Origin of the sequence: Daejeonella sp., from assembly GCF_049655485.1 — a bacterium.
Taxonomy (GTDB): Bacteria; Bacteroidota; Bacteroidia; order Sphingobacteriales; family Sphingobacteriaceae; genus Daejeonella.
On the sequence record NZ_JBASJU010000316.1, the window covers coordinates 1 to 56,756 of the forward strand.

Annotated in this window: 53 protein-coding genes; 27 read left to right on the plus strand and 26 right to left on the minus strand. The window is 41.6% G+C overall.

Annotation, left to right across the window (positions count from 1 at the left end; all coding sequences use genetic code 11):
• Positions 1-411, minus strand: a 411-nt coding sequence (gene rplM, locus WBJ10_RS12785; RefSeq protein ID WP_424290884.1) for a 50S ribosomal protein L13, incomplete at its 3' end; no start/stop codon positions are given.
• Positions 412-865: 454 nt separating this feature from the next.
• Here rplM and WBJ10_RS12790 point away from each other — a divergent pair.
• Entirely contained in the window at positions 866-994 is a 129-nt protein-coding gene (locus WBJ10_RS12790; RefSeq protein WP_424290886.1) for a hypothetical protein, read from the plus strand.
• A 14-nt stretch (positions 995-1,008) separates the two neighbouring features.
• On the opposite strand, the gene WBJ10_RS12795 is transcribed toward WBJ10_RS12790, so the two are convergent.
• Together WBJ10_RS12795 and WBJ10_RS12800 are read right to left on the minus strand one after the other, a co-directional pair.
• Entirely contained in the window at positions 1,009-2,013 is a 1,005-nt protein-coding gene (locus tag WBJ10_RS12795; RefSeq protein ID WP_424290888.1) for a hypothetical protein, read from the minus strand.
• 38 nt (positions 2,014-2,051) lie between these two features.
• On the minus strand, positions 2,052-3,200 hold the full coding sequence (locus WBJ10_RS12800) for a serine hydrolase domain-containing protein (protein ID WP_424290890.1): 1,149 nt from the start codon (positions 3,198-3,200) through the stop codon (positions 2,052-2,054).
• A gap of 554 nt (positions 3,201-3,754) precedes the next feature.
• On the opposite strand from WBJ10_RS12800, the gene WBJ10_RS12805 reads away from it, so the two are divergent.
• Positions 3,755-4,225 carry a hypothetical protein gene (locus WBJ10_RS12805; RefSeq protein ID WP_424290892.1) on the plus strand — a complete coding sequence of 157 codons (471 nt, stop codon included), beginning with the start codon at positions 3,755-3,757 and terminating at the stop codon, positions 4,223-4,225.
• 324 nt (positions 4,226-4,549) lie between these two features.
• Here the strand turns inward: WBJ10_RS12805 and WBJ10_RS12810 are convergent, their stop codons facing one another.
• The 6 genes from WBJ10_RS12810 to WBJ10_RS12835 form a co-directional block, all read right to left on the minus strand.
• Positions 4,550-4,963, minus strand: coding sequence for a VOC family protein (locus tag WBJ10_RS12810; protein WP_424290894.1), 414 nt, complete (start codon positions 4,961-4,963; stop codon positions 4,550-4,552).
• Between the two features lie 118 nt (positions 4,964-5,081).
• Positions 5,082-5,219, minus strand: coding sequence for a DinB family protein (locus WBJ10_RS12815; protein WP_424290896.1), 138 nt, complete (start codon positions 5,217-5,219; stop codon positions 5,082-5,084).
• Positions 5,161-5,331: a hypothetical protein gene (locus WBJ10_RS12820; protein ID WP_424290987.1), complete on the minus strand. Its 171-nt coding sequence runs from the start codon at positions 5,329-5,331 to the stop codon at positions 5,161-5,163. The genes WBJ10_RS12815 and WBJ10_RS12820 overlap by 59 nt, the downstream gene beginning before the upstream one ends.
• Positions 5,332-5,444: 113 nt before the next feature.
• Positions 5,445-5,747 carry a helix-turn-helix domain-containing protein gene (locus WBJ10_RS12825; RefSeq protein ID WP_424290898.1) on the minus strand — a complete coding sequence of 101 codons (303 nt, stop codon included), beginning with the start codon at positions 5,745-5,747 and terminating at the stop codon, positions 5,445-5,447.
• Positions 5,731-6,078 (minus strand): type II toxin-antitoxin system RelE/ParE family toxin, encoded by a 348-nt coding sequence (locus tag WBJ10_RS12830; RefSeq protein WP_424290900.1) that lies wholly within the window; start codon positions 6,076-6,078, stop codon positions 5,731-5,733. The genes WBJ10_RS12825 and WBJ10_RS12830 overlap by 17 nt, the downstream gene beginning before the upstream one ends.
• A gap of 216 nt (positions 6,079-6,294) precedes the next feature.
• A complete protein-coding gene (locus tag WBJ10_RS12835; RefSeq protein WP_424290902.1) occupies positions 6,295-6,792 on the minus strand; it encodes a hypothetical protein in 498 nt (165 codons plus the stop codon).
• A 204-nt stretch (positions 6,793-6,996) separates the two neighbouring features.
• Here WBJ10_RS12835 and WBJ10_RS12840 point away from each other — a divergent pair, with 204 nt between their 5' ends.
• A complete protein-coding gene (locus tag WBJ10_RS12840; protein ID WP_424290904.1) occupies positions 6,997-9,546 on the plus strand; it encodes a phosphoenolpyruvate carboxylase in 2,550 nt (849 codons plus the stop codon).
• An 83-nt stretch (positions 9,547-9,629) separates the two neighbouring features.
• Here the strand turns inward: WBJ10_RS12840 and WBJ10_RS12845 are convergent, their stop codons facing one another.
• Positions 9,630-10,628: a glycoside hydrolase family 43 protein gene (locus tag WBJ10_RS12845; protein WP_424290906.1), complete on the minus strand. Its 999-nt coding sequence runs from the start codon at positions 10,626-10,628 to the stop codon at positions 9,630-9,632.
• Positions 10,629-10,660: 32 nt separating this feature from the next.
• A complete protein-coding gene (locus tag WBJ10_RS12850; RefSeq protein ID WP_424290908.1) occupies positions 10,661-11,644 on the minus strand; it encodes a DUF1028 domain-containing protein in 984 nt (327 codons plus the stop codon).
• A gap of 186 nt (positions 11,645-11,830) precedes the next feature.
• On the opposite strand from WBJ10_RS12850, the gene WBJ10_RS12855 reads away from it, so the two are divergent.
• The 12 genes from WBJ10_RS12855 to WBJ10_RS12910 all read left to right on the plus strand — a co-directional run bounded on the left by WBJ10_RS12855 (position 11,831) and on the right by WBJ10_RS12910 (position 23,825).
• Positions 11,831-12,307, plus strand: coding sequence for a hypothetical protein (locus WBJ10_RS12855; RefSeq protein WP_424290910.1), 477 nt, complete (start codon positions 11,831-11,833; stop codon positions 12,305-12,307).
• A 486-nt stretch (positions 12,308-12,793) separates the two neighbouring features.
• Positions 12,794-13,519 carry a GNAT family N-acetyltransferase gene (locus WBJ10_RS12860; protein ID WP_424290912.1) on the plus strand — a complete coding sequence of 242 codons (726 nt, stop codon included), beginning with the start codon at positions 12,794-12,796 and terminating at the stop codon, positions 13,517-13,519.
• A 2-nt stretch (positions 13,520-13,521) separates the two neighbouring features.
• Positions 13,522-14,712, plus strand: a complete 1,191-nt coding sequence (gene argG, locus WBJ10_RS12865) for an argininosuccinate synthase (RefSeq protein ID WP_424290914.1) — start codon at positions 13,522-13,524, stop codon at positions 14,710-14,712.
• Positions 14,713-15,702, plus strand: a complete 990-nt coding sequence (gene argC, locus WBJ10_RS12870) for an N-acetyl-gamma-glutamyl-phosphate reductase (RefSeq protein ID WP_424290916.1) — start codon at positions 14,713-14,715, stop codon at positions 15,700-15,702. It begins immediately after the preceding gene.
• A 26-nt stretch (positions 15,703-15,728) separates the two neighbouring features.
• Positions 15,729-16,883, plus strand: a complete 1,155-nt coding sequence (locus tag WBJ10_RS12875; protein WP_424290918.1) for an aspartate aminotransferase family protein — start codon at positions 15,729-15,731, stop codon at positions 16,881-16,883.
• Between the two features lie 72 nt (positions 16,884-16,955).
• Entirely contained in the window at positions 16,956-17,915 is a 960-nt protein-coding gene (locus WBJ10_RS12880; RefSeq protein WP_424290920.1) for an acetylornithine carbamoyltransferase, read from the plus strand.
• Positions 17,915-18,727, plus strand: coding sequence for an acetylglutamate kinase (gene argB / locus WBJ10_RS12885; RefSeq protein ID WP_424290922.1), 813 nt, complete (start codon positions 17,915-17,917; stop codon positions 18,725-18,727). Before WBJ10_RS12880 ends, argB begins: the two co-directional genes overlap by 1 nt.
• Complete coding sequence (gene proC, locus WBJ10_RS12890; protein ID WP_424290924.1) at positions 18,727-19,542, plus strand: pyrroline-5-carboxylate reductase; 816 nt, start codon at positions 18,727-18,729, stop codon at positions 19,540-19,542. The genes argB and proC overlap by 1 nt, the downstream gene beginning before the upstream one ends.
• Before the next feature lie 4 nt (positions 19,543-19,546).
• Entirely contained in the window at positions 19,547-20,605 is a 1,059-nt protein-coding gene (locus WBJ10_RS12895; protein WP_424290926.1) for a M20 family metallo-hydrolase, read from the plus strand.
• Entirely contained in the window at positions 20,602-21,195 is a 594-nt protein-coding gene (locus WBJ10_RS12900; protein ID WP_424290928.1) for a GNAT family N-acetyltransferase, read from the plus strand. Before WBJ10_RS12895 ends, WBJ10_RS12900 begins: the two co-directional genes overlap by 4 nt.
• Complete coding sequence (gene argH, locus WBJ10_RS12905; protein ID WP_424290930.1) at positions 21,188-22,522, plus strand: argininosuccinate lyase; 1,335 nt, start codon at positions 21,188-21,190, stop codon at positions 22,520-22,522. The genes WBJ10_RS12900 and argH overlap by 8 nt, the downstream gene beginning before the upstream one ends.
• A gap of 46 nt (positions 22,523-22,568) precedes the next feature.
• Positions 22,569-23,825, plus strand: a complete 1,257-nt coding sequence (locus WBJ10_RS12910) for a pyridoxal phosphate-dependent aminotransferase (protein WP_424290932.1) — start codon at positions 22,569-22,571, stop codon at positions 23,823-23,825.
• Positions 23,826-23,973: 148 nt separating this feature from the next.
• Here the strand turns inward: WBJ10_RS12910 and WBJ10_RS12915 are convergent, their stop codons facing one another.
• Complete coding sequence (locus WBJ10_RS12915) at positions 23,974-25,236, minus strand: DUF6600 domain-containing protein (protein ID WP_424290933.1); 1,263 nt, start codon at positions 25,234-25,236, stop codon at positions 23,974-23,976.
• Positions 25,237-25,469: 233 nt separating this feature from the next.
• Between WBJ10_RS12915 and WBJ10_RS12920 the strand changes: the two genes are divergently transcribed.
• On the plus strand, positions 25,470-26,180 hold the full coding sequence (locus WBJ10_RS12920) for an SAM-dependent methyltransferase (protein WP_424290983.1): 711 nt from the start codon (positions 25,470-25,472) through the stop codon (positions 26,178-26,180).
• A 54-nt stretch (positions 26,181-26,234) separates the two neighbouring features.
• Here WBJ10_RS12920 and WBJ10_RS12925 read toward each other — a convergent pair whose 3' ends face one another.
• From WBJ10_RS12925 to WBJ10_RS12940, 4 genes are all read right to left on the minus strand, one after another.
• The gene (locus WBJ10_RS12925; protein WP_424290935.1) at positions 26,235-26,834 is read right to left on the minus strand and encodes a tRNA-(ms[2]io[6]A)-hydroxylase; all 600 of its coding nucleotides are present in this window, start codon (positions 26,832-26,834) and stop codon (positions 26,235-26,237) included.
• Positions 26,835-26,850: 16 nt separating this feature from the next.
• Positions 26,851-27,423 (minus strand): nicotinate (nicotinamide) nucleotide adenylyltransferase, encoded by a 573-nt coding sequence (gene nadD, locus WBJ10_RS12930; RefSeq protein WP_424290937.1) that lies wholly within the window; start codon positions 27,421-27,423, stop codon positions 26,851-26,853.
• Positions 27,424-27,441: 18 nt separating this feature from the next.
• Positions 27,442-28,011 (minus strand): guanylate kinase, encoded by a 570-nt coding sequence (gmk, locus tag WBJ10_RS12935; RefSeq protein ID WP_424290939.1) that lies wholly within the window; start codon positions 28,009-28,011, stop codon positions 27,442-27,444.
• 110 nt (positions 28,012-28,121) lie between these two features.
• Positions 28,122-28,985 carry a YicC/YloC family endoribonuclease gene (locus WBJ10_RS12940; RefSeq protein WP_424290985.1) on the minus strand — a complete coding sequence of 288 codons (864 nt, stop codon included), beginning with the start codon at positions 28,983-28,985 and terminating at the stop codon, positions 28,122-28,124.
• A 120-nt stretch (positions 28,986-29,105) separates the two neighbouring features.
• Between WBJ10_RS12940 and WBJ10_RS12945 the strand changes: the two genes are divergently transcribed.
• Complete coding sequence (locus tag WBJ10_RS12945) at positions 29,106-29,876, plus strand: hypothetical protein (RefSeq protein WP_424290941.1); 771 nt, start codon at positions 29,106-29,108, stop codon at positions 29,874-29,876.
• On the opposite strand, the gene WBJ10_RS12950 is transcribed toward WBJ10_RS12945, so the two are convergent.
• The 5 genes from WBJ10_RS12950 to WBJ10_RS12970 all read right to left on the minus strand — a co-directional run bounded on the left by WBJ10_RS12950 (position 29,873) and on the right by WBJ10_RS12970 (position 34,573).
• Positions 29,873-30,619, minus strand: a complete 747-nt coding sequence (locus WBJ10_RS12950) for a lysophospholipid acyltransferase family protein (RefSeq protein WP_424290943.1) — start codon at positions 30,617-30,619, stop codon at positions 29,873-29,875. The genes WBJ10_RS12945 and WBJ10_RS12950 overlap by 4 nt on opposite strands.
• A complete protein-coding gene (locus WBJ10_RS12955; RefSeq protein WP_424290945.1) occupies positions 30,616-32,256 on the minus strand; it encodes an ArnT family glycosyltransferase in 1,641 nt (546 codons plus the stop codon). Before WBJ10_RS12955 ends, WBJ10_RS12950 begins: the two co-directional genes overlap by 4 nt.
• A 3-nt stretch (positions 32,257-32,259) precedes the next feature.
• Entirely contained in the window at positions 32,260-32,988 is a 729-nt protein-coding gene (gene rnc / locus WBJ10_RS12960) for a ribonuclease III (RefSeq protein ID WP_424290947.1), read from the minus strand.
• Between the two features lie 72 nt (positions 32,989-33,060).
• On the minus strand, positions 33,061-34,314 hold the full coding sequence (fabF, locus tag WBJ10_RS12965; protein ID WP_424290949.1) for a beta-ketoacyl-ACP synthase II: 1,254 nt from the start codon (positions 34,312-34,314) through the stop codon (positions 33,061-33,063).
• Between the two features lie 22 nt (positions 34,315-34,336).
• On the minus strand, positions 34,337-34,573 hold the full coding sequence (locus WBJ10_RS12970; RefSeq protein ID WP_008508386.1) for an acyl carrier protein: 237 nt from the start codon (positions 34,571-34,573) through the stop codon (positions 34,337-34,339).
• 147 nt (positions 34,574-34,720) lie between these two features.
• Here WBJ10_RS12970 and WBJ10_RS12975 point away from each other — a divergent pair, with 147 nt between their 5' ends.
• From WBJ10_RS12975 to WBJ10_RS12985, 3 genes are all read left to right on the plus strand, one after another.
• Positions 34,721-35,140, plus strand: a complete 420-nt coding sequence (locus tag WBJ10_RS12975; protein ID WP_424290953.1) for an IPExxxVDY family protein — start codon at positions 34,721-34,723, stop codon at positions 35,138-35,140.
• Positions 35,141-35,205: 65 nt separating this feature from the next.
• Positions 35,206-36,636, plus strand: a complete 1,431-nt coding sequence (gene pyk / locus WBJ10_RS12980; protein ID WP_424290955.1) for a pyruvate kinase — start codon at positions 35,206-35,208, stop codon at positions 36,634-36,636.
• Between the two features lie 320 nt (positions 36,637-36,956).
• Positions 36,957-40,274, plus strand: a complete 3,318-nt coding sequence (locus tag WBJ10_RS12985) for a vitamin B12-dependent ribonucleotide reductase (RefSeq protein WP_424290957.1) — start codon at positions 36,957-36,959, stop codon at positions 40,272-40,274.
• A gap of 365 nt (positions 40,275-40,639) precedes the next feature.
• On the opposite strand, the gene WBJ10_RS12990 is transcribed toward WBJ10_RS12985, so the two are convergent.
• A complete protein-coding gene (locus WBJ10_RS12990) occupies positions 40,640-41,839 on the minus strand; it encodes an amidohydrolase family protein (protein WP_424290959.1) in 1,200 nt (399 codons plus the stop codon).
• 119 nt (positions 41,840-41,958) lie between these two features.
• Positions 41,959-43,257, minus strand: a complete 1,299-nt coding sequence (locus tag WBJ10_RS12995) for an amidohydrolase family protein (protein ID WP_424290961.1) — start codon at positions 43,255-43,257, stop codon at positions 41,959-41,961.
• A 307-nt stretch (positions 43,258-43,564) separates the two neighbouring features.
• Here WBJ10_RS12995 and WBJ10_RS13000 point away from each other — a divergent pair, with 307 nt between their 5' ends.
• Positions 43,565-44,077 (plus strand): glutathione peroxidase, encoded by a 513-nt coding sequence (locus tag WBJ10_RS13000; RefSeq protein WP_424290963.1) that lies wholly within the window; start codon positions 43,565-43,567, stop codon positions 44,075-44,077.
• A 2-nt stretch (positions 44,078-44,079) separates the two neighbouring features.
• Positions 44,080-44,526, plus strand: a complete 447-nt coding sequence (locus WBJ10_RS13005) for a hypothetical protein (protein WP_424290965.1) — start codon at positions 44,080-44,082, stop codon at positions 44,524-44,526.
• A 65-nt stretch (positions 44,527-44,591) separates the two neighbouring features.
• Here the strand turns inward: WBJ10_RS13005 and WBJ10_RS13010 are convergent, their stop codons facing one another.
• Together WBJ10_RS13010 and WBJ10_RS13015 are read right to left on the minus strand one after the other, a co-directional pair.
• Positions 44,592-45,185 (minus strand): porin family protein, encoded by a 594-nt coding sequence (locus tag WBJ10_RS13010; RefSeq protein ID WP_424290967.1) that lies wholly within the window; start codon positions 45,183-45,185, stop codon positions 44,592-44,594.
• A gap of 298 nt (positions 45,186-45,483) precedes the next feature.
• Positions 45,484-46,095, minus strand: coding sequence for a porin family protein (locus WBJ10_RS13015; RefSeq protein WP_424290969.1), 612 nt, complete (start codon positions 46,093-46,095; stop codon positions 45,484-45,486).
• Between the two features lie 350 nt (positions 46,096-46,445).
• On the opposite strand from WBJ10_RS13015, the gene WBJ10_RS13020 reads away from it, so the two are divergent.
• The 5 genes from WBJ10_RS13020 (at position 46,446) to WBJ10_RS13040 (ending at position 55,967) form a co-directional block, all read left to right on the plus strand.
• Positions 46,446-48,161 carry a glycoside hydrolase family 3 protein gene (locus WBJ10_RS13020; RefSeq protein WP_424290971.1) on the plus strand — a complete coding sequence of 572 codons (1,716 nt, stop codon included), beginning with the start codon at positions 46,446-46,448 and terminating at the stop codon, positions 48,159-48,161.
• Between the two features lie 63 nt (positions 48,162-48,224).
• On the plus strand, positions 48,225-51,533 hold the full coding sequence (locus WBJ10_RS13025; RefSeq protein WP_424290973.1) for a UvrD-helicase domain-containing protein: 3,309 nt from the start codon (positions 48,225-48,227) through the stop codon (positions 51,531-51,533).
• The gene (locus WBJ10_RS13030; RefSeq protein ID WP_424290975.1) at positions 51,533-54,409 is read left to right on the plus strand and encodes a PD-(D/E)XK nuclease family protein; all 2,877 of its coding nucleotides are present in this window, start codon (positions 51,533-51,535) and stop codon (positions 54,407-54,409) included. The genes WBJ10_RS13025 and WBJ10_RS13030 overlap by 1 nt, the downstream gene beginning before the upstream one ends.
• Positions 54,410-54,543: 134 nt before the next feature.
• Positions 54,544-54,897 carry a four helix bundle protein gene (locus tag WBJ10_RS13035; RefSeq protein WP_424290977.1) on the plus strand — a complete coding sequence of 118 codons (354 nt, stop codon included), beginning with the start codon at positions 54,544-54,546 and terminating at the stop codon, positions 54,895-54,897.
• A gap of 80 nt (positions 54,898-54,977) precedes the next feature.
• Positions 54,978-55,967 carry a pyruvate dehydrogenase complex E1 component subunit beta gene (locus WBJ10_RS13040; RefSeq protein ID WP_424290979.1) on the plus strand — a complete coding sequence of 330 codons (990 nt, stop codon included), beginning with the start codon at positions 54,978-54,980 and terminating at the stop codon, positions 55,965-55,967.
• Positions 55,968-56,017: 50 nt separating this feature from the next.
• On the opposite strand, the gene WBJ10_RS13045 is transcribed toward WBJ10_RS13040, so the two are convergent.
• Positions 56,018-56,491: an Lrp/AsnC ligand binding domain-containing protein gene (locus tag WBJ10_RS13045; RefSeq protein WP_424290981.1), complete on the minus strand. Its 474-nt coding sequence runs from the start codon at positions 56,489-56,491 to the stop codon at positions 56,018-56,020.
• Between the last annotated feature and the right edge of the window lie 265 nt (positions 56,492-56,756).

Genomic DNA, 56,756 nt, shown 5'->3' on the forward strand with positions numbered 1-56,756 from the left:
ATGCGGATGATCAGTACCTGCATAAACATGTAGGTTCTTGTACAATGCACGGCCCAGACTGTTTTTAGGTAACATACCACGTACAGCTTTCTCTACCACGCGGGTAGGATGCTTAGCCATTAACTCTTTAGGAGAAATGAATTTCTGCCCACCCGGGTAACCGGTGTAAGAAACATATTGCTTTTCAGCAAACTTGTTCCCTGTGAGTTTAATTTTGTCTGCATTGATAACAATTACATTATCGCCGCAGTCTACGTGTGGGGTGTACGATGGCTTGTTTTTTCCTCTAATCATCATTGCGATCTTAGAAGACAAGCGCCCCAAAATCTCTCCTTGAGCGTCAACAACTACCCATTCTTTGCTGACGGTCGCTTTGTTGGCAGAGACAGTTTTGTAACTTAACGTATTCACTTGCTTGAATTTAAATTATTTAAAATATTCTATTGCCCCTAAAATTAGGGACTGCAAAGATAGGAGAATTTCCTTAAAGAGCAAATAGTTGGGGTGAAAATTTGATCGTTTTAAATGAGGTGAAAGGTGAAAGGTGAGAGGTGAGAGTTGAGAGGTGAAAGGTGATGGACGACGAAGGAGGTGAAAGGTGGTAAAGTTGAAAGTTTGACAGTTGAAAGTGACTGGGCGGAGAAAAGAGTTGAAACCCGATTGCTATTAAGTTGAAAGTGGTTGGACGACGAAAAGGGTCGAATGGTTAAAGGGTAATTGTGAAATTGGAAAGGTAAAGGCAGGGGGTGACCTTGCTAGGAGGTACGACGAAGCAATCTTTTTGAAAAGCAGGGCCAGAATTTCATAGGTACCGGAAGCCCTGCTGTTCGCTGCAAGTCCTCGCCGGTAGTAGGGTGATTAAATTGTGAAAAGGTATTCGGCTCCGGGCTTTACGCTGCCATCAGGTTTAGATTGCAGGGGTGTTGCTACTATTATCGGAGCAGACGTGTCAAAGGATTGTTATAGCTGGAATGAAAGCCAGATGATCAATTAATATTTATCGCCGCTTTAATTTCGAATTGCAGGCAAAGGAGTCAATGCCTTAGGTGCTTTAAGTTTCCATACAAGGCTCCCTCTCATGGAATTAATGGTCTGATAAACCCGCTGCAGGCCATAGGTTCCCTGAAGTCCGTAATCACTTATAGTTTTTACCTTACCATCATTATAGTATATGGTCAGCACCCCCGTGGCGTGGTCAGTAGCTTTTATTTCATACCGGTCTTCAAGATTTGAAAAGTCAGAGTAATTCAGCAATCCGGATATAGTTGCAAATAAAGAATCGGGGGAGACACCGGGCACTTTAGTATAGCCGTCATATGAGTCGGGCGATGCCTGCCAGTCATTGGTAATGCTTTTCGAAACTAAGTGCGCCTTGCCCAGAGAGTTGATTTCTATCGAATATTCAGAAGAAGTAATCCACGGTCTTCCGTCGTTCCTGAACTCGATTTTATTAATATCATATTTCTTCGGTGAGGGATTATATTCAATAAAACCGCCATACTTGATGATCAGTTTCACCGAATTAACAGCTTCTGTGTAACCCACACGAGCGAAATATCCGTCGAAATACTTGAACTCAATTAATGTATTACCATCTTCATAGATCACTTGGGCAAATGAACACGTCCTTCGAAATTGGCGTGTTATTAAGTGAAGACTGATCTTTTCGGAGGCTGAGCCCATTAAACTTAGAATAGCTGGCCTTTCGTTTAATATGCCCATTACAAGCATATCTGTATATCCGTTCTTGTCAAAATCAGCCTTCGCAATAGGCTTTACCTTGCTGAGATCTGCCAGACGGAAACAATTTTCATCTTCGAAAATTAGTTTCTTATCAATCCGGAAGCTACTATAGTTCTTGTCAATTGAACGCACGAGTTTTTCGACCTCTTCAGGCTGGTTTATTGAATCAATTCTGCCAGGTTTCGCAACCCCACTACTTATTCCCTCCTGACCAAACAATGGAAGAGCGTTAAATAAGCCTACGCAAATCATTACTATAAATGTCTTCAAACCAAACAGCTTATGCGCCCAGTGTAACCTCTAACCAACTATTCCGAGGCTGCAATCACCATCCTCATAAACTCCCCCAGCTTCGACGGTTCCAGCCATCTTGTTACCATCACCATATCCCTATCCTTATCAATCACAATAAAATTACCGCCATATCCTTCAGCGGTATAAATATTCGAGGGCACATCTTTATAACGGCCGGTTATGTTCAGCCACCACATAAATCCATAAGACTTACTGGCTGCCGAAGGCTGCTGTACAGCTTTAACCCAATCTTCAGATATGAGCTGCTTATTCTTCCATTTACCATTTCTTGAAAACAGCAGGCCAAATCGTGCGTGATCCTCTGTATTAATGAACATGCCTCCCCCGAAGTGGCCGCCCCCGCTTACTGATTCGATCATCGATCCATTGATATCCACTTTAGAATTATCATAACCATACCACTTCCACGAGTCAGATGCTCCAATCGGATCCATAATCTTCTCTTTCAGGATAAGCGGCAAAGGTTTCTTCCACACCTTTAAAAGGGAGTAGGCTAATAAATTTACGCGGACATCATTATAGTCGAAAACACTTCCCGGTTCAAGAAACTTTCTTGTCTTTAGTTCTTCAGGGTTCGTATACTTCGGTGGCCGGTCTGCCCAGTCGCATACCCCAAAAAGGCAACCCGACCAGTCGGATGATTGAGTTAATAAATGGCTCCAGGTGATCTTCGAATTATGATCACCCTTAAAAGTCTCGCCGCTTATATAATTTATCACAGGATCATTCACGCTCTTAATCAGGCCTTCATCGATGGCTAATCCTGCTACGGTCGAAAGATAACTTTTAGTTGTGCTGAAAGTCATATCCACCCTGTCCAGGTCGCCCCATTGAGCAACGATATAACCCTTCCTGATGATCATCCCGGCTGGTTTACCACGATCCTGTACCGGTCCGGCAATTTTATAACCAGGCTCGTTTTTATAAGATGCTAAAAGTGACTCTTTAATGTTGTAATTCGTTTTACTGTCATTCTTCAAGGCAAAATTTACTGCGCTGTCAAGCAGGGCGGGATTCATTTTCATCTTCGAAGGTTTTTTAGATTTCCAATCAGTGCCCGGGTAGTATTGGCTGTAAACCGACTGAGTAGTGAAAAAGAGGAATAATAATATTGGGAATTTGAGGAATGGTTTTGCGTTCATTGGATGCGATAGCTATTGTAGGCTAAAATAGGAAAAAGATTGTGCATACTGGAGATTGGAACGCATTGTATCATTAGGGCACTTGCAAGTCGCCTATTTTTTAAACGCAGAGTACGCAGAGGTTTTCGCAGAGAGCTACTAATCAATAAATTTGAACATATCCTACGCTAGATTTTCGTGAACTCCGAACTTATTCAACCAGAACTCTGCGCTCTCTGCGCGAAACTCAGCGGCCTCTGCGGTAAAATATGCGCCCAGCCTAATACCGTTAAAATCGATGTTTCGATATACAAAAATTGCCTGTTAGTCGATCGAAAACAGGGGATAGAAAACCTTCATTTTGGAGCGCTTTTTACCCTAAAAAAGCCTCGTAACATACTGATAATCAAGTGAATTATTATCAATTTTTCCTTGCATTTCTCCTCTATTTTTGTTATCTTATATAAGCTAATCCAGCCTAGCAGACGGAACCTGCGCGCAGGCATGGAGTAGCTCGCACATACTATTTTAATTAACGTTCTGAACTAATTTATGGACCCAAAAAAATTAAACTTATGAGCACAAACAAAGTCTCTGCAGTATTAAACGACGCGGACAAAACAGCAGTGTTAGAAGCATTAGCGCAGGTGAAAGAGAAAATGCCTTTCCTTATCAATATGACAGGGAAGGAACGTCACAAAAGCCGGAAAATGGGAGCAAAAAGTGTGGAATATGTAAACCTGAGTTTGCAAAGTTCTCAAACATTCGGCTTCCTCATGCCACCGAGCGTTGACATTACCGAGTTCGCGAAAGACGTATCCCTGATCAATCAATTAGTAGCCATCCGTATGGAACTGGGGGCGCTTCTGGAAGGCATTGACGATACCATGACAGCGGCCGGAGCTGATGCCATGCATTTTTCCGACCTGGTTTACTCCTATCTTAAAACGGGTGCGAGAACAAATGCTGGCGTGAAAGGCATTACCGCCGAGATCGCCAAGCGATTTGGCAGGCGTAGCAAAACATCAGAAGTTCTGAAAGCCTAATCTCTGTCACTTAAAGCCGCAGCGTTGCTTAATTTTTGCAATGCTGCGGCTTTTTCATGCGATGCAGTATCCCTGAGCGACTATGGAGTCGCTATTTCATACAATGGAGTCCCTTTTACATACTGTGGAGTCGCTCCGAGCGAATATGGAGTCACTATTTCATACTATGGAGTCACTATTTCATACTATGGAGTCGCTAATTCATACTGTGAAGTCGCTATTTCTTACTGTGGAGTCCCTATTTCATACTGTGAAGTCGCTATTTCATGCGATGGAGTCGCTCCGCGCGAGTACCAAGAAGCAAATTCATGCAATCTATCGCTTTCATACAGCAAAGACCTCGTCCGTGTTCGAGAAAGCCTTGAACTCTATGGGATTTCCGCTAAGGTCAAAAACAAACATGGTCCATTGTTCTCCCACTTTTCCTTCATATCGTATCTGGGGCTTCACGAGGAAATGGGCCTTTTCTACTTCGAGTCGCTCTTGTACCCGCTTAAATTCATCGATTTCCAATACGCAACCAAAGTGAGGTATTGGGACACTAATCCCGTCAACCTTGCCACAATAATCTAAATCTGGAAAATTATCACTTAAATGCGCTGAAAGTTGATTCCCGAAAAAATTAAAATCAATCCACGTGTTAGTCGATCTGCCTTCCTCGCATCCTAGTATTTCCATATAGAATTTGCGGGTTGTGTCGATATCTTTTACTTTAAAAGCATAATGAAAATTACTCATGATGTATCAGGCGAACAGGTACCTTTATGTGCACGACATAAAACTACCCAAAAAACGGAATATAATGTATAACCCACCGTTTATGGGACGACTGCAACAATTCAGTTTTCAGTCAGCTCTATTTACTGTCCCAAAACGCCGGCGGCTCAATCCCTAGCGCTCTCAAATAAACATAAGCCTGTGCCCTATGATGGGTTTCATTGTCCGTGCCCGGCAATTTCACCTGCTTCGCCGCCAGCCATCTCACGGACTCCACCGGTGCTCACATCCATCATCTCCTGGATCAGTTTTGCCGCTGGCCGCATTCCCCCGATAGAAAATTCAAAAAATTCTTTTTCAGGAAATGCTTCAATGGCTCTTCGTGTCAATCCCCGGTGGCCCTTCCAATGGGCAAATAACTCTTCTGGTGTGATGATTACATCGATTTTTTCTGTTGTTTCTGGGATGGTTAAAGCCCTATTAAAACGGTTAAATCCTAATCCTACAATTTTATCGATAACTCCAAACGCCCACCCAATCCGATCTCTACAATCTTTTTAAGAGTAGAAAGGCGTACTTCTTTTATATCATTCTCAATTTTAGAGATGTATCCCTTGTTAGTACCGGATTTTGCTGCTAATTCTTCCTGGGTCATGCCTTTCTGAATACGAGCTTGCTGAAGTAATATTCCTAACTTAAAAGACTCAAAACCATTCTCAAGTGCTGCGCGTTTAGCAGTTCTTTTTGTTCCATATTGTTCTTCAATAAATTGATCGAGACATTTTAAATCATTTTTTGTCTTCATACTCTTTCTTAATTTTCAATGCTTTTTGAATTTCATTGGAAGGTGTCGTTCGGCTTTTCTTTTGAAAACCATTGGCAAGGACTATCAATTTGCCTTCATCAAAAAAACAAAAGATTCTAAAAATATCGCTTCCATGGCTGACTCTTATCTCATATAGCCCCGAAGTTCCCTCTAGATGTTTTAGATATTCTTTCGGTACATGTTGTATAGTTTCAATGAGCCTCAATGTCCAGTAAATCTTATCTCTAACTTTTTGGTCCTGCTTCACAAAAAAGTCGGAAAAATAGCCTTTGTACAAAAAGACTTTTCTTATTTGCGACGTCTCATCCATTCAAAGTTAATAAAAGTTATCCGTTAGTGCAACATTAGGCCCATACTAATGTTGATGGACATTTGTGCACGATATGCAAACTATAAGGGAATTTGATTTTATCCGGAGATACACGTATATATCCGGATAAATCTGGATATGCCTTTGTAACTAAATGGTTTGAAAAGAACTAATTGACAAGAACCAATTTTATGTTATTTCTGATTATAATTGAAGTTAATAATCCGGTGGCAGAAGTACTACTTCTGTTTCAACGCCAGTCAAATCTGCTTTTACCCAATCATCATAGCCAAAAGTCCAGTCGCCCATTATTGGACTTGTCAGAACGGCGTTATCTTTAAACAGCGCATTAAAAACTGTCTGCGTCTTGCGCTCGGAATAGCGGACATACAGGCCTTCAATTTTCTGTCTACAAATCCCGAAGGGAACGAACCGGTAACCAATAAATCTGCTTTGGATCTTAGCTGCCACAAGTTTAAATACCTCCGCATACTCATTTACAGGTGAAACCGTAAGATAATTAGAAAAATCAGTCCATCGGCTTTTGTAATTGCTTTCGTTGGATATATTATCAACCAGAATTTTATCAAGTTCTTGTATGCCGGGACACGAAAAATAGCCCTCTTCTTCTTTGGAGATCCCAATAGGATAATAGTGCAGAATTCTTTCAATGATTTGATTGAAATCGTACTTCCCTGAATCGAATTGTATCATATTATTTTTGCTTTGGGACTAAGTATCGTCAACCTTGCCAATTAGAATGTGCTAACAGAGTGTTTATTTCTTTAAATATTGGAATTCTAAAGAATTAATTTGGTTAAAGGTCACCGAACTGGTGCGAAGCATTCCCCTTTCATTCTCCGTTTTTCGCAGATTTTTCCCACTTTTACATATCTTTTTGATTTTGAGTATAATATTATGAGCAGTAACCTCGCGGAGTTTAAGAATCTGGTAGGAACCAAGTTTGAGATGTACAACAGTTTGTTTACTTCCTTACCGTTTCACCGGGTGGAAAAAACAGGAATTTTACTTTCCCTATTTCTTCTGCATTGTGAAGAGGGTTTCCGGAACGAACAAAGTCCCGCAGAAATCATCGAATCATTTTTTAAACAGTACACGACCTACCGCAGTGAAAAAGAACAGATCGACCTTCTGTTCAGGTTTATTCAATATTCTGAACGCCAGGTAGTATTGTTCGACGCGCTGGAAGATGCGGCATTCGGCAAAACACACGATATGAATGGGTCTGGTACCCTAAAGCAGCTGCAAACTGAAGTTGTTCAAAATAATTCGCAGCAACAACTGGCAGATAAGTTAAAGGATTTCTCTGTTCGGATGGTGCTCACTGCCCATCCCAACCAGTTTTATCCGAGCGAAGTGCTGGGAATCATTCATGACCTTGGCAATGCGCTGCAAAAGGATGATACCGTGTTGGTGAACACGTACCTTCAACAATTAGGGAAGACACCATTCTTTAAAAAGAAAAAACCAAGTCCATATGACGAGGCAGTCAATCTGATCTGGTTCCTGGAAAACGTATTTTACCAGTCTGCAGGCACTATATTATCTTTCCTGCACGCCGAATTCCCGGATGCGGTAAAAGGGGCAAATCAGTTGATCAGGATGGGCTTTTGGCCGGGCGGCGACCGAGATGGAAATCCTTTCGTGAAAGCGGATACCACTTTAAAAGTTGCGGAAGCATTGAGAGGAAGTATCATCAAATGTTATTACCGGGAAGTTCGCCTGTTGAAAGGCCGGTTAACGTTTCAGGGAGTAGATACTTTGCTGGCTTCACTGGAAGAGCGCCTTTATAACAATTTGTTTATCCCAGGATATAAAGCTGATCTATCAAAAGATGAAATTATTAATACTTTGCTAGAGATCCGGGATATCCTGATCGAAAAACACAATAGCTTGTTCCTGAACAAGGTGAATAACCTGCTAAATAAAGTCAACCTTTTTGGTTTATTTTTCGCTTCGCTGGATGTCAGGCAAGACAGTTCAATCCATAAAGAATTGATCGAACTGATTGCTGAAAACACTTCGGTGCTTCCAAAGAATTATAACGATTTATCGGATGAAGGCAAGATCGAGGTTTTGCAGAATATTGACTCGCTCGTAGTTGATACCGACCTGGATAAAGATACGTTTGAGACACTGCTTACCATTGGAACTATCCAGAAATTTAATGGGCCCGAAGGTTGTCACCGCTACATTATCAGCCATACTACCGGTGCTTTGGATGTGATGGAGGTGTATGGCTTATTCTTAATGGCTGGCTGGAAAAAGGAAAATTTGGCGGTTGATATTGTTCCGCTGTTTGAAACAATTGGAGATCTTCAGAATGCAGCCAAAGCCATGACAGTCCTGTATCAGAATGAGGTTTATCAGCAGCATTTAAAACGGCGAAATAAAAAGCAAACCATTATGCTTGGTTTTTCAGACGGAACTAAAGATGGCGGTTATCTGATGGCCAACTGGAGTATTTATAAAGCAAAAGAAGAGCTGACCCGCATATCCCGTGAATATGATGTTGATGTGGTATTTTTCGATGGTCGCGGCGGGCCGCCTGCAAGGGGAGGAGGCAAAACTCATCAGTTTTATGCTTCAATGGGCCAGAACATCGCGAATAAAGAAATCCAGCTTACTATCCAGGGCCAGACCATCAGTTCTAATTTCGGTACCCGGGAAGCTGCGAGATACAATACGGAGCAGCTGATGCACGCGGGTATAAGTAACGGCCTGTTTTCATCAAGGACCACCACGATGAGCAAAAACGAGGAACAATTACTTCAGGAACTTTCGGACGAGAGTTATGAGGCTTTTATGGTTCTTAAGAATGATCCTGATTTTCTGGAATACCTCAATTTTGCAAGTCCGCTTCGCTATTATGCCGAAGCTAATATCGGCAGCAGGCCGTCGAAACGCAAAGCAGGAAAACTGAACCTGAACGATCTCAGGGCTGTACCATATGTAGGAGCCTGGAGCCAGCTTAAGCAAAATATTCCTGGCTACTACGGTGTTGGGCTTGCCTTTGAAAAGCTTGAAAAAGAAGGGAAGTGGGATCAGATTAGCGACCTCTATCAAAACTCGCTGTACTTCCGCACCCTGGTAGGCAATTGCGAAATGGCAATGACTAAATGCTTTTTCCCTTTGACGGCATATTTATCAAAGCACCCGAAATACGGCGGGCTGTGGAATATGTTCCATGATGAATATGAGCGTACCAAACAGTATACTCTCCGTCTGACGGGCAAATCCGAATTGATGGCAGAGCGTGAAACCGATCAGCTGTCTATCCAAATGAGACAAAGAATCGAGTTGCCGCTTATCACTATTCAGCAGTACGCTTTAACCATGATCAGGGAAAAAGATAAAACAGCCAGCACCACCGAGATGAAGATATTTGAGAAACTGGTGATGCGGTGTTCTTTTGGGATAATTAATGCGGAGAGGAATTCGGCGTAGAAGAAAAAGGGTCGGCCAAACCCACTATTTCTTAACCCGAATATATTGATTTCGAAGACGTTTTTTTTAAATTTACGCCTTCCTTATTTGTTCCCAGTCATTCTCACCTCTTTAATTCTGCCATCATCCTCGAATTCCATTTTATCGATACAGGTCACCCGATGATCTCTTCCCAGGTTTGGTATGGGCCTTCGATGGTAAACCATAAACCAATTATCTGTTCCCGGGGTATTGATGACTGAGTTGTGTCCAGCGCCGGTAGCAATACTCTTATCGGACTTTAGTATGGTGCCAATGCGGTTGAAAGGGCCTGTAGCTTTGTCTGACATCGCGTAAGCTACTTTGTAAGTATCGTTGGTCCAGCCGCCTTCCGACCACATTAGATAATATTTTCCTTTGCGGATAAACATAAATGGCCCTTCAACGTAGCCTGTCGGGGTTATTTCTTTATAAATACTGTCGTCTTCCCAGGGCAGGAAACCAGTGAAGGTTGAATTGAGCTTTACGATATTACAGTGTCTCCATCCACCGTAGAACATATACCAGGTGCCGTCTGTATCTTTGAATACAAACTGGTCGATTGGTTGTGCGTTGTTATGAAATTCGCCGATAAGGGGCTTACCTAAATAATCTTTATAAGGGCCACCGGGTTTATCCGCGACAGCGATACCTATACCGCCACTGCGATTAAGTCCGTTGCCTTGATTCCACATAGGTCCTCCCGGGCGCTGCACATCATTAGCCGAGAAAAACAGGTAGTATTTTTTATCTTTTTCTACAACAGCAGGTGCCCACATGGCTTGCTTTGCCCATTTAATTATGGAAGTGTCTAATACATGCTCGTGTTTCTTCCAGGTCTTGAGGTCTTTGGAAGAAAATGCGTCGAGAAACAATTGCTCTTCGTACTTCGCGGAATAGGTTGGAAATATCCAGTATTCTTTACCGAATACTGCGCCTTCGGGGTCGGCGTACCAGCCTTCAATAACGGGATTCTGTCCAAGAGTTAGAGGAGTGGATTTATGGCTGGAGCAGGAGGTAAATACTGCAAGAGTTAAAACAATAAGAGATATTGAATTTTTCATACCAGGTAGGAGAAAGGAGTCTTGTTTTCAGTTTATTTAAGAAGTTCTTTCATATCATTTTCCGACACGGTAAGCAGCCCGGCTTTAGGTAATCGTTTTGTCAGCTCCCGCCAGTTCTTATCTTTTTTATAAATACGTGCAAGCATGGCTGAAGCTTTGGCAATCTCCTTATTATTAGCTAAAGTGATCGCCGTCCAATATTCCATTTCTAAGTTAAGAGGAAACATCTTCATGGCTTTATTATATTCCGCCATTGCGTTATTCATCTCATTCTTTTCCACATAATAATCGCCCTTATTCATATGCTCATATGCCCGGAATACAGTGAGCAGGCGGTCAATTTCTTTTATGGGATCATTGCTGTCATCTACCCTGAGGTCTACTAATTTATCGTCCCAGGGACTTGAACTTGATTCAGCGGCGAATACGAGCAATGCAGCCGACTGCTTCCCGCGTATGTCGCCGCCTGCATTTTGAGCTGCTTTTAAAACCAGCACCATTCGTTCTGCCAGTGGCTTAAGCGTATTTTCCTTCCATGCCCTTTCCATTGCCGGAACAACTTTATCGTTCAGCATCATATTTGCTTGTACAGAAAAGTTATCACCATTGGCATGACCAGCGAATTCAATATTACTTTTACCCGTGTGTGTAGCTACCCTACCCTGTTTATCCAGTATCGCTACCTGTCGGAAGTCTTTGCCGGAATCATCACTCAATAAAAAATCCAGAGCTTCTTGCGGTGATTTACCCTGTTTTAATAGTTCTAATCCCCGTAAACCAAATGATTTATTGGTGAAAGATTGCGTAGCCACGACACCTATCCCGGCTTCTCCCCATGAAACAGCAGTACCTACGCTAAACCAATGGCTTTGTACAGCTACGGCCATTTCTCCAGTTTTTTCATCCCGTGCAACGATGGAAAAGGTATGTGCCAAAGGATCTGCGGGCTTTATAGATTGAGCTACACTCTGATAGGTAAAAGCAATCAAGATGCTTGTGGTAAGTAAACGGATCATAATTATAAGTTCTGAATTTGACAGGATATGCGAATATTATTAAAAGTAATTAAATTATAAGATCAAATCGGGGATTCTGTCTGATTCGTTACATTAACCAAATGCCATTTCATTACAGCTCATTTTTGCTTTCTTGGCATCGTTTCTGCTTGCCTACTCTATATAAAAATTATCAAACTTAAAACTATGAAAACGATATTCAAAAGCACCTTAATTTTAGGTTTCGTGGCAATCTTCGCGGCTTGTTCACCACGCACAGCAACAACACCTACAGTTTCACGCGGTGATGTTTCCGGAACATGGAAAGTGACCAGTGTTAATATGGAAGGATTCCCGGCTGGGACATCGGCAGGACAAGTGTTTGGTATGGCAAATGCGCAGGATTTCCAGGGCAGCACCTGGGAAATGAGAGGTGGCGGTACAGGTTCGATCAGCCTAACTAACGGAGCTGTTCAACCGATCTACTGGTCGGTCAATCAAACTACTTCAGTGCCAACTTTTCAGTTCAAAAAATTGATGGACGGCCAGAGAGCTAAAGATGTAGAAACAGGTTATTCACTTCAATTCGGCGATGTATCTGGCGGAACAGCAGTTTTCAAAACACCGGTAATGTTGTCGAGCGGACAAACAGCGTATATTAATTTTACGTTTGCGAAACAGTAATTTTTGTTAGTGGTTGGTTGTTAGTTGTTGGACTGGGCGGATAGGAGTCCGTGATTTTTATGCGATTTGCGGTAGGCATCCAGTCCAACAACTATCAACTAACAACCAACAACCTTTTTTCCTTGTTAGGAAATTGTAATTTTCACCTCCACCCCTTGCATTATTAAACATTTTCCCTGTTATTTGTATTAGTAATTAGAAAAACACCCATACTATTAAAAATGAATAGTTTAAACTACCAGACACACACAGGAATTGTAGGCCATTCGCCTTATAAGGCATGTTGTGTACGTAGTAATTTCAGCAATGAAAAGTTAGTATTGCGGTTCCGACGACCCTTTATGCCGCGGACTTGATCTTGGCATCAAAGCTATAATTGACCGGTAAATTCTTCCGGTTATCAAATCATTGATTTTATTCACAAAAACGAAAGACTAAAAACGTAGTCTTTTTCCGCCTCAGAGCCGGATTTTTTCTTCAAACTACATGAAAGAAAACGAATTTGTTGTCATTCCGGCGACAGAAGAACATACTAACTACGCAGATCAGATTTGCGATGAGATGGCAGAATCTGCCAAAGCCAGAGGTACGGGCATCGCAAGAAGGACACCGGACTATATCGTCAAGAAAATGCTCGAAGGTAAGGCAGTGATTGCCCTGCACAATGACGGCACCTGGGCGGGTTTCTGTTATATCGAGACCTGGAGCCATGGTGCTTTTGTTGCCAATTCAGGCTTGATTGTTAACCCTCAATACAGAAATAGGGGCCTTGCCAAACTGATTAAGAGGGCTGTTTTCGATCTTTCGAGATTGAAGTATCCCGAAGCTAAAATATTTGGCCTTACTACCGGGCTTCCGGTAATGAAGATCAATTCTGAACTGGGTTACGAGCCTGTTACCTATTCCATGCTTACGCAAGATGAGGATTTCTGGAAGGGTTGCCAGAGCTGTGTCAACTACGATATCCTGATGATGAAGGAGCGCAAGAATTGTATGTGCACAGCCATGCTTTGGGATCCGGAAGAGAAAGCAAAGGAGATCGAACAGAAGATGAAGGAAGCTGAGGAGCAGAAACAACAGCTTAATGAAGAGCGAATAAGCAAAGTTACCCGTAAGCAAACGCTTTTGGAACGTATAGAAGAAAAGTTGCGCAATTCATTAAAGATGATTGCTGCGCTCAGTATTACATTGGTTAAACTTTTACAAAATTAAAGATGAAGAAGAAGGTAGTTTTAGCTTTCAGCGGAGGTTTGGATACTTCCTTTTGTTGTATTTATCTGACGAAAGATCGTGACATGGAAGTTCATTCCGTGATTGTAAATACCGGAGGATTTTCTGAGGATGAACTCACGGAAATTGAAAAGCGAGCTTACGCACTGGGAGTAACATCACACTCTGTAGTTGACGAAACTGAAAACTACTACGAGAGCTGTATTAAGTACCTGATTTTTGGCAATGTACTGAAAAACGCGACTTACCCTTTATCGGTAAGTGCTGAACGGGTAAGCCAGGCAACTGCCATTGCTAATTACGTGAAGAAAATCGGAGCTGATTACGTAGCGCACGGAAGTACTGGCGCCGGTAATGATCAGGTTCGTTTTGATATGATCTTTAACATTATGATCCCTGGAGTTGAGATCATCACGCCGATAAGGGATTTGAAGTTAAGCCGTGAAGCAGAAATTGAATACCTGAATAAACATGGTGTCGAATATACAGCCGAGAAAGCAAGGTACTCTATTAATAAAGGGATCTGGGGAACATCTGTCGGTGGGAAAGAAACCTTAACTTCCAATCAAACGCTTCCTGAAGAGGCCTGGCCAACACAGGTGTCGGTAACTACGGAAAGAGATATCGAGCTAACTTTTGAAAAAGGTGAGCTGGTTGGCCTGGATGGCGAGAAATTATCTCCTGTCAAAGCGATCCAAAAGTTACAGGAGATCGCTCAGCCGTACGGGATAGGAAGGGATATCCATGTGGGAGATACAATTATTGGAATTAAAGGGCGTGTAGGTTTTGAGGCGGCAGCTCCAATCATAATTATCAAAGCGCATCACACGCTTGAAAAACATACATTGACCAAATGGCAATTGAGCTGGAAAGACCAATTGTCTACCTTCTACGGCAACTGGCTTCATGAAGGTCAGTTCCATGATCCGGTTATGCGCAACATGGAAGCTTTCATGGCAGATACCCAGGAGACTGTTTCAGGAAAAGTTTTTGTAAAGCTGCTTCCTTACCGTTTCCAGGTTATTGGGATTGAGTCAGAACACGACCTGATGTCGAATAAATTCGGAAGTTATGGTGAGATGAATAATTCATGGTCGGGAGAAGATGTCAAAGGGTTTTCGAAAATCTTCGGTAATCAAACGATGATCTATCACAGAGTTAATGAGAAAAAATAGATGGCAGACGGTAAAATAAAAGTTGGAATAGCCGGGGGCGCGGGATACACGGGCGGAGAACTGCTCAGGATTTTAGTGAATCATCCGGAGGTGGAAATCATGTCGGTGCACAGTAACAGCAATGCCGGTAATCCCATCTCCGATATTCATACTGATCTGTTTGGCGATACTGATTTGAAATTTACTGATACGCTTTCGCAGGATATCGATGTACTCTTTCTTTGTGTAGGACATGGGGATGCGAAAAAGTTCCTCAATTCTAATGCAATTGCAGACACCATCAAGATTATTGATCTAAGCCAGGATTTTAGGCTAGCTAAAAGCTCAAAGCTGAATGAACGAAGCTTTGTATATGGGTTACCGGAACTGAACAGGGATCAAATTAGAACGGCGAGTAATATTGCTAATCCTGGTTGTTTCGCCACAACTATCGAAATCGGATTGCTTCCCCTGGCTGCAATCGGATTGTTGAATTCTGAAATTCACATCAATGCAACTACGGGATCAACAGGCGCCGGGCAAAGCCTTGCTGCAACCTCTCATTTTACCTGGAGGAACAATAATTTATCTATTTATAAAGCGTTCGAGCATCAGCATCTGAATGAGATTGGTGAAACGTTAATGGCCCTGCAAGATGGGTTTGATCAGACGATCAATTTCATCCCGCAAAGGGGAGATTTTACCAGAGGGATTTTAGCTGCGATGTATCTTGAAAGCGATTTAACCCTGGAAGAAGCGAAGAAGATTTACGAGGACTTTTACGCCGGTCATCCGTTTACTCATTTAAGCCAGCGAAACATTGATCTTAAGCAGGTGGTAAATACCAATAAGGCCCTGGTACATTTAGAGAAGCATGGAAATAAGCTGTTTATCGTTTCGATGATAGATAATTTACTAAAGGGTGCAAGTGGACATGCGGTGCAGAATATGAATTTGATGTTCGGTCTTGAAGAAACCACAGGACTAAGGCTCAAAGCTGCTGCTTTTTAGGTATTCAAACCATAAATCTTTAAAACATGAAATTATTCGACGTTTATCCACTTAATGATATAGAGATAGTAAAGGCACAGGGAAGTATTGTCTGGGATGAAAAGGGTGACGAGTATTTAGATTTATACGGGGGGCACGCGGTGATCTCCATCGGACATACCCACCCACATTATGTTTCCAGATTAACTGACCAGCTAAACAAAGTTGGGTTCTACTCCAACTCGGTCAAAATTTCCCTGCAGGTTCAACTAGCAGAAAAACTCGGACAGATCTCCGGCAAGACGGACTACCAACTATTCCTATGCAGCTCGGGGGCTGAAGCGAACGAGAATGCGCTAAAACTCGCATCTTTCTATAATAACCGCAAGAAGATCATCGCATTCAAAGGTGCCTTCCATGGCCGGACTTCCTTAGCCGTCGCTGCTACAGACAATCCCAAGATAATTGCACCCGTTAACGAAACGGACAATGTAATTTTCCTGCCCCACAATGATGAGGCTGCGTTGGAGCAAGCGTTCAAAGATCAAGGCAATGAAATTTCATCGGTGATTATCGAGGGAATCCAGGGTGTGGGAGGTATTAAAGTGTCGACCGAAAGTTTCCTGCAAAAGATCAGGTCACTTTGTGATCAGTATGATTCAGTTTTTATTGCCGATAGTGTTCAATGCGGTTACGGCCGGAGCGGTAAATTCTATTCCCATGATTATGCTGGCATCGATGCGGATATCTATACCATGGCAAAAGGAATGGGAAATGGTTTTCCCATTGGAGGAATTTCTATTTCTCCAAAGTTCAAGCCATGGCATGGGATGCTGGGTACTACTTTTGGCGGCAACCATCTTGCCTGTGCAGCGGCATTAGCTGTACTTGAAGTGATGGAACAAGATAATCTGATCCAGAATGCGGAAAATGTTGGAAACTACCTGAGTGCAGAACTGCAGAAGTTTGAACAGATCAAAGAAGTAAGGGGAAGGGGCTTAATGATTGGAATAGAAATTCCCGAAGAGTTCAGCCAAGTGAAGAAAAATTTACTTTTCAAACATCGTATCTTTACCGGAGAGGCAAAACCGAATGTTATACGGCTTTTGCCAGCATTGAATTTAACGAAAGCCTATGCTGATCAGTTTTTAGATGCTTTTAGCTTGGAATTGAAAGGGAAGTTTGAAAAAAACCTTTTCTAAATTTACTTATTATTCAGTTTTCTTCTCGATTATGAGAATGAAGCCAATTTTGTTTTCTTTTAGCAGCGTATTATGAACTTATTTTCTTCAGTTAATGATGTAACTGACCTGAAAAAACTTATTGAAGAGGCATTAATTCTTAAGGCTGATCCATTTTCCAATAAATCCCTGGGAAAAGACAAAACCATTGGTCTTGTTTTTCTAAACCCCAGCCTGCGCACGCGGCTGAGTACTCAAAAGGCGGCTTTAAATCTTGGAATGAATGTCATGGTTATGAACCTCGACAAAGAAGGCTGGGCATTGGAGACTGAAGATGGTGTGATAATGAATGGTACCACAGTAGAACATATTCGGGAAGCTGCTGCTGTAATGGGTGAATATTGTGATATTCTCGGTTTCCGTTCTTTCCCTAAACTTCAGGATCGCGATGAAGATTACAGCGAGAGTTTGTTTAATAAATTCGTCAAATTCAGCGGTGTGCCGGTGGTAAGTCTGGAGAGCGCCACTTTGCATCCTTTACAGAGTTTTGCGGATTTGATCACGATTGAAGAACATAAAAAGACGGCTAAACCTAAGGTTCTTTTAACCTGGGCACCCCATGTAAAAGCTTTACCGCAGGCGGTACCAAACTCATTTTCAGAATGGATGTGCAAAGCTCAGGCTGAAGGTATGATCGATTTTGTGATCACCCATCCGGAGGGTTTTGAACTTGCAGAGAAATTTACCCCGGGAGCTACAATCATAAACGATCAGGATGAAGCTTTGAAAGGGGCTGATTTTGTATATGTAAAGAATTGGTCATCCTATCAGGATTATGGAAAAACGTTGCCTGGCGCTGAACACTGGATGATGACAAATAAAAAGCTTGAAGGGACAAACGATGCGAAGGTGATGCATTGTTTGCCTGTGAGGCGGGACTACGAACTTTCTTCCGAAATTCTTGACGGACCAAACTCCATTGTCATTAAAGAAGCAAGTAACCGAACCTGGGCAGCTCAGGCGGTACTAAAGAAAATGCTGGAGGGCTTATAATGAATACCCTCCATGTTATAAAGATTGGTGGCAACATCATTGATGATCCCGCCCAACTGGAGCGTTTTTTAACTGACTTTTCAGCAGTCCCGGGGAACAAGATACTGGTCCATGGCGGGGGGAAGATAGCTACCAAACTCGCGCAAGATTTAGGCATAGAATCGGAATTGATCGAAGGCCGGAGGGTAACAGATGCGGAGTCGCTCAAAGTAGTTGCAATGGTTTATGCGGGCCTGATCAATAAAAATATAGTTGCTGGTTTGCAGAAGCTGAATTGCAATGCCATTGGTTTGGCTGGAGCTGATGGTAATATCATACGCGCCAAAAAAAGGCCATTAAAAACAATTGCGGATGGCCGCGAGATCGACTATGGATTTGTGGGTGATCTGGATGATAGCTCGGTGGATGCGCAAGCCATATACAAGCTGGTACAGGCAGGGTTTACACCAGTTTTTTCTGCAATTACCCATGATGGGAACGGCCAGCTTTTAAATACTAATGCTGATACTATCGCTTCGGTTATTGCGGTGGCCATGTCAGGATTATACGACACTTCTCTGGTGTACTGTTTTGAGAAGAGCGGAGTGTTAAGAGATGTGAATGATGAATCATCACTTATTAAGGATATAACCGCAGAAGAATATAAAGAACTGAAAAAGGAGGGCGTCATCCATTCGGGTATGATACCCAAACTGGACAATGCTTTCGAGGCTATAGGTAAGGGCCTCAGCGAAGTGTATATAGGCAGGGCTGATGCTTTGCCAACTTTGAAAGACAAATCATTTGGAACCCGTTTAAAATCAGAGAAATAATGGCTAAATCACAAAAAATAGCAATTTTAGGTAGCGGGAATATTGGAATGTCACTAGCCCGTGGACTAGTTAAAGCGGAGTATTGCAAACCGGGAGATATTATACTCACACGCCGTGGGATCGAGCATTTATCGGAGCAGGCAGCGCAGGGTTTTTCTACCAGTGATCAAAACTCTGATGCGGTTTCTAATTCATCCCTTATTATCCTTTCGGTTTTGCCGCAGCAGCTGGATACCTTGCTGGGCCAAATCAATGGCGCTATAGATTCCAAACGGCATGTTGTTGTCTCCGTGATTTCCGGCGTAAGCTGTGGTGATATTAAAGCCAAACTGGGAAATGACCTACAGGTTATACGTGTGATGCCGAATACGGCAATTGCTATTGGCCAGTCGATGACCTGTCTTGCCTCGGATAATGCCAGTGCTGAAAACATCGCTGAGGTTACAAAGATGTTTGAAACTGTGGGTGCGGTAATTAAAATCAATGAAGATTTGATGACTTCCGCCACGGCTTTATGTGCATGTGGTGTAGCGTTCTTTTTACGTGCTATAAGAGCGGCTTCACAGGGTGGCATTGAGATCGGTTTCCATGCTGACGAAGCGCTTAAAATGGCGGTTCAGACTGCCAAGGGTGCTGCTGATCTTTTACTGCTTCAAAAAAGTCACCCGGAACATGAGATCGATAAAGTTACATCGCCGAAAGGCTGTACCATTGCGGGATTAAACGAGATGGAGCATCAGGGATTCAGCTCCTCTCTCATTAAAGGCATTAAATTATCTGCTTTAAAGGCGGGTGAATTGTATAAAAAAGACTGATCTGATGACTGAAGTTTTAGTTGATGACAGTATAGAATTGCTTAGCGAGCTGATCAGAATTCCTTCATTTAGCAGAGAAGAAGAAAAGACTGCACATGTTATAGAGTCGTTCCTCGCGGAGAGATCGGTGAAAACTTATCGCAGAGAGAATAATATCTGGGCTTTCAATAAATATTTTGCTGCTGAGAAACCTACTATTCTACTGAACTCCCATCATGATACGGTTAAGCCTAATTCCGGCTACAAGCGTGACCCGTTTTCAGCAGATATTGAAGGTGATATTTTATATGGATTGGGAAGCAATGATGCGGGCGGATGCCTGGTCTCATTAACTGCAGCTTTTTTGCATTTTTATGAACAGCAGGATCTGAACTATAACCTTTGCCTCGCACTTACAGCTGAGGAGGAAATTTCCGGTAAGAATGGGCTTGAACTGATCCTCCCTGAACTGGGTGAACTGGACTTTGCAATCGTAGGCGAACCCACGCTTATGCAAATGGCCATCGCCGAAAAAGGTTTATTGGTACTCGATTGTACTGTGCATGGGAAAGCTGGTCACGCGGCAAGGAATGAAGGAGAGAATGCTATTTATAAGGCCCTGAAAGATATTGACTGGTTCAGGACTTATGAGTTTGCAAAGAAATCGGAACTTTTCGGGCCGGTTAAAATGAGTGTGACTATGATTGAAGCCGGCTCACAGCATAATGTGGTGCCAGCGACCTGCAAATTTACTGTTGATGTACGTGTAACTGATGCATATCGGAACGAAGAGGTTTTGCGGATAATCAGACAGCATGTTAGTTGCAATGTTAATCCACGTTCGACCCGGCTTAAACCGTCTTCTATCAATCCCGACCACCCGATAGTGCAAGCGGGCCGGGAATTAGGCCGTGAAACTTACGGTTCCCCAACTACAAGTGACCAGGCATTGCTAGATATTCCTTCACTTAAGATGGGGCCCGGTGATTCTGCCAGGTCACATATGGCAGACGAATTTATTTATACTGATGAGATAAAGGAAGGTATAAGCCTTTATATCCAATTATTATCGAAAATATTATGATACCTGATTTAAATATAAGCCTCGAAAGTGAAAGAACACTTTTGAGACCACTAACAAAAGATGATGAATTAGCACTTCAGGAAGTTGCCAATGATGAATCTTTATGGATTTACGGCATCTCCGACCTTTCAAAACCAGGCGAACTGAAAAAATACATTGCAAGTGCTATCGCTGAACGTATCAATGGCATTTGCGCTATCTGGGTTGTAGTTGATAAAAAGACCGGTAGTATTGCAGGATGTACAAGGCTAGCGGATATTTCCTGGAAAGATGAACGCGGCCAAATAGGATGGACATGGATTGGAAGCGATTTTCAAGGAAGCGGCCTTAACAGGGATATGAAATTCCTTATTCTGAGTTACGGTTTTGAGACATTAGGATTAAACAGGATCGAGCTGAAAGCTGATGAAAGAAACCACCGTTCGCGTCAAGCTATTCTTGGTATCGGCGCAACACGTGAGGGTGTGTTAAGAGAACACATTAAATTGCATGACGGTTATATCCGTAACACAGTTTATTACAGTATTTTGCGTTCGGAATGGGAAACTATAAAAGAACAATATTTTACCAATTTCAGTATGTATGAGTAAGCTCTGGCAAAAAAACACCAGTACAGAAAAATCAGTGGACAAGTTTACGGTTGGCAACGACCGTGAAATGGATATTTTACTGGCACCATTTGATGTTCTGGGATCTCTGGCACATACTAGGATGCTCGAAAGTATTGGTCTAATGGACAAGGAGGATCTTATGCAGGTTCAGGAAGAGTTGAAAAAGATCTATGCTGATATTCAGGAAGGCAAATTTATTATTGAGCCTGCTGTTGAAGATGTACATTCACAGGTAGAATTTCTTCTTACTCAAAGGATTGGTGAAGCGGGTAAAAAAATTCACAGTGGCCGCTCGCGGAACGACCAGGTATTAGTAGATCTGAAACTGTTTTTCCGGGCTGAGATTCGAAAGCTGGTTAACAATACAGAGATACTATTCGAACAGTTGATTGCGCAAAGCGAAGAACATAAGGCGAAATTACTTCCTGGTTATACTCATTTGCAGATTGCCATGCCTTCTTCTTTCGGCCTGTGGTTTGGCGCTTATGCGGAAAGCCTGGCTGATGATATGGAACTGATGCTGGCTGCATGGAAAATCTGCAATAAGAACCCGCTGGGATCAGCAGCAGGATATGGCTCATCTTTTCCACTGAACAGAACAATGACTACGGAATTATTAGGTTTCGATGCGCTTAATTACAACGTAGTTTACGCCCAGATGGGCAGGGGTAAAACAGAACGTATTCTGGCCCAGGCTATGTCCTCTCTTGCTGCAACCTTAGCTAAATTGTCAATGGATGCATGCTTATTCATTAATCAGAATTTTGCATTTATCAGTTTCCCGGATGAACTCACTACGGGTTCTAGCATCATGCCTCACAAGAAAAATCCGGATGTGTTTGAGCTGATCCGTGCGAGGTGCAATAAAATCCAGGCTTTGCCTAATGAGATTGCAATGATGACCACAAACTTGCCGTCTGGTTACCACCGGGATTTACAATTGCTTAAGGAAAGTCTTTTTCCTGCTTTTCAATCGTTAAACGAATGTATTGCAATGACGGGATTCATGCTGCAATCCATTCAAATAAAGGAAGATATCTTAAAGGATGAAAAATACGCCTACCTCTTCAGCGTTGAAGCTGTTAACGCTGAAGTTTTAAAAGGTGTACCTTTTCGGGAGGCTTACAAAAATGTGGGTTCCGCAATAGAAAATGGCCAGTTCAAGGCTCCATCAATGGTGAATCATACCCATGAGGGAAGTATTGGAAATTTGTGTAATGAACAGATATACAATGCCTTTAAAGCTAATCTTAAAAACTTTAGCTTTGACCGGGTTGACAAGGCCATTGCTGACCTAATCGCTTAAATTTAAATTAATATTATTCGGCGAACCATCGCCAGCAAACAATACCATGAACATATCCAAAATAGCGAATACCCTAGAGGGTTCTGAAATAATAAAAATTGCCGGAGAAATTAACGAGCTAAAAAAGCAGGGACATCAAATTTCCAACCTGACTATTGGCGATTTCGATGCAAATATTTTCCCGATTCCAATGAAGCTGACCGAACATATAATGGAAGCTTACAGGTCGAATCAGACGAATTACCCTCCTGCTGAAGGTGTTTTATCCCTTAGGGAAAGCATCTCAGTATTTATAAAATCGAAATTCGGGCTTGACTACAGCAGCAAGCAGATCCAGATTTCGGGAGGCTCGAGGCCGCTGATATACGGACTTTTCAGGACTTTGGTGGATCCGGGCGATAAGGTTGTGTACCCCACTCCATCATGGAACAATAACCATTACTGTCGTTTCATCGGAGCTACAGATGTACCGGTACAAACGTCGGCGGCCAATAATTTTATGCCCAAGGCAGCAGATATGAAGCCCCATTTAAAAGGTGCTGCATTACTTGCGCTTTGCTCACCGTTAAACCCGACGGGCACCATGTTCTCAAAGGAAGACCTTGAGGAGATCTGTGACCTGGTAATCGAAGAAAATAATAGCAGAGGGGCAGATGAAAAGCCACTTTATATTATGTATGATCAAATCTACTCACAGCTTACCTTCGGCGGGCATGTACATTACGATCCGGTTTCGTTAAGACCAGAACTTAAAGATCGTGTTATTTATATAGATGGTATTTCCAAATGCCTGGCTGCAACAGGTGTGCGTGTGGGATGGGCTTTCGGTCCTGAACATGTGATGAGTAAAATGAAAACAATTATCGGCCATGTTGGTGCTTGGTCTCCGAAGCCGGAACAGGTGGCTACCGGGCAATTTCTTGATCAGACAAATGATTGGGATAATTTCTTAGAGAGTTTTAAGGAGAAGATCCAGAAAAGCCTGGATGCACTTTACCAGGGCTTTATGCAATTGAAGTCGGATGGATTTGCGGTTGATGCGATCCAGCCGATGGGAGCTATTTATCTTACTATTCAAATTGATTATCTCGGTAAAACAACACCGGCCGGTCAGCTTTTGAAAACCAGCGCAGATCTTGTTTTTTATCTGATCAATGAAGCCGGAGCTGGCTTAGTTCCCTTTTCAGCATTTGGTGCTGATCCAGGCATGAACTGGTTTAGGGCTTCGGTTGGAGGATGTTCTTTGGAGGATATTCAGGAGATGATGCCGAGACTTAGAGAGGCGTTGGGGAAGCTTAAATGAGAGGGTAAGAAAGAATTACGAATTACGAAATATTTGACGATTAATAGGATGATTCTATATTAGACTTGAGATGACCCCAAGAAACGAAAAAACCCGATCGATAAGACCGGGTTTTTTCGTTTGCAAACTTTCAACCGTTAACTATTTTTTAGTTTCCTCGAGACGGTCTCCCCCCACTGCTTCGTTCAGAGCTTCGTTCAGGAGTACTCGATCTTGGGCTTTCCTGTCTGCTATTGTCGCGGACTACTTCTCGTTGTTGTGGAGCGCGTTCCTGTGGTTGCGGGCGTTGCTCTATCCGCTGTGGTGCAGTGGGCTGGCTTTGTTGTGTCTGGGGTTCTGTTATCTGCTGGCGCTCGCGTTCTCCGGACTGGCTTCCACGGATATCCTGGTTATCGTATGTCCTGGAATTGCGCTGGCTTGAGGCCGGTAATTTCTGCTCTGCAGGATGTGTTAGGACCTGGTCGGCAGGCCTGGTTGTCGTAACTCTGTCCGGACGGTTAGAAACGGAACCCCTGTTAACAGAATTATCTGTGCGGCTCGTCACCGTATTTCCCGATCTTCCGTTTAGGTCTGTTCTGTTGGAATTATCAGTTCTATCAACAATCGAATTATCGCTTCTGCCATTTACTACACCCGTTCCGGAATCTGGAGGCCTTACCGGGCGCGGATTGGAATCCCTGCCCCTGATTACCTCCGGGCGATTACTTCTTCCGTTTACATATTGCGGACGCAGGTTTCTCACATCGTGAATAGTAACCGGCTGGAGGGTATACCTTCTGATATCATCTGCCCGGGGTCCACAGTAGTAGCGATTTCTGCTTCTATTGTCAACGTAGATATTATTAATGATCACCGTGTTGTGATAAATATTAGTATTCCTCCTCCAATCATAGCGTGGATAGGAAAGGTAATAAATATTCCGCTTAGGGATGAATACCCACCAGAAGTTAGGGATCCTGCCAATGTTGACGTTGATATTTATGCCGGGGCCCATGGGTGCCCATCCATAATATCCGGCACCGCTTCTCCAGGTTACCCAGGCTGGTGCCCACTCCAGGCCAGGAATCCATACCCATCCCCTACGGATATGGTGATGCCAGCGCCCGTAATGAAATGGCGCCCAGCCCCATTCGTAATCGGAAACCCAGGTATTACCGTATTTCGTCATTTCCCAATGGCCGCGGGTATAATAGGGGCGGAACTCTTCCTGGTCGACGTCTGGCCGCCATACTCTTCCGTATAGCGGATCGTTGATCCAAACTCCATATGGCGATAATTCCTCATAAAACATTTCCAGGGATACCCCGTCATCATAGTCGTTATACTGCGCTTTGGCAGGTGACGCGCCCATAATTATGAATAGAAATAATAACCCTAAAATATTGGCCGGTAATTCAATCTTCGATTTCATGGCTCTATAATTTAATTTGATAATCTAATAGTAAGAGGGGAGTGTTTCATAGATGGTTGTATGGTATCAAAATAATTACGTTTGAAAGAAGTATCAAGTATCAGGTATCGAGTATCAAGATGCGGGATGGGAGTGCCCGGTTGACTGAGAGATTACTCAGTATGCCGATAACGATCTCCAAGCTTGTAACACCATTCTTTTTTAAATGCTTATTTTTACAAATGCCTCAACCTATATCAACCGGTACCCTTTATTTAATTCCTGTGCCTCTGGCAGAAAACGCTTCAGCGAAGTCTTTTACCCCATACTTAACCGACACTATTAATACTATAAACGAATATATCGTCGAGAACAGTAAAACAGCCCGAAGATTTTTAAAGGAAGCGGGCTTAAAGACTCCCCAAAGTGAACTTATCGTACATGACTATGGAAAACACAATCGCGACAGCAGTGTCAAAGAGTTTTTCACAGGTCTTTTAGCTGGTAAAGATGTCGGTTTAATGAGTGAAGCGGGTTGCCCGGGAGTGGCGGATCCAGGTTCAGAGATTGTGGCTTATGCCCATCAAAGAGGAATCAAAGTGGTACCGCTTGTTGGTCCCAGTTCCATTTTGCTGGCTTTAATGGCATCAGGCTTTAACGGACAAAGCTTCACATTCCATGGATATTTACCAATTGATAAACTACAGCGTGCAAACAGGATAAAAGAACTGGAAGCAAATGCCGAACGGCATAATCAAACTCAGATTTTCATTGAAACCCCTTTCCGGAATAACCCGATGCTGGAGGAAATTCTAAAGAGCTGTAAACCGGAAACCAGACTTTGCATAGCGTGCGATCTAACTTCAACGGAAGAGTTCGTGCAGACAAAATCCATTAAGGATTGGAGGACTAAAGTGCCGGAGCTGCATAAGAGGCCGGCGATTTTCTTGATATTTAAGAAGTAGGGGTTCCCCCCTCCGCGCAAGATTCGTAATTCGTAATTTTTAATTCGTAATTATTTACCCGTGTATACTCTCCGCCTTCCCGTAATTCTGAATCACTTTAGCCTCGTAATCTAGAAATTCTTTCCAGCGTTTTTCGACGTCAATATTGCCGGCGTATTTTCGCGCCAGGCCTATGAACATCGTATAATGCCCGGCTTCGCTAACCATAAGTTCGTAGTAGAACCTGGAAAGTTTTTCGTCGTTTATGTGCTCCGACATCACTTTGAAACGTTCGCAACTCCTCGCTTCGATCATTGCTGAGAATAACAGTCTGTCGATAAGCTGATCCTGCCTGCTCCCGCCTTTGACCATAAATTGCATCAGCTCGTTTACGTAATTATCTTTTCTCTCCCTTCCCAGCACAAAGCCTCTTGCTATTATTAGATCGTGAACACGTTTGAAATGATCCATCTCCTCCTGTACCAACATCGCCATTTCCTGTACCAGATCTGAAAGATTAGGGTTCTGAACAATCAGGGTAATGGCATTACTCGCCGCTTTCTGTTCGCAAAATGCATGATCCGTAAGGATTTCTTCGATATTGCTTTCTACCACATTCTTAACCCATTTTGGATCTGTGGGAAGCTGGAGTTTGAGGATGGTTTTTTCACTCATAGGAGTTGTTGGTTCTCTAGCGGTACAGATTCTTACTTTCAATAAATTTCAACACTTTATCTGCTACAAAAAATTGAATGTTCTTTTTTTCTTTGAAAGCCTTCCTGATAAAGGTTGCAGAAAGTTCCATCAGAGGTGTATTGGTTTGGTGTACAGCAAGATGAGTCATTAATTCCGCATTCTCAAATCCGGGACGTGGATAAACATGGATCTGGTAGTCGCGAAGAATGAGCTCATAATTCTTCCATTTTTTTAACGAAACCAGGTTATCTGAACCCATAATAAGGCTGAATTGATGCTCCGGATATTTCTCGTGAAGATAAGTGAGAGTATCAATTGTGTAGGATGGCTGTGGCAGTTTAAGTTCCACATCGCTTACGCGGATGTTTTCGGCGTCTTCTGTAGCGAGTTTGCTCATTTCCAGACGATCGTACATATTGATTAGATCGCTTTTTTCCTTTAATGGGTTGTGGGGCGATACTACTAACCAAACCTGATCAAGATCGGTATGATTGGCCATGTAATTAGCAATAATAAGATGCCCGATATGGATAGGATTGAATGAGCCGAAGAATAAGCCGATCTTCATTTTTTTAAACTAAAATGATCAATTCTTTAAAAAGTCGGTAACCAGTTTTTCTGCCTCTGCACAAGCGGTTTCAAGATCATGATTTTTCAGAATTACATCGAAACGGTGCGCGTATTGAAGCTCCTTATCAGCCTTTTTAATCCGTTCCGCCAGCTTTGCCGGCGCATCTGTACCTCGGCTGGTTAATCGTTCTATTAGAACCTCAAGCGAAGGAGGATCAACGAAAATGGCCAATGCATCTTCGCCGTATTTTTTCTTTAAGTGAAGGCCACCTTCTACGTCGATGTCGAAAATGACGTGTTTACCACTTGCCCAGATACGTTCAATTTCGGAACGGAGCGTACCATAAAAGGTGCCAGAGTAAACTTCTTCAAATTCAACAAATTCCTTCTGAGCAATTTTATGCAGAAAGTCAGACTGAGAGATAAAATAGTAATCTTTCCCATGAACCTCATCGCCCCTTTGTTCACGTGTAGTGGCCGAAATGGAAAACGAAAGAGAAGGAACCTTCTTTAACAGGTGCTGCACTATTGTGGTTTTGCCTGCTCCGGAGGGGGCTGAGAATATGATTAGTTTACCCTTGTTCATGTTAAGTTGTACGTTATACGTTATACGTTCTGGTTTTTAGATTTTTAATTAATTATCGGTACGTTAGGTACGGCTGCATACTTACAACGTATAACGTAAAACGTACAACTCTATAATACGTTCAGCAATTGCTCCTTAATCTTCTCCAACTCCTCCTTCATCCCTACCACAATCTGCTGCATTTTTGCATCATTTGCCTTTGAACCCATCGTATTAATTTCGCGGCCGATTTCCTGAGAAATGAAGCCTAATTTTTTACCGTTGGCGTCTTTATCCTTAAGCGCTTCCAGGAAATAATCCAGGTGGCTTTTAAGCCGGATTTTTTCTTCAGTGATATCAAGTTTATCGATGTAGTAAATCAGTTCCTGTTCAAAGCGGTTTTTGTCGACATTCTCCCTACCTACGGCATCTTCCAGGAAATGGTTGAGCCGTTCGCGGATGGCGGGAATACGATGGGGCTCTTGTTCAGAAACCAAATTCATGCCTTCAAGTATGTTGTTGATTCGTAAGATGAGGTCTTGTTTTAACACATTTCCTTCATCCTGGCGGAAATTCTGGAAATTAACCAGGGCTTCGCCGAAAGTTTTATAGACAGCTTTCCATTCATCTTCGTTACCCTCATCAGAACTGTACTGAACAACCTCTGGAAAGTTTAAGGCCATTTGCAATAAATTGCTTCCAGCATCTCCAAGAGCAACAGCAGAGGATTTAAGCTGATCGTAGTAATGTTTAAGCAGTGCCTGATTAATGCTGGAAGTCTTTAATGTCGTTTCAGCATGTTCTACGCTGATACTGACATTTACTTTTCCACGTTCAATTTGTTTGCTGCAATCGTTTCTTAAAACAAACTCTTTATCTGAAAAAGTTTTAGGGATTTTTAAAGAGAGTTCAAGAAATTTACTGTTTAATGATTTGATCTCTACCGTATATTTCACATTCGCGAAATCTTTTGTAGCCAAACCGTATCCTGTCATGGATTTTATCATCGGGCAAAGATAAGATTTAATACTAAAAGGTGCAGAGGCTGATTTAAGCAGATTTAACATTATTTAAGGAATTTGAGGGGCTCTAATTGCTAAATTTGAAATAAATTAATGAGGCAGACTCGACTCACCATATCGTTTTTAATTACCATCCTTTTGGGTGTACTTTCTGCGCACGCGCAACAGAACGCTGTGCAGGGACTGGTCATTGAAAAATCTGGGGTTTCCCGGATTGCGAACGTCTCTGTTCTTAATAAGAAAACCGGGGCCAGGGTTTTTAGCAATGAGTTGGGTTTATTTCAGATTGCTGCGTCCGCTGGCGATACTCTTTTGCTTTCCAAACAGGGTTATTCAGATATTGTAAAGCCATTATTGTCGATGACAGATCTGGTCCTGCAAATGCAGAAAGTGATAGAACTGCAGGAGGTGAGAATAACTGGTCAAAGCAAGAAGCAGGAGTTGGATGAGTTCCGTGAGCAGTTTCAAAAGAAAGGATCTTTTTATGCAGGTAAACCACCTTTACTTGCTTATGTTTTCCAGCCTTTGACCGCTATATATGAGCTGGTCGGTAAAACGCCTAACCAGGCACGGCGGTTTAATTTATTTTATCTGAGAGAACTGGAGCAAACTGAGATCGACAGGCGCTTTAACCCTTCAGTTGTGAGCCGTTTAACAGGATTGACCGATGCGGATCTTAAGAATTTCATGGTCACCTATCGGCCTGATTACGAGAATCTATCCAGGATGGATGAATATGCCCTCATAAATTATGTGAATAGATCATTGGAAACTTTCAATAAATCCGGTAGGCCAAAGGGTTTGCTTAGTCTGCCGCCATTGCCTAAGGCGCCAGATCTCACTGAAAAAAATCTTAAATATTAAGAATATCTTTTAATCATAGCCTCCATTTTGCTATACACCTGCGATTTGAGGGTCTCAAGGTCCTCTGGCCTCATACCAGTAACATTTATGGGCTCGTCGAATATACAGGTGATTGTACCCGGTTTTGCGCGGAATGGATCGGCTCTGGGGAACAAGTTTCTTGCATTTATAAGGACCATAGGAGCGATCGAGGTCTGAGTTTCAATAGCCAGACGAAACGCCCCGTCATAAAAATCACTGAGTGGCTTATAGCCCTGGTTCATGGTTCCTTCCGGGAATATCAGGATTGACTGCCCTTTAGCCAAATCTTGTTTTAGCTCCTCCACACTTTGAGCCCGGCTTTCTTTACTTGCCCGGTCTATCAATACTACGACCTTACTATAGATAATCCCGAAAAGCGGAACTTTAACCATTTCGACTTTCCCGAGCGGCCTGAATGAGTTGGGTATGGCTAGTACTACAGCGATTGCGTCAAGGTATGAATTGTGATTACATACATAGATATAGGCTTTGTTAGACTGAAGGGTTATCTTATTTTGGGTTCTGATCTGAAAAAATCCAAGAAGGCAAAAGAGCCAACCCCAGAACTTTAAGAAGAAAAATATATAATCGGAACCTCTTTTATCCCTGGAAAAAGCGGAGATGATGAGTATAAAGGGCATTACCAATAGCATCGCTGATATGAATACCAGAAAGCACCAGACAACGAATAGCATGGAGAATGCTTTTTGTATGCCTGTCATAAAGGCTTGGTTCTATACAAAATATACCAATGGTCCTGGCTGTTCGACCTGTTATTAAATCTGTAGAAAACTTTCATCTTTTCGGGAGCTATAAAATTCTCTTCAGCAATATAGAATCCAGGCTTATCTTGAACCGGTGTGTATTTTAGAATCCGGCCGGTAAATTTGGATAAGTAAAAAGAGGTTTGATATACCATGTATGCCGGTTCGTCTCGTTTGAAAGTAATAAAATGCTTACCGGCCAACTTCACGTCGTCAACTTTTGCTTGAGGAGGTCCGGTCAGATATAACTGTTCATCCCCGACTAACCGGGCAATTTTCTGCGCATCACTTCTATACGGATAAGTTTGTTTTTTTGTTGGTAGAATCACCAGATCAAATCCCACCCGGGCTAAAAGGATGATCAGAACGGAAGCCAGCAAATGAGCATACATGTTGCTGAATTTTATTTTATATACTCCTCCAGCTATTATCAGCGCAAGCAAAATGCATACTATCGATGGCAAAATTGAGTGTAGGGTGATTCCAAAAATACCTATTCCGATTAGTCCCATGATTACCGTAATCCCGATAAATAAATAGAATCTTTTAAACCAGGGGCTTTCAGGCAGTTCGTCTAAAGCATCGGCTAATAATACAAACATAAATGGTAGGAACATGTAAAGATACCTCTCACGGGTGCCGGGTGATAAAAGATACAAGACACCGTTGGCAAGGCAAAACCATAAACAAAATTTGAGGAATGGCTTATCTCGAAGATTTACTTTCCAATTCCTTTTGAAGGTAAGTCCCAATAGCAAAAACCACGGAGCAGTTATTTTAATCAGCATTACTGGAAAATTGAATATATGGCTGAAACTGTCAGTAAAGTTTTTTTCAAGAACAGTCCTGGAAAACGTTTCAGTGAACAAGCGGGCCAGGTATGGTTCCACATCATGTTGCAATGAATAGAGATAAAAATAACCTCCTGAAGTTAAGACCAAGAGCAGAATTCCTGCCAAATGCCATATTGAAAATATTCTTTTCAGGTCTTTGTTTATAATGAAGATTACCAGGAGGGTTATGCCTTGGAAAAACAATGAAGGAATTCCTTTTGTAAGTACCCCGGCAGAAGCCAGAAGGTAGGAACTAATAAATAACCAATGCCATTTTTTCTGCTGATAAAAGTGAAATATAAGCACACATTGCAAATAGACGATCAATGCAAAAAAAAGATCGATTTCTCCCAGCATCGAAAAAAAGAAGAGTATATCGGCGCTGCTTATATAGAAAAGGGCTGAAAGAAGGGCTGCTTTTTCGCTTATATAATTTCTGCTGATACGAAAATGGATAAAGGCAGTTGCAAATACTGACAAAACAGAGGGCAAGCGAACTACCCATTCTGCAGTGCCGAAAACTTTCATAAGGCCAATTAATACCCAGTTGTAAAGCGGTGGCTTATTGTAATATAGCTCTCCATTGGTAGTTGGAATGAGCCAATTGTCTGACAGAATCATTTCAAGAGCTACCAAAGCACGCCTCGGCTCTTCAAAAAGGAGTTGATAGGAGTTTAATTGCAGGAAATAAGCCATGGGGATGATAATGGCTATGGCTACAAGCAGATTTTTTTGTTCAGTGTGGGCTGAACCAATTTTCATCTTTTAGATATTGAGTAAATCACAAGATTTTTCAGCTGCCAGTTTTTCAGCATTCTTTTTATTATAGTCCCTGCCCAAACCACAGTTTTCGCCATCTACGGTTACCTGCACGGTAAATAATTTGGCATTTTCGCCCTCTCCGTTTGGAACGATCTCAAACGATATGTCTTTTCCATGTCTTTGGCACCACTCGATAAGTTTACTTTTAAAGTTTGTTTCGGTGAGCTCGAGTGTATGTATATCAATATGGGGTTTGATAATACGGGTGATCAAAAAGTCGCGGGTAAAATCATAATTCTTATCCATGTAAATAGCCCCGATCATGGCTTCGAAAGTATCTCCGAGAAGAGAACCCTGTTTATTTGTATAGGAAAGGATTCGGGTATCATATTCGATAAGTTCGTCAAGTCCCAGACGTTTTGCCAGCTGGTTTAAGTTCGAGCGACTTACAATCTTTGATCGCATTTCAGTCAGGAAGCCCTCGTCTTTGTAAGGGTACATTTTAAATAATAGTTCGGCAATTACAGAACCAAGGATAGCGTCGCCAAGAAATTCCAGCCGTTCATTACTATTCTTGGTACCATTTTTTAAAGCGACAGCAACAGAACGATGGCGGAAAGCCATTCTGTAGAGCCTCAAATTTCCTGGTACAAAGCCCAAAAGGTTTTTTAACGACCTAATGTATTTACGATCCGGAGATAAATAAAGTTTGTAGAGTTTGGAAACGGGCATCAATAAGTTTGATTCGGATAACGACTAACTAATATACAGTTTTTATAATCCGTAATAATTGCTGGAATATTTTTATGCCTTATATTTTTTGAATATAACCGAGGCATTATGCCCACCAAATCCAAAGGTATTCGATAGTGCAGCGTTTACAGTGCGCTTTTGAGCTTTATTAAAAGTAAAGTTCAACCTCGGGTCAAAACCCGGATCGTCTGTAAAGTGATTAATTGTTGGGGGAACAATATCGTTTTTGACGGCGAGGATAGCTGCTATGGCTTCAACGGCACCGGCGGCACCAAGCAGGTGACCAGTCATAGATTTGGTGGAACTGATATTCAGCTTAAAAGCATGTTCATCGAAAAGATCCACAATTGCTTTTACTTCACTGATATCGCCCAGCGGGGTTGAAGTTCCGTGTACGTTAATGTAATCGATATCTGAAGGGCTGAGTTCAGCATCGCGTAAAGCGTTAGTCATTACAAGCCTTGCTCCAAGTCCTTCTGGATGAGGTGCTGTAATGTGGTTTGCATCGGCACTCATGCCTCCGCCTACTAGCTCTGCATAAATTTTTGCACCGCGTGCTTTTGCGTGCTCAAGTTCTTCAAGTATAATACTTCCTGCACCCTCTCCAGCTACGAAACCATCGCGGTCTTTATCAAAAGGCCGCGAAGCTGTTTTCGGATCATCATTCCGGGTCGACAGAGCATGCATGGCATTAAAACCACCTAAACCTGCTTCGTATATAATTGCCTCGGAGCCTCCTGATACAATTATATCAGCCATATTTAGACGGATGTAATTGAATGAGTCAATGAGTGCATTTGTAGAAGAAGCACAAGCGGATACAGTAGAGAAATTGGGTCCCCTCAATCCGTGGCGGATAGAAATATGTCCTGGAGCAATATCCAGGATCATTTTTGGGATGAAGAAAGGATTGAATCGCGGTGTTCCGTCGCCGTTGGCAAAATTCGTCACTTCATCAGTGAACGTTTTTAAACCACCGATTCCCGATCCCCAGATAACACCTATCCGGTTTGTATCGAGTGAAGGAAAGTCCAGGCCAGCATCTTTAATTGCTTCATCAGAAGCAGCGATGGCATAGTGTACAAATGGATCGAGTTTACGGGCCTCCTTTTTATCCAGAAAATCTTCCGGATTGAAGTTTTTGACTTCACAGGCGAACTTAGTCCGGAATTTCTCGGGGTCGTAATGAGTTATAGGACCGGCGCCGCTTACCCCATTGATTAAACTTTCCCAGAATTCGGGTAGAGTATTTCCAATTGGAGTAAGCGCACCTAATCCTGTAACAACAACTCTTTTAAGCTCCATTTATATTGAGGATGTCGTAAAATTATTTTACGTTCTTTTCTAAATAAGCGATAGCTTGACCTACTGTGCCTATTGTTTCAGCCTGGTCATCGGGGATAGCTACGTTGAATTCCTTTTCAAACTCCATGATCAGTTCCACGGTGTCTAATGAATCCGCACCAAGGTCATTGGTGAAAGATGCCTCTGGTGTAACTTCACTTTCGTCAACACCTAATTTTTCAACGATAATTGCTTTAACTCTTGAAGCGATATCAGACATGGTTTTTTAGTTTAATTGTTAAATAATTCTGTGCAAAGAAAAATAAATTCTGTCAATTATCAAACCTTTTTGTTTCGGTGAGACATATATCATACAATTTAAATCCTAAAGCGTTTTACTTTTGTAAATTTAGCATTTATAATCGCCTTGAATAAAACGACATTAAAATTCGAATTAGACCTTGACTTCGTGCTGGTAGCAATCACTGCGCAACTTCGGGATTATATGTTTTGTTATAAAGTTAACAAACAACTGTCAACTGATTTTTCTAAAATTACTGATTTAGAGATGTTATTAGGCAATGATGACGACTTATTTTATTTCAGCAGGTATTTCTATCTGATCCCGGAAACGGAAACAGAGTTTTATATTCTTGCCAATAAAGGCTCCGAAGGTTTTCTTGTACCCGAAATGAAAAAAGTTGATTTCTTTTTGCTGATACGCAATTATATCGATAGGGATGAGTTGAGAGGGATAATTAGTGGAATTAATAAGATCCCGGAGGTGCTGGTAGCAGTGGAAGTAGATCCCAAGAAATTGAAATCCAAAGAAAATCTCATATTTTAGCGCGCCGAATGGTGTACTCGGTACACTATTATTGGATATTTTAAAAATATTAAAGACATAAAAAGATGAAATCCGTTCATAACAGAACTAAAATTGTGGCCACCCTGGGCCCGGCCTCCTCAAAAAAAGAAGTTTTGTTGAGTATGATAAAGGCGGGTGTGGATGTTTGCCGTTTAAATTTTTCCCATGGCGGACAGGAAGATCACCAGAAAGCAATTGATATTATTCGTGATATAAATAAGAAATACAAAACCAACGTTGGAATTCTGGCCGATCTACAGGGTCCTAAAATCCGCATTGGCCTGGTTAAAGATGGAGGTATAAACCTCGCAAGCGGCCAGAAGATTGAAATCACAACTAAAGAACTTATTGGTGATGACAAGCAGATTTATATCACTTATCAGAGCTTTCCGAATGATGTTCGTGCGGGTGAGATCATTTTGTTGGATGATGGTAAAATCCAGATGCGGGTGCTTTCAACCAACAATAAGGATTCTGTCCAGTGTGAGGTAGTTTATGGCGGTAACCTAACTTCCCGTAAAGGGGTAAATCTTCCGAATACAAAAGTGTCGATTCCGAGCTTAACCGAAGAGGATCTTAACAACCTTGAATTTGCTTTGAAAAACGATGTCGAGTGGATAGGGTTATCTTTTGTACGCTCCGTTGATGATATTATTGAATTAAAGCGCATCATTGCCAGAAGCGGAAATGCTGCACGTGTAATTGCTAAAATTGAGAAACCTGAGGCTATCGATAATATCGATGAGATTATTGAAGCTACTGATGGTGTGATGGTTGCGCGTGGTGACTTGGGGGTTGAAATGCCAATGGAGCAGGTTCCAATGCTTCAGAAAATGATAGCTAAAAAATGCCGCGCGGCATCTAAGCCTGTAATCGTAGCCACACAAATGCTGGAAAGCATGATTACTTCACCGAGACCGACGCGGGCAGAGGTGAATGATGTGGCTAACTCCGTTCTTGATGGCGCTGACGCAGTTATGCTAAGCGGAGAAACCTCGGTAGGTGATTATCCCCTCATCGTGATCGAAACCATGCAGAAAATTGTAAGAAATGTTGAAGAAACTGATTACCCGTTTAACAATCCAAAAGTCCTGAATAGGGAAGCATCAACCTATATGGGCGATGCGGTTTGCGGATCAGCAGTGTTTCTTGCAGAGAAAACAAATGCTGTCGGGATTATTTCTATGACTTCATCCGGTTATACCGCTTTTGAAATTTCAAGTTATCGTCCTAAAGCGGCCACTTTTATTTTCACCAGTAACGTCAAGCTTTTGAATACGCTGAGTTTGTTATGGGGAGTAAGAGGTTTCTATTACGATAAGTTTGAAAGTACAGATAAGACAATCCGTGAAGTGAACCAGATTCTGCGATCCGAAAAACTTGTGGAATCCGGAAATGTGGTAATTAATACTGCTGCGATTCCAATCGAGAAGAAGGGAAAAACTAATATGATTAAGGTTACAGTTATCGACTAAAACGGTCTTTACCAGAACCAATAAAATTGAAAAAAAGCTGGCTAACGCCGGCTTTTTTTATGTGTATTTTCGTGTAATGAAAAAGGCCTGAAATCGCCCTTTTTTTGAGTTTTCCACACTCGTAATCATCTTTAAACCATAACGTTACTACCTTATTAAGTGCTGAGGTGTCGATACACTAACAAGCTGTGGAAAACTCTCCTTCCTAAAACAAGCCTTCAACTGATAGATTTGATTAAAAACCTCTAAACTTTTTTTCAGGAGGTAAGTCGCTTACAACCAATACCATCGAACTCAAAAACAACATCAATTATAATATTATGGGTAAAGCACCTTCAATCAAAGCCGCTAAAGGGACCGGAAAGGGTCTGGGTTTCCAGCGCTATTTCACAAAAGCAGGCGTAGATGTCTATGATCTGTTCAATTATGAAAAAAGAACATCAGTGATCCGTAATCCCGCGGGTGACGCAGTGTTCGAAATGAAGAATGTGGAAGTTCCCGACACCTGGAGCCAGGTGGCAACAGATATACTTGCCCAAAAATATTTCCGGAAAGCGGGAGTTCCACAGCCCGATGGAACGACATCTTCTGAGACCAGTATCAAGCAAGTGGCTCATCGTATGGCCAACTGCTGGAAATCCTGGGGTGAGCGTTATAACTATTTTGAAAGTAAAGAGGATGCTAATGTATTTTATGATGAGCTGGTTTACACTATAGTTGGACAGCTTGCTGCACCAAATTCACCGCAGTGGTTTAATACCGGCCTTCATAGTTCATACGGAATCACCGGAAAGCCTCAGGGACATTATTTCGTTAATCCAGATACAGACCATCTGGAGAAATCAACATCCGCTTACGAACGCCCGCAGCCTCACGCCTGTTTCATTCTTTCGGTCAGCGATGATCTGGTAAATGACGGTGGTATCATGGATCTTTGGGTTCGTGAAGCGAGGATATTTAAATACGGCTCTGGTGTAGGAACCAATTTCTCTGCTATTCGTGGTGAAAGCGAAAAACTTTCCGGGGGTGGTTATTCTTCAGGATTAATGTCCTTCCTGAAAATCGGTGACCGGGCAGCCGGTGCAATTAAATCTGGCGGAACAACCCGTAGAGCTGCTAAGATGGTTTGCCTGGATATGGACCACCCGGAAATCGAAGGTTTTGTAAACTGGAAAGTTGAAGAAGAAAAGAAAGTCGCTGCATTAATCGCCGCAGGTTATTCCTCTGATTATGAAGGTGAAGCATATCGTACAGTCTCAGGACAAAATTCTAATAATTCGGTACGTGTACCAAACACGTTCTTTAAAGCCCTGAATGAAGGTGGTAATTGGGATCTGATTGGCCGTATCAGTGGAAACACGGTAAAATCTGTTTCTGCAGAGAAATTATGGAATGATATTTCTTTTGCTGCATGGGCTTGCGCAGATCCTGGTATTCAATATGATACAACAATTAATGAGTGGCATACTTGTCCGGAAGGCGGGCGTATCAACGCATCTAATCCATGCTCTGAATACATGTTCCTTGACAATACAGCATGTAACCTGGCATCTATAAACCTTGCACATTTCTTTGACCCTAAAACTTTAATCTTCGATGTTAAGGGTTTCGAACATGCATGTCGTGTTTGGACTGTGGTACTTGAAATTTCTGTTTTGATGGCACAATTTCCATCAAAGGAAGTTGCACAGTTATCGTATGATTACCGCACGCTTGGCTTAGGTTATGCAAACCTTGGCTCTATGCTGATGGTTGCTGGCATCCCTTACGATAGCGATAAAGCCCGTGCAATTGGCGGTGCTATTACCGCTGTAATGACAGGTACTGCCTACTCTACTTCTGCAGAAATGGCAAATTCACTGGGAACGTTCAAAAAATATGATGAAAATAAGCATCATATGCTTAGGGTAATGCGTAACCACCGCTATGCTGCTTATAATAATGATGCTTACGAAGGGCTTGAAATAGCGCCTCCGGGAATTGATCCTAAATACTGTCCTGATTATTTGCTTTCTGCAGCATGTAATTCATGGGATAAAGCTGTTGAACTTGGAGAGAAATACGGTTACCGTAATGCACAAACTACTGTAATCGCTCCAACAGGTACAATCGGTCTGGTAATGGATTGCGATACTACCGGAATCGAACCGGATTTTGCACTGGTGAAATTCAAGAAATTATCTGGGGGTGGTTATTTTAAAATCATTAACCAGGGCGTTCCGGCGGCTTTGCGTAACCAGGGTTACAAAGAACATGAAATCGAAGCCATAGTTAATTATGCTAAAGGTGCTGCTACTTTACTAGGTGCCCCGCATATCAATTTCGACAGCTTGGCGGCGAAAGGATTTACTCAGGACGAGCTTGAAAAGATCGACAAATCTTTACTGGCTGCTTTTGAGATAGGATTTGTATTCAATCAATGGAGCCTTGGTGAAGAGTGTTTGAACCGCTTGGGATTTAAATCGGAACAATATTCTTCACCTGATTTCAATTTATTGCGTGCTATCGGATTTAACCGTCAGCAAATCGCTGAAGCAAATGAATTTATATGCGGTACTATGACCTTAGAAGGTGCTCCATATTTGAAACAAGAGCATTATCCGATTTTTGATTGCGCTAATAAATGCGGTCAAAAAGGGGAGCGTTACATTCACGCGCACGGGCACATCAAAATGATGGCTGCTGCACAACCGTTCTTATCGGGCGCTATTTCTAAAACCATTAACCTTCCAAACGAAGCGTCAGTTGATGAAATCAAAGACTGTTATGAATTGTCATGGAAGCTTGCTTTGAAAGCTAATGCACTATATCGTGATGGTTGTAAATTATCGCAGCCATTATCTACAAAATCATCAGACAGCAAGGAAGATAAGCTGGATACCGTAGAAGAAGTACTTGGCGAAGCTGGAAATGTGAAGTTAAGTGATCTAACTGCTGACCAGGTTCTTGAAGCTGCAAGGGCAATACTTGAGCGTTCAACCGATACTAAATTTAAGCGCCAACTTTCTTCAGTGGTAGAACGTAAAAATCTGCCGGGTAAACGCGGCGGATTTACCCAAAAAGCTGCTGTTGGTGGCCAGACAGTGTTTGTTCGCACAGGGGAGTATGAAGATGGCACTTTAGGTGAGATCTTCGTGGATATGCATAAAGAGGGTGCAACCTTCCGTTCCTTGATGAACTGTTTTGCAATTGCTGTTTCTGTGGGACTTCAATATGGAGTGCCATTGGAAGAGTTTGTTGACAAATTTACTTTCACCCGTTTTGAACCATCCGGTATGGTTAGCGGACATGATAATATCAAAAGTTCAACATCAATTATCGACTATATCTTTAGGATGCTAGGTTATGAATACCTGAGCCGTACAGATCTGGTGCATGTACTTACTGAGCAGAAGGCGGTTTTGGGAAATCCTCAAATGGCTGATGAAGATGTGAACAATGATGAATCGAACACATTTGCTGAGGCAGCCATCACAGACCCGGTTTCAGCATCTGGGCTGAAGTTAAAGCCAGTTCTTGATATTTCAGGCGGCGGCCAGTCCGATGCTCCGGCTTGCGGAAACTGCGGTCACATTATGGTGAGATCAGGTACTTGTTATAAGTGTTTGAACTGTGGTACACAGGGAGGATGTAGTTAATTAAGATAAACAACAAAGCCTTGTCATTGACAAGGCTTTGTTTGTAAAATATTGTGATTTAGAGGGTCACAATTCTTTCTCTTTTAGTCCGGATACGAAGTTAGTTTCATTAGCTATACTTAGTAAAACGCCGAGAAAGAACTAAAACGTCGGGTGAGCATTATAAAGCCCGGCGTTTTTTTATTGATATAAATCTAATAGAAGTGATCGAGATTTGTAAGCATTTTTCTTAACATATTCACATTATTGAAGTCTTTTTGACAACCTGTTCAAAACCAGTCACTTTGGTTATTAACATTTTTATTCCTTTTGTTGTGACCGTGAATTTTATGGTCCAGCTTGTGCAAAGTCGCTTCGCTTATATCTTACTTACATTCCTCCTTCACCACAACCCCATCAATAATTACCACACAAACTTTGGTGAGGTATTCAAAGGGGTCACCGTTATATAAAACCAAATCGGCATCCTTTCCTTTTTCAATACTACCTACGCGTTTTTCTATACCAAGCAATTTCGCAGGATTTAAGGTGATAGTTTTTAGTGCTTCATCGAATGACAGTCCGTGGGCCATGGCCTGGCCTGCTTCAAAAAGGATGATACGTGTTTTAGGAACGTAAGCCTCGAAACCGCTTTCAATGCTCACCGGCATTCCTGCTGCTGTAAGGATGGCTGCGCTTTCCCGGTTCATGTTCACCATATCACCGCCATTTCTTGCCATAGTTGCATGCAATACAATTTCTGCTTTAGCTGCTTTAATTTCAGGTATCAGGCGATAAGCTTCTGCTGCACCATTAATCACCAATTTAAAATTAAACTCTTTTGCCAGGCGAATGGCGTTCATGATATCATTGCTGCTATTCGCTGTAATGAGAGCTTTAATTTCCCCGTTTAACACTTTCGCCAAAACATCCATTTTCAGGTCAACAGCAGGCCGTTTACTGGTATCCTTGTCTGATTGTTTTTTTGTGTAAGACTGTGCTTTGAGAAATTCTGTACGGATCATGGCCATCTGTTTCGCCTTGGTGCCCGGAGATGAGAAATTGGAAGATACGGATGGCCCGAGGGTCATTGCCAGCATACTTAAAGGCTGGATCACTACCGTTTCTACCGTTCCTGCTTTTGTTTTAGCAATCATGGTTTGTCCGCTGACTAATGCGCCCACACCATGTCCGGTATGGATAGTAGTTATACCGTAATCACGGACAACTTTAACCAAGTTTTCTTCTGGGTTATAGGCATCAATTGCTCTAAGGTCCGGTTGTATCGGGCTGGTTTTATCCAGCTGATCCTGGTCCGTAGGAATATTTTGCGAACCGGATATTCCAACCAGGGTCCTGGCATCTACCAGGCCAGGGCTGAGTACTTTTGTTTCAAAGGTTTTATATCCTGCTGGTATAGTTAAACCCGTACCTACATTCTCAATTTTCCCGTCCTTAACCAACACAATACCATTTTTGATCGGACTTCCTGAAACAGTATAAATAGTTTCGGCTTTAATGGCTATTTGCGCACGTAAGGAGGCAGAACCAATTAAAAAAATACAAATTGTAAAAATGTTTTTCATTGTCATTTAGCTGCTTTTAAAAAATATTGAAAAGAGTAAACTTTCGGCTAACCTGATTTTTCAGGAGTTAAGCTTCTAAATTCTACGATCTAACTACTAACCACCAACCACTAATCCAATTATTGCTCTCCGGTATGATGATGAAATTCACTTCGAACAGGTGAAAAAACATCATATCCGCCGGTTAAGAATGCCTTATCTTTAGGGTTTTGGATGTCCCATCGCTTTACTCCTTCAACCCAGGTTTGTTCTACTTTGGTATAGGTGCTAAAAGGATCTCCATTCAAAATGATAAAATCAGCGTCCTTTCCTTTTTCTAATGAGCCAACTTTACTTCCCAGATCCATCATTTTTGCACCGGCTAATGTCAGAGCTTCTATAGCCTTTTCTCTGCCCATACCTTCTCTAACCATCAAAGCAGCCCCACGAATGAACAATCTGGAATCCGTTATGCCATCATCCGTATGGAACCCTACCGCAGCACCTTCTTTTTCCAGGGCGGCTCCAGTTTCCAGGGATAATCCCATTGCCTCTGTTTTTCCGCCCGGCGCATCAATAGTTATAATGGATGATGAAACTCCAGCTTCTGCTATCTCTTTGGCTACTTTCCACCCCTCAGATACATGATGAAGAACAGGTTTAAACCCAAACTCTTTACCCAAGCGAATGGCAGTTAGGATATCATTTGCGAGGTGAGTATGAAAATGAACCACACGCTTCCCTGACATCACCTCTAAGAGTGGTTCCATTCGCAAATCTCTTTCAGGCATTTTGGAAGCATCACCGCCTGCTTTGTCTACCTTAGTTTTATATTCAACTGCTTTAGTAAATAAGTCCCGCATCATGGCTGCGCTTTTAGCTCTTGTACCTGGAAAATTCCCTGGCGTTGACCGTATCGGATTTGTTCCATTCGCCATCTTAAGTCCGCCATACAAACCTTTTTCATTCGTGATTAGTAAATCTTCAATGATCTTACCTTCCCGCATTTTTATGTAAACCGTCTGCCCGCTCATGAGATGACCACTTCCAGGCATAACATTTATCGTAGTAATTCCTCCCGCCAATGCTTTTTTAAATCCATCACTCGTTGGGTTAATCGCATCCATTGCTCTTGTGTCAGGATTTAAGGCCGCTGAAGCATCGCCTCCATCCGGACCGCCAAGATGAGAGTGACTGTCAACCAGTCCGGGCATAATTACTTTACCCGTGGCATCTATTACTACAGCATCGGATGGAACTCTCATATCCGAAGGGCCTGTACTAACGATTTTTCCTTTATGAACTATTAAGGTGCCGTTTTGAATAGGCGGCCCTGCAACGGTATAAATAAGCGCACCCTTAAAAACCGTGGGCTTATCCTGTGCGTAAATAGAAGTTGCTGCTATCAGGCTTAAAACAGTTAAAATTGGCTTCAACATAAGCTTACATATAAATTTGAGCTGGTAATTTACAATTCATAATCTATTTTCTGTAAGCATGGAAATTATTTTGGACAGTTTACCTGGCTATTTACAGAATTTCTCAATAGGAAACGCAGTGTATGTTAGATGATTGGTGCGCCATTGAATCATATCTATGTAATAATCATACTACTACGAGTTATAATGTTTGTATATTTCGTAATTTAAGCAGTAAATTTATACGCTTTGGACCAGCCAACATTTAAGTTTAATACCGATACAATCTGCTTAACACGCTTCTAACCAAAATAAACTATAAATAAAAATGAAAACACTTGTATTAATTATCGCAATGATCCTCTCAACGGCACCAGCCACGATCTACACATTCAAAGTCCAAAATATCGAAGGAAAGACCTTGGATCTGAAAAAATATAAAGGAAAGAAAATCCTGATAGTCAATACAGCATCGAAATGCGGATACACAAAACAATATGCCGACTTGCAAAAGCTTGCAAATGCATACAAAGGCAAATTAGTGATAATTGGATTTCCTGCGAATAATTTCGGTGGGCAGGAACCTGGTGAAAATCTTAACATTAAAGAATTCTGTGAGAAAAACTTTGGCGTGACTTTTCCCCTGGCGGAGAAAACCAGCGTGAAAGGCGACGACATCAGTCCTTTGTTCAAATACCTGACCACAGCTAAAAATCCTGATTTTACGGGTGAAATAAAATGGAATTTTGAAAAATTTCTGATTGATGAGAAAGGACAACTTATCCACAGATTCCGTTCAGCAGTTACACCGATGTCTCCAGAAATTACTAAACATTTATAAGAATGAGACTCATCCAGAAGGTAATTATCCTTGTCCTGATAGTATTATTTGTAGGCCCTCAGGCTTATTCTAATTTAATAATTGATGACGAAAAAGAACTTACTTCACTTGCTGATGGTTTTGCTTTGGCTATGTCAAAAAAGGACAAAGAATGGATGGAAACTAATTTGACCGGTGAATGTATGACCTATATGCCTACTGGTGAATCGATAAATAAACAATCTACTATACAAGCTTTTACAGGTGCTGTATATGATATCAAGAAATCTTCTGTGGGTAATAAATCCTTTGGGATTACAGAAATGGAAGCAATTGGATCAGCAGACTATACCGTTGAAGGATCAGTTTCAGGAGGAGATGATATTTCCGGAACTTATAAATTATCCTTCAAGTTCAAGAAAACTGATGCGGGCTGGAAAATTTCCGAGATCCAAATCAATGGACAGTAACATAAAGTTGTTTACATAAAAAAAGCCCCCGATTTTTATCAGGGGCTTTTTTATTGGAGCTTTGCTTATTTAAATCCAAAAGCAAGACCAACGTTAATAACCTGATTTTTCAAGTCCCTGTTATCATCGCTGTAAAGGTTTTGCAGATCAGTTGCGTAGCTGGCGTTCATCATTACAGCACCGAAGTTATAGCTTAGTCCTACTTTACCTCCAGCAAGAGATTTTCTGTACGAATCGTTGTTACCTTCGAACGTTGAAGAAGAACTTCCGGTAACGACTTTAGATTCCTGGTCCAGGAAAAACGAAACCTGCGGACCTGCTAGGATGCCAAAAGCCGGGGTTAAATTGTACTTAAACATGATAGGAAGATCCAAATAAGTGATCTTGGTTTTAAATTCAGTGTCTACATTCCCAGTTCTGCTAGTATATTCAGCTCCCTTTTGAGAATATTCTAACGAAGGCTCAAATGAAAATCCTGAAGAAAGTGGCACATTGGTAAAAAAACCAGCGGCCAATCCTGTGTTGAACTCACTGTTAGGATCTGGATCACCTGCAAATTTTGCAATATTTAATCCAGCTTTAATTCCAAATTTTGGGCTTTGCGCCTGAGCGAAACCTGCAAATAGCAATGCTGCGCCTAATACAATTATCTTTTTCATAGTATTTAAATTCAATGTTTAATTAATTACAGGGTTTTAGTAAACAATCATGCCAAAAAATAGTTCTTGGAACAAAATATTTGCGAATTCGACCTGAGTGCTGATTTTCAAATAATTAATTTAAGTGGTGATTAAGAATGAGGATGCGGTTTATTCAATTGTTATTTGGTATTGACAGATTAAACTGGAAAACACCTAATAATGCTATTTAAAGTGCAATTAGAATCTAGGGCTGGAATACTATTAAATAAGAAAGCCCCGGTTAAAAACCGGGGCTTTCTTCAACTCTCGTTTTTTTCTAAAGTTTTATAGCCAGGCTAGCCTGAAACACTTGATTCTTATAAAGGGGAGTTTCTGATGTACCGTTGCCATTGTTTTTTTGGAAATCGATCGCGTATCGCCCCTGCAGGCTTAATGCATCGGTCAAACCTATATTAATACCTCCAACTCCACCAAATAGGCTTTTCCTCAAGTTGTCGTTCTCTTCTCTAATGGTGTTTTTATACGAGTCAGACCCCTGAGTAAATTTTTCAGTAGTTGATGTTAAAAACGAAACTTGTGGTCCCACTACGATACTGAACTTATTAGTTGCATTAATCTTTGCAAGGATGGGAAGGTCAATAAAATTGGTTGTAACAGAATATTCGTTCGGACCGAATAATAAGCTTGTCCCAGAAGTTTTATACCCTTTTTGGGAAAACATCAATTCTGGTGCAAAACTTAAACTCGACACAATTGGAATGTCAGCAAATATTCCAGCATTAAATCCTGTTTTTATTTCGGTGTTGAATTCTTCGTCACCAGTTTTGATAATATTTGCGAAATTGGCCCCGCCTTTAATTCCGAATGTTTGCGCGTTTGCCGCTCCTGCAAGCATCACGCCTATTGCTAAAACTAATACTTTCTTCATCTTTCTTTTTTTTAGTTGTCTGCACCCAAGAAAAAATGATGCCAAAAGTCGAACGGTTTTCATATTGCAGTTATTGTTGAGGTTGTTTGAACATCCACGTATATATTTATACTTTTATTTCGTTAATTATTTCACCGATGTATTTAGTTCTACTGTGTTTCATTTATATCTTGTTAAATATTGCCGGTATATATTTACTCTACAGATTTCTAAAACCGCGACTAAAAGACGAAGTATCTGTATGGATGTTTAGCATTTCTTTAAGCTTGAGCCTAACTTTTTTATTAATATTGCTGTTTCTAACTTTTTTCTTTGATAATATCATCACCCAATTTTATTGACCACCAATCATGTACCTAAAGCTTAAAAAACTGTTGCTCATTTTTCTTTTTGTTTCTCCCGCGCTTGTTATGGGACAAACGAAGAAGTCATATATCGAATCACTAAATGACCCGAATCCATGGGTTGATTCTGTGTTCAAAAAACTAAGCAGGCACGACAGGATAGCGCAGTTGTTTATGATCAGGGCTCATACGGACAAGGGAAAAGCGTACGAGGATTCCGTTGCCCAAATTATCAAACGTGAGAATATAGGTGGCTTGGTTTTCTTTCAGGGTGGTCCCGGAAGACAAGCGATTCTAACTAACAAATATCAATCGCTGAGTAAGGTACCCTTGCTTATCGCTATGGATGCAGAGTGGGGTCTGGGAATGAGACTCGACAGCACGATGTCATACCCATATCAGATGACGCTAGGTGCCATTCAGGATAATAGCCTCATCTACGAATTGGGCAGGCAGATTGCCATCGACTTTAAGAGACTAGGCATGCATGTTAATTTTGCTCCTGATGTCGATATAAATAACAACCCAAAGAATCCTGTAATCGGTATCCGGTCATTTGGTGACAATAAATATAATGTGACAGCAAAAGCAGCCGCGTACATGAAAGGGCTTCAGGATAATAATGTCCTGGTAAGCATTAAACATTTTCCCGGACACGGTGATACAGACGTTGACAGCCATTACGATCTTCCACAACTGCCGTTCACCAGGGATCGGTTAGATTCGCTTGAAATGTATCCGTTTAAGGAACTTATAAAACAGGATGCATCTGGCGTGATGGTAGCCCACATGAACATCCCTGCACTAGATAATACTAAAAATCTCCCTTCTACTCTTTCAAATCCAATTGTTACAGGCATACTTAAAGAAGAACTCGGCTTTAAAGGACTGATATTCTCAGATGCCATGGAAATGAAGGGTGTTGTTAAGTTCTTTCCAGGCGGTGAGGCTGATGTACGTGGTATTATCGCCGGAAATGATGTTATTGAACTTTCTCAAAATTCGGCCAGGGCCATCAGACTTGTCCGTCGGGCAATTCGGACTAATCGTTTAAGTTGGGAGCGCATTGATGAAAGTGTAAAGAAAATCTTGATAGCTAAATATTGGGCGGGGCTTAACAATTTGCAGCCTCTAAAAACGACAAACGTTGTTCCCGAACTTAATCGTCCGGAGTCTATGGCCTTAAATCAGCGTCTGGCAGATGCCGCTGTTACCATTTTGAACAGCGACAGTCAGATCAGGAATTTTGATAGAAATAAGAAGACTGCTATTATTAGTATGGGCGCTACTGGCACAAATACCTTTCACACCATGGTAAGGCCTCAGCTCGACAATTCAGTTCATTTTATCCTGCCAAAAAATGCGTCGAATAACGACATAGTTAATGTTAGTAAAGAACTTCGTAATTATGATCAGATAATCGTAGGGATACAAGATACCCGGAGGCGCCCCGGGGCGGTGCTGGATTATAACAACCCGATGAAACTGTTCATAGCTGAGCTTGCAAAAATGAACAGCACTATGGTGGTTTTTGCTAATCCATATGCTATTGCTGGCTTGCCAGGTATCGAAGCGGCAGAAACCATTATACTAAACTACCAAAACTCAGAAGAAGCCCAAAAGGCTAGCGCACGGGTGATTGCGGGAAGCCTCAAAGCAAAGGGCAAACTACCGGTAAGTATAAATTCTTCGTTTAAAAACGGAGATGGAATAACTCAATAAACGTAATAAACCGGCAGCTCTTAAGGTAATCCTGAAAAAATTTACCTTAAGCTAGAATAAATAATGGTCCGACACAAACCTCTTAAACTGATACGTGCATCGGCGGGTTCTGGTAAAACGTTTACTTTAACTGCTCATTATCTGTTGCTGCTCTTCAGCGGTGCGGGGAAGTATAAGGAAATTCTTGCGGTTACTTTTACGAACAAAGCCACTGCCGAAATGAAGGAGCGTATCCTGAGTTCTTTGGAAGAATTGGCGAAGACTGGATACCAAAAATCAAAGTTCGCCCCTATCCTCAGGGAACACTATCCTGAGTTTAGTGATATAGATATCAGGTTAAAGGCCTCCCAGATTTACAGTAGTATCCTACATGATTACAGTCGTTTTTCAATCAGTACAATTGATGGTTTTGTACAGCAGTTGATCAGAAGCTTTGCTTTTGAACTTAATCTGGATAGCGGGTATAAACTGGAGATGAACCAGGATAAAGTCAAGGATGAGCTGATTCGTGCATTAAATATCCATCTTGAAAATGATCCGGATCTCCTGGAATGGGTCACAAACCTGGCGATCGACCGCATCAGCGATGGAAAGGACTGGGATTATCAACGGGCTTTGAAAGACCTCGCCGATGAGATTTTTAAGGAAAGATATTATCCTTTTCAGGAAGCTATGCTTGCAATGGGGGATCAGCAGGGAACTGAATTCAATAGTCTTAGAGAAGTTGTCGGCGCAGGGATTAAAGAATTTAAGGATACTGTCATAGAAAGAACCAGTCGCATTCAGAGTCTTTTTGTTGAATCCTCGATACTGCCTGATGAACTTAATAACAAGTCAAAAAATCCGCTACTGAAGCTGCAAAAGATCCTGGATGAGGATTTTTCCCACATTGATTCACTGGGAAAACTAGTCGATGATTTTGATCAGTGGCCCCACGGATCTATAAAGGACAGGAGCGGGATACAAGCTTTATACGACAGCTTAAATCCGGAGCTTAAATCTTTAATCCAGGTTTATAACGAAGGGAGTGAGCGCTATGAAACCTATCTTGCTGTAAGCAAGAACAGTTCGTACCTCCGGCTGATGCAGGGTATGGCGGATCTTTTAAAAAATTATCGTTCCGAAAACCGCACCTTGCTAATCAGTGATGCCCAGCAGCTTTTAAAAGGTATAACCGGATCTGATATTGAAAATCCTTCATTTATTTGGGAAAAAACCGGGAATAAATACAAGCATTTTCTTTTCGACGAATTTCAGGATACAAGTACTTTCCAGTGGATGAATTTCCTTCCTTTAATTAAAAATGCAATTGCGGAAAGTGGAGGGGATAAATCAGATCATCTGGTGGTGGGTGATGTGAAGCAGTCGATTTACCGATGGAGAAACGGCGACTGGCGAATCCTTCATAGTAACCTACGAAATGACTTGCTGGTTGACAATGTTAGTGAAGAAAATCTGGAGTTTAATCGTAGAAGCTCGGAGAATATTATCCGCTTTAATAATTTTCTTTATACCCGGCTTCCGGGAATGTTGCAGCAAATAATAAACGGGGTTTTCGCTGAAGATGCGCGGGAACATTTGCACGAAGTTTGGGGAAGGGAAAACAATCTCTTGATTGAAAAGGCTTATGAAGGAAGCTTTCAAAATGTAACAGATACCACTTCCCCAGGAGGGAAAGTCGAGATAAAGTTCTTTTCTAAAGATGAAGAGTTTGAGGAGGAAGAGGATCAAACCATGGCCGCGGCTTATACCGTTACCAAGCTGGTTGAATTACTTCAAGCGGGCGTCGCCATGAAAGAAATCGGCATTCTTGTGAAAACCAATCGGGAAGCCGAGGAGATTTTGAGCTGTATGTTCATCAAGAGCAATCAGGATAAATTAAGTATAGCTGCCGGGAAAACCTTTCAGGTTATTTCTGGCGAAGCCTTGAAAATTGAAAATAATCCTGCAGTTCAACTATTGATTAGCACTTTTAGACTATTCTCCGTTCATGAGCGTGAAAATGGTATTTTCAAAACAGAATGTGCACGTCTCTGGCATCAGATAAGGAATAAGAATAGCGAATTAGTTGAATTAAAAGCTAGCGACTGGATTGAACTTTCAGCAAAGAACATTGTAGAACTTGGAAACATATTACCCCCAAGGCTATGCAGCGAGTTTCCATCATTTCGAGCTTTACCTGTTTCCGAGCTTACCGAAAAACTGATCAATATTTATGAGTTAGGAAAAGGCGATACTACAAGTCACATCCCTTTCTTACTTGCGTTCAGAGATCAGATAGCGTTGTTTTCTTCGGGTGGAGACCAAGGTATTGGGGCATTTTTAGAGTGGTGGGATACTGAAGGGTCATTTAAGGCTCTACCTTCGTCACTGAATCAGGATGCGGTTCAGGTTATGACGATTCACAAATCCAAGGGGCTTGAATTCAGAGCAGTAATCATTCCGTTTATCACCTGGAAGCTAAACACATCCGGCGGCTATATTAAAAAATTGTTGTGGGTTGACGCAGACGCTGCAGGTTTCGGAAAATTTAAACTGCTACCGGTGGACTATAATAAAATTCTGGCATCAACCTCGTTTGCGGAGAATTATTTTGAAGAAATGCTCCTCAATTACATGGACATTATCAATACTCTTTATGTGGCTACCACCCGGGCAAAGGACTATCTGTGTATGATTTGTCCAAAACTCGGCTCCAAGCCAAAGAAAGGGCCTATCAATGATATTCAAATTGTTTTATCTGACCTTTTGGCTTCTGCTGGCGACGGAGATCCAAGTTTTGTACAAGAAGATCAGACTTTTGTTTTTGGTGATGCCGTTGAATTACCTGCACAGATCGTTGAATTGGAAGACGCGCCTTTGGTTATTAGTAAATATCAAATTAACGAGTCACTGACAGAATGCTTCAAAAGGAATAATACAAATCAAGATACCTGGTTTAATGCAAAGCAGAGGAAGGGAGTTGTGTTGCATGAGCTTTTGGAAAACATTAATACTATTGATTCGCTCGATAAGCTTATCGCCGAAAAGGTGCAGGATGGCCTGATACGAGAGGCAGAGAAGGCTGAAATAAAAACTACAGTTATAGATGTGCTGATGCAGGCTGAAATAAATACATGGTTTAGGACTGCAAAAAACGTAATAAGTGAAAAGGATATAATATTAAGTAAAGGGGTAGTTAAACGACCCGACAAACTGTTTGTTTTTGAGGATTATGCTATCCTGCTCGATTTCAAGTTTGGCAATGAACAGAGTAAATATGTTGGTGATATTAGTTCTTATCGTGACAGCTTAATGGAAATGGGTGATTTTAAAGAAGTTCACGCATATCTGTGGTATGCACAAGAGCGGAAGCTTCAAAAAGTTGGTTAATGGCAGAGGATAAGTTTTTATATCGTGTTGCAGGCGACCTGCTTAAAAGTTTTGGAAGCGATCTTCAAAACGTGGCAATCGTTTTCAACAACAAACGCCCTCAGCTATTTTTAAAGAAGTATTTTTCCGAAATCAGCGGAAAGCCCATTTGGAGCCCCCACTTCTACACTATACAGCAGTTTTTTTCGGCTTCTACAAATCAGGTTTGTGCCTCCCAGCTGAAGCAGTTCTTTGTCCTGTTTACAGAATATAATATTCTGCTTAAATCAGAAGGCAAAGAACCTGTAAGCGCGGATGTTTTTTATCCTCTTGCAGAGATAATCGTATCTGATTTTTCTCAGATCGATTATTACCTGGCAGATCCTGCTAAAGTATTCAATTTGATTGGCAGCATCGCTGAATTGCAGCATCAGTTTCCCAATTTTGAGGAAGAACAGCTTGAATTTATGAAGTCTTTCTGGTCTTCTTTTTCAGGAGAAAAGCAAAGTAAGATCCAGGAAAAATTCATTGAGATGTGGCACAGGATGCCGCTCCTTTACAAAAACTTTCATGAAAAGCTGGCTTCACAAAACCTTGTGAGCAGTGCAAAAATGTATCGCAACCTGGCAGAAGGCAGTTCGGAAGTTCCGGAATTTTTGAATCAATTTTCTCATGTTGTGTTTGTTGGATTTAATGCACTTTCCAAAGCTGAGGAATTGTTGTTTAAAAAGTGGCAGGATGAGGGTCTCTGTTCTTTCTATTTTGATCTTGACGAGCATTATTTTGCGGACCCAAAGCAGGAAGCTGGTCATTTTATAAGAAGAAACATTACAACCGTTGGATTAGTAAACCAATTCGAAAACTCCTTAAGCAGGATAAATGATCCCTCTAAGGAATTTATAATTGTTCAGGCTTTAGGTAATGTTGCTCAGGGAAAACTCCTGGGTAATCTCTTTTCATCAAGGTCAGCGGAAGATGCGGACACGAAAGCAATAATACTGGCTGACGAGGCCTTGCTTCTGCCAGTATTACAAACAATTTCTGATGAGACTTTGAATGTGACAATGGGTTATCCGTTTGAGCAGTCGGCAGTGTTCGGCCTATGTGATTTATGGCTCGATATCCAGGAGGAAATTGCTTCAGGTGACCAGAACACAATTTCATATCACAAGGTGCTAACCTTTATTCTTAATCCCCTGATCAATATTGACAAAGATCAGAGAAGCCGCATTCACACAGAAATGGTGGATGGAAAAAAGGCAAGGTTTGATCTGGAGGAACTTCGCAGGCTTGGTAAAACTGGTGACTTGAGTTTTTCGCTGTACAAAAGTGCCTCAGACACTATTCGGAATTTTGGCAGTCTTTTACTCATATTATCAGCAGAGATTGAACAACTTCGTAAGCTGGATAGCCTCCTTATTGCCGAAGCTGTTAAAGCCCTGAATATGATGTCCGATAATTTTGAAGAACTCGAAAATGAGGCAGCTTCTGTGGAGATGGGGCCTAAATTTGTTTTCAGGACATTAAGAAGGGCTTTGGCAGGGTTGTCTGTACCATTCGATGGCGAGCCCTTATCTGGGCTGCAGGTTATGGGTTTATTAGAAAGCCGATGCCTTGATTTTGATGAACTGATAGTTTTGGGAATGAATGAAGGGGTATTGCCCAAAGTCAGCATCACCCCGTCTTTTATTCCTGATAATGTGAGAAGGGCATTTGGCCTTCCAGTACTTGAAAATCAGAATGCTATATTCTCCTATTTTTTCTACCGCCTGCTTCATTGTGCAAAGAAAGTTACTCTCGTTTATAATGGTATCACAGACGAGAAAAGCACTGGAGAGGAAAGCCGCTTTATCAAACAGCTTCAATTTGAGACCGATTGCCACTTTACTCAGCTTGTCCAGCAGAACCAGCCTGTAGATAATAACAGTGAACAAAAAATAATCGTTGAAAAAATTGGGATTGTTAAAGAGAGACTGGAAAAATTTCTCCTGAGAAACCCGGAAGAAAAGTATGAAAAGAAAATCTCAGCTACAGCATTTACTGATTATGTCAATTGTCCATTAAAATTTTTCTACAGCAGAATTGCAGGGTTAAAAGAGCCCAAAGATCTACCGGACCAGATCGGATCAAACCTCGTTGGAACGATGCTTCATACAGTAATGGAAAGTTTTTACAAAAGTTCAGTCGGCAGTGAGGTTACAGCTGAGTTTCTCAAATTCCAGGAAAAGAAATTGCCAGCGATGTGTGAGGAGGCTCTTGCAGTTGCTTTAAATAATGACCCAAAAAATGTCATTCGGAAACAGAATGCATTACAGCAGATTGTTTTAAAAGTTATTGAACAATATGCATTGCGGATCATACGGCATGATGAAAAGCTCGCCCCCTTTACGATCATAGAGCTGGAGAACAAAGAAAGTTATACCCCCTTATTCAAACTGGATATGGCTGGAAGTGGTAAAGAGGTGAGGTTATTTGGGATTATAGATAGAGTTGACTCACATAATGGAAAGGTCCGGATTGTGGACTATAAAACCGGGAAGGACCAGCTTAAGTATAATGATTTTGACAGTCTCTTTATGGAAGAAGGGAAAGGACAGAATAAGGCGCTTATACAAACACTTTTCTACACTTATGTCTATGAAAAGTCGAAAGCCGTTCAAAATGTTGAACCTCATCTTTACACTGTTAAAGACTTTAAAAGCGGAACCTTATTTAGCGAAAAAAAGAAGGGCGGATTAAAACTTTCAGACCAAAACCTGGACTATTTCAAAGAACAGTTCGAATTGAAACTTTCCGAAAAGCTAAACGAGCTGTTTGATTTGAGTATCCCTTTCCGGCAAACTACGAATCTGGAAACTTGTAAGTATTGTGCGTTTAGGAAGATTTGTCAGAGGTGACGAATTACGAATTACGAAAGTGGGTAATCAAGATAGTTTTAATACCGTAAACTTGATAGAAGTACCAAAACTTTCTTATTTAACAATGTATTGAAGGCATGATGGTAAGTTTGATTATACTTCCATGGTTGTAGATGGAACGGGATAACATTATTCAGGATAAATCATTTTCTTTCGCCATTAGGATTGTCGATGCTTATAAATTTCTTCAGAAAGAGAGACATGAGTTTATACTTTCGAAACAGCTTCTTCGCAGCGGAACTTCAATTGGCGCAAATGTCGAGCAAGCTATCGGCGCTCAGTCAAAAGCTGATTTTATATCAAAACTCTCAATCGCATATAAGGAAGCTCGGGAAACGAAGTATTGGTTGAAATTGCTTTTAGCTACTGGGTATCTTACTTTAGATATGAGTACCAGCTTGATCAACCATACCGAAGAGATATGCAAGATTATCGGCAGTATTCAATTGTCTGCCAAGCAATCCTGATTTTTACATTCGCTCTCGTAATTCGTAATTGATAATTCGTAATTGATAGGTATATTTGTTCCAAAATTTGAATTTTACAGATGAGAGAAATACAGTTCAGAGAAGCACTCCGTGAAGCATTAAATGAGGAAATGCGGAAAAACGACAAGATTTTTTTAATGGGTGAAGAAGTTGCTGAGTATAATGGTGCATATAAAGTAAGTCAGGGAATGCTTGATGAGTTTGGCGCTAAACGCGTTATTGATACTCCAATCGCCGAACTTGGCTTTGCAGGTATCGGAATCGGTGCTGCTATGAATGGATTGAATCCGATTATCGAATTCATGACTTTCAATTTCTCTCTTGTTGCAATTGATCAGGTTATCAACGCAGCTGCAAAAGTTCTCTCCATGAGCGGAGGACAATTTTCCTGCCCTATAGTTTTCCGTGGCCCAACCGGTAATGCAGGACAGCTTGGTGCACAGCATTCGCAGAATTTTGAGAACTGGTATGCTAACTGCCCAGGGCTGAAAGTAGTGGTTCCTTCTACACCATATGAAGCTAAGGGCTTGTTGAAACAAGCGATCATTGATCCAGATCCGGTTATTTTTATGGAATCCGAAGTGATGTACGGAGATAAAGGTGAAGTTCCTGAAGAAGAATATTATATCGAGATAGGTAAGGCTAACATAGTTAAAGAAGGGACAGATGTAACTATCGTCACTTTCGGAAAAATGCTCTCACGAGTGGTAATGCCAGCTGTTGAAGAACTTACTAAAGAAGGCATCAACGCCGAAGTGATCGATCTTCGCACAGTTCGTCCAATTGACTACGATACTGTCATTGCTTCTGTTAAGAAGACTAATAGAATGGTATTCGTAGAGGAAGCATGGCCTTTAGGTTCAATTGCTACAGAAGTTGCGTTCAAAGTCCAAAAGGATGCTTTTGATTTCCTTGATGCGCCAGTTCTTCGGGTAGCGTGTGCTGATGTTCCTTTGCCTTACGCTCCAACCTTAATAAAAGAAGCACTTCCCAATGCGGAAAAAGTTATTGCTGCTGTTAAAAGCGTGATGTATTTAGAAACTAAATAGGAGTTAATAAGAATATAAAAAAGGCAACACCTAAAAAGTGTTGCCTTTTTTTATTCCAATGTGATCTGGCGTTTTATGCTTTCTTCAAGTGAAATAAAGGTTTCCGTGCGCTGTATCCCCTTTACCCCCTGAATGTCTTCATTAAGTACATGCCTTAAATGATTAGTATCCCTGCAAATGATTTTAGCAAACATGCTATATGATCCAGTGCAATAATGAAGCTCCACAATTTCTTTAATATTTCTTAGACTTTCCACCGCGTCCTTGTATTGCGAGCCCTTTTCCAGGAAAATTCCCAGAAACGCGCAGATATCGTATCCTATTTTTTGAGGGTCTATCATCAGATGAGATCCTTTTATTACCCCTATGTCCTGCATTTTTTTCATCCGTACATGGATAGTACCTCCCGAAACGATAAGCTTTTTCGCAATTTCGGTATAGGGGAGAGTAGCATCTTCCATAAGTACGGCAAGGATCTGCAAATCCAGATTATCAGGTTCGAAATTTTGGGGACGATTTTCCATTACTAATTATAAAACTTTTAATGTACGGCTAAATTAATTATTAAATCCATAAAAATACAACTAAATCATTAAAATATTTGCAAGGAATTGGCCATTACTTTACATTTGTATCAAGCAATCGGGAAATACTGAGCGCTTACACACTGTAGGGTGGTGAAATTTGGCAGACACACCTCCTCGTCTCGGTGGCGAAGATTTGGGAAATACCGTAAAAGGGAAATAACTGCTTCGTGAAGGTTCGACTCCTTCCCCTACAGCAAACCTT

Bases quoted from the DNA above. Each gene is read 5' to 3' on its own strand.
- WBJ10_RS13030 (WP_424290975.1), top strand. From the start codon at position 51,533: ATGGCAGAGGATAAGTTTTTATATCGTGTTGCAGGCGACCTGCTTAAA.
- WBJ10_RS12950 (WP_424290943.1), bottom strand. From the start codon at position 30,619: ATGACAGGCATACAAAAAGCATTCTCCATGCTATTCGTTGTCTGGTGC.
- WBJ10_RS13035 (WP_424290977.1), top strand. From the start codon at position 54,544: ATGGAACGGGATAACATTATTCAGGATAAATCATTTTCTTTCGCCATT.
- nadD (WP_424290937.1), bottom strand. From the start codon at position 27,423: ATGAAGATCGGCTTATTCTTCGGCTCATTCAATCCTATCCATATCGGG.
- WBJ10_RS13005 (WP_424290965.1), top strand. From the start codon at position 44,080: ATGAGACTCATCCAGAAGGTAATTATCCTTGTCCTGATAGTATTATTT.
- WBJ10_RS12860 (WP_424290912.1), top strand. From the start codon at position 12,794: ATGAAAGAAAACGAATTTGTTGTCATTCCGGCGACAGAAGAACATACT.
- WBJ10_RS13020 (WP_424290971.1), top strand. From the start codon at position 46,446: ATGTACCTAAAGCTTAAAAAACTGTTGCTCATTTTTCTTTTTGTTTCT.
- WBJ10_RS12925 (WP_424290935.1), bottom strand. From the start codon at position 26,834: ATGAGTGAAAAAACCATCCTCAAACTCCAGCTTCCCACAGATCCAAAA.
- WBJ10_RS13025 (WP_424290973.1), top strand. From the start codon at position 48,225: ATGGTCCGACACAAACCTCTTAAACTGATACGTGCATCGGCGGGTTCT.
- fabF (WP_424290949.1), bottom strand. From the start codon at position 34,314: ATGGAGCTTAAAAGAGTTGTTGTTACAGGATTAGGTGCGCTTACTCCA.
- WBJ10_RS13015 (WP_424290969.1), bottom strand. From the start codon at position 46,095: ATGAAGAAAGTATTAGTTTTAGCAATAGGCGTGATGCTTGCAGGAGCG.
- WBJ10_RS12995 (WP_424290961.1), bottom strand. From the start codon at position 43,257: ATGTTGAAGCCAATTTTAACTGTTTTAAGCCTGATAGCAGCAACTTCT.
- WBJ10_RS12990 (WP_424290959.1), bottom strand. From the start codon at position 41,839: ATGAAAAACATTTTTACAATTTGTATTTTTTTAATTGGTTCTGCCTCC.
- WBJ10_RS13000 (WP_424290963.1), top strand. From the start codon at position 43,565: ATGAAAACACTTGTATTAATTATCGCAATGATCCTCTCAACGGCACCA.
- argB (WP_424290922.1), top strand. From the start codon at position 17,915: ATGAATACCCTCCATGTTATAAAGATTGGTGGCAACATCATTGATGAT.
- WBJ10_RS12805 (WP_424290892.1), top strand. From the start codon at position 3,755: ATGAGCACAAACAAAGTCTCTGCAGTATTAAACGACGCGGACAAAACA.
- WBJ10_RS13040 (WP_424290979.1), top strand. From the start codon at position 54,978: ATGAGAGAAATACAGTTCAGAGAAGCACTCCGTGAAGCATTAAATGAG.
- argG (WP_424290914.1), top strand. From the start codon at position 13,522: ATGAAGAAGAAGGTAGTTTTAGCTTTCAGCGGAGGTTTGGATACTTCC.
- WBJ10_RS12910 (WP_424290932.1), top strand. From the start codon at position 22,569: ATGAACATATCCAAAATAGCGAATACCCTAGAGGGTTCTGAAATAATA.
- WBJ10_RS12945 (WP_424290941.1), top strand. From the start codon at position 29,106: ATGAGGCAGACTCGACTCACCATATCGTTTTTAATTACCATCCTTTTG.
- WBJ10_RS12855 (WP_424290910.1), top strand. From the start codon at position 11,831: ATGAAAACGATATTCAAAAGCACCTTAATTTTAGGTTTCGTGGCAATC.
- WBJ10_RS12830 (WP_424290900.1), bottom strand. From the start codon at position 6,078: ATGGATGAGACGTCGCAAATAAGAAAAGTCTTTTTGTACAAAGGCTAT.
- pyk (WP_424290955.1), top strand. From the start codon at position 35,206: ATGAAATCCGTTCATAACAGAACTAAAATTGTGGCCACCCTGGGCCCG.
- argH (WP_424290930.1), top strand. From the start codon at position 21,188: ATGAGTAAGCTCTGGCAAAAAAACACCAGTACAGAAAAATCAGTGGAC.
- WBJ10_RS12915 (WP_424290933.1), bottom strand. From the start codon at position 25,236: ATGAAATCGAAGATTGAATTACCGGCCAATATTTTAGGGTTATTATTT.
- WBJ10_RS12900 (WP_424290928.1), top strand. From the start codon at position 20,602: ATGATACCTGATTTAAATATAAGCCTCGAAAGTGAAAGAACACTTTTG.
- argC (WP_424290916.1), top strand. From the start codon at position 14,713: ATGGCAGACGGTAAAATAAAAGTTGGAATAGCCGGGGGCGCGGGATAC.
- WBJ10_RS12800 (WP_424290890.1), bottom strand. From the start codon at position 3,200: ATGAACGCAAAACCATTCCTCAAATTCCCAATATTATTATTCCTCTTT.
- WBJ10_RS12955 (WP_424290945.1), bottom strand. From the start codon at position 32,256: ATGAAAATTGGTTCAGCCCACACTGAACAAAAAAATCTGCTTGTAGCC.
- WBJ10_RS12880 (WP_424290920.1), top strand. From the start codon at position 16,956: ATGAACTTATTTTCTTCAGTTAATGATGTAACTGACCTGAAAAAACTT.
- WBJ10_RS12895 (WP_424290926.1), top strand. From the start codon at position 19,547: ATGACTGAAGTTTTAGTTGATGACAGTATAGAATTGCTTAGCGAGCTG.
- gmk (WP_424290939.1), bottom strand. From the start codon at position 28,011: ATGAACAAGGGTAAACTAATCATATTCTCAGCCCCCTCCGGAGCAGGC.
- WBJ10_RS12825 (WP_424290898.1), bottom strand. From the start codon at position 5,747: ATGAAGACAAAAAATGATTTAAAATGTCTCGATCAATTTATTGAAGAA.
- WBJ10_RS12940 (WP_424290985.1), bottom strand. From the start codon at position 28,985: ATGACAGGATACGGTTTGGCTACAAAAGATTTCGCGAATGTGAAATAT.
- WBJ10_RS13045 (WP_424290981.1), bottom strand. From the start codon at position 56,491: ATGGAAAATCGTCCCCAAAATTTCGAACCTGATAATCTGGATTTGCAG.
- WBJ10_RS12810 (WP_424290894.1), bottom strand. From the start codon at position 4,963: ATGAGTAATTTTCATTATGCTTTTAAAGTAAAAGATATCGACACAACC.
- WBJ10_RS12970 (WP_008508386.1), bottom strand. From the start codon at position 34,573: ATGTCTGATATCGCTTCAAGAGTTAAAGCAATTATCGTTGAAAAATTA.
- WBJ10_RS12840 (WP_424290904.1), top strand. From the start codon at position 6,997: ATGAGCAGTAACCTCGCGGAGTTTAAGAATCTGGTAGGAACCAAGTTT.
- WBJ10_RS12835 (WP_424290902.1), bottom strand. From the start codon at position 6,792: ATGATACAATTCGATTCAGGGAAGTACGATTTCAATCAAATCATTGAA.
- WBJ10_RS12850 (WP_424290908.1), bottom strand. From the start codon at position 11,644: ATGATCCGTTTACTTACCACAAGCATCTTGATTGCTTTTACCTATCAG.
- WBJ10_RS13010 (WP_424290967.1), bottom strand. From the start codon at position 45,185: ATGAAAAAGATAATTGTATTAGGCGCAGCATTGCTATTTGCAGGTTTC.
- WBJ10_RS12845 (WP_424290906.1), bottom strand. From the start codon at position 10,628: ATGAAAAATTCAATATCTCTTATTGTTTTAACTCTTGCAGTATTTACC.
- proC (WP_424290924.1), top strand. From the start codon at position 18,727: ATGGCTAAATCACAAAAAATAGCAATTTTAGGTAGCGGGAATATTGGA.
- WBJ10_RS12875 (WP_424290918.1), top strand. From the start codon at position 15,729: ATGAAATTATTCGACGTTTATCCACTTAATGATATAGAGATAGTAAAG.
- rnc (WP_424290947.1), bottom strand. From the start codon at position 32,988: ATGCCCGTTTCCAAACTCTACAAACTTTATTTATCTCCGGATCGTAAA.
- WBJ10_RS12985 (WP_424290957.1), top strand. From the start codon at position 36,957: ATGGGTAAAGCACCTTCAATCAAAGCCGCTAAAGGGACCGGAAAGGGT.